The organism is Nocardiopsis sp. NPDC101807 (assembly GCF_044766605.1).
GTDB lineage: Bacteria > Actinomycetota > Actinomycetes > Streptosporangiales > Streptosporangiaceae > Nocardiopsis > Nocardiopsis tropica.
Map to the genome: position 1 here is coordinate 57,100 of NZ_JBIWMK010000013.1, position 53,892 is coordinate 110,991.

A 53,892-nucleotide genomic window follows, 5' to 3' on the forward strand; every position below is an offset into this window, starting at 1 on the left:
TTGTCGGGCAGGGTCGCCACGGGTTCCAGGTGGGGGGCGAGGTCGAAGCTCGCCCACTGCATCGGCCTCGTGATCTCGCCGTCTCGGTTGTTCAGGTAGGCGATGTTCCCGCCGAGCAGCGGCGCGGCGTTCTGTGTGTCGGCGCCGTCGGTCAGCGGCCAGTACGCGGACGGGCCGGCGGCGAGGACGAACCGGACGAGCGAGGACTGCAGCGGCGACGAGCTCGCGTTCAGCCGTCGCAGGATGCCCGCAGCCTCGATCGGGGTGTACACGTCGTTGCCGGACAGGTCCCAGCGGGGAGGCCACGCGGCGACCTCGCCCACGAACCGCGGGATCAGCCGGTCACCGTGGCGCACCGACACCCTGATCGGGGTGTTCCGGCCGATCCGGCCGTAGTACGGGCTGCGCGGATTCCTCGGCGAGTACGTGCCGCTGCGATTGTTCAGCACCAGCGAGCACGTGCCGGGGTCGACCTCGGTGCCTTCGTCGGCACGGCCACGACTGATGCTGATGTCCTCGCGAACGTAGACGTCACGGGTGATGTCCACCCACTGCCCGCCGACCATCAGCTCGACGAGCACGCGCACGGCAACCACGGCCTCACCTCCCGAAAGCCGCCTGCGCACTGCCGCGGCCGTCGATGCGGACGAACTTGCGGATCATCCTCTTGAACTCGCTGTCAGCGCCCGTGACGTCGATGACGAGACGGGTCTGCTGCGCGCCCGAGTGGCGCACAGCCGCGGTCGCGCTGATGTTGGACGGGATCTCGCGTGTGACCCCCTGCAGGGTCGAGCGCAGGCCGGGCAGCGCGCCCTCGACACCGCTGGCGAGGCCGGCCATCAGCGCAGCACCGGACGGTTCGAGCAGCCGGGCGTCGACCCGCATCGGTCCCTTCCACTCCGGGATCATCGACGTCACGCTGCTGAACTTGTCGCGCAGCTTGCCGACCATGCCGGTCACGCCATCGATCAAACCCTGAATGATGCGTCGACCCGCATCGGTCAGCAGTGATCCGACATTTCCGAGCGCCGACTTGATCCGTCCGGGAATTCCGCGAACGAATCCGATCAGTCGCGCCACAGTGGAAACCACCCGACTGTGCAGTGCCAAAAAAGCACCGACAGCCAAATCCCTAGCGGCGTTAAAACCGTTGGCGATAAATGACTTTATCTTGCTTACGCCGCTCGAAAGAAATGCGACCAAGGCATTCCAAAGTGCGGCGACTCGCGCCTTCACCCAGGCCCAGGCTGCGGATGCCGCTGCCTTGATCTGCTCCCAGTGCGACATGAGAATGCCGACCGGATGGTAGGTCAGAAACAGGCCGACCAACCAATTCCAGGCTGCCGAGACTGCCGATTTCAGCCATTCCCAAGCAGCGATTGCCGTCGAAATAATCGACGACCAAATTCCAGAAAGCCACGCAGCAAGGGCAGACCAAGCTGAAACCGTTACCGACTTCACCCATAGCCAGGCTGCGGAAATCGCTGCGACAATTTGATCCCAATAGAGGATCACCAATGCGACCAAGGCAATGACGGCCGCGATGATCCACCCGATCGGCCCCATCCCCAGCAGCCACCCGGCGAGCATCCGGGCACCCATCACGAGGGCCTGCGCACCGAGCTTGACCAGGGTCCCCGACAGCTTGCCGAGCGGACCGGCGATGGTCTTCACCGCAGGCGCCACGGTCTTGACGACCCCGACGAGTCCGGACAGCTTGCCGGCCACCGGGCCGAGCAGCATCGACCACGCGAGCATCTGCGTCACGGTCGACTGCACGCCCGGGGGGAGCGCCATGAAGGCGTCGGCGATGGTCCCGACCACCGCGGCGACGCCGGGCAGGATCGCGAGCAGGTCGGTCGCGATGCGGTTCAGCGTCGCGAAGACCTCGCCGAGCTGTGCCTGCCCTTCGGCGCTGTTCGCCCACGCGGCCCACTGCGCGGTCAGGTTCTCGACCGTGGTCAGAAGGTCGGACCCCGACACCGATGCGGCACCGAAGATCCCGCCGAGCAGCGAGCCGAGGTTGCCCCCGATCGAGCCGAGCTGCGCGAGGACGTCGCCGGCGCGCTGCGCGATGTCGGACAGCCGCGCGGCGCCGGCCTCGCTGGTCAGGAACGCGGCAGCGCTCGCCAACGCCCCGCCGGCCCACTCGTTGAACCGGTCGATCAGCGGCAGACCGGCGATGGCGAGCTGCGCCAGGACGACGAGCAGCGGCGAGAGCACGCCCGAGAAGCTCCGCGTCGCCGAGGCGGTGCCGTCGAAGATGGCGCCGAGCTGTCCCCGGAACAGCGGCGTGTTCATCGTGCGCAGGGCCTCGGAGCCCAACGAGTTCAGCGCCGAGGCGACTGCGGTCATCCCACGGCGCAGGGTGGGCATGGCACCGGTCGCCAGTGCCGACAGCTCTTCGCCGAGGCCACCGAACAAGCGCTGCTGCACGGCCTGTTGCACGGGGGCGAACATCTGCCGCACGCCGGCGAAGGACCTGACGAACGACTGCGCCGAGGGGGCGAGCCCGGACAGGGACTCTTCGAGTTCCTCGGCGCTGCCCCCGGTGGCGGCGAGCGCGTCGCCCATGCCGGACAGTCCGGCGGCGAGCGTGGCGACCCCTGCGCCGGCGACGAGGGCGGCTGCGGGTAAGGCGAGAACGGCGCCTGCGGCGGGTCCGGCTGCGGCGGTGAGGGAGGTCAACGCGCTGACGGCGGTCGCGATCGCCGTCATCTTGCCGATGTCGCCGACCCGGTCGAACCTCTTGATCAGGTTGTCGAGTCCACGAGCGGCCCGCTTGACGCCCTTGTCGAACCTCTTGGAGTCGAGACCCAGCCTGACGAGCAGGGATGCAACGGTCGCCATGCGGGATCACCTCCCGCTCGGCGTGCGCTATTCAGGTTTCTCGGTGCCGCCCATGGCTGCGTTGGCTTCCCGGATCGCCGCCCACATCTGTTCCTCGGACTGGTAGTCGTCCCAGGTGGGCAGCAACTTCTCGGGGTCGATGGGCTTCGCGCCCTTGCGCCGGTTGACGTTGTAGACGGCCGCGGCGACGATCGCGGACTGAATGTCGCCCCGGCGAGCGCCGAGGGGTCCGGCGCGCCGCTCGTACACCGCCCACTCGGTCAGCTCACGCGAGCTGATCCGGGCGAGCAGTTCGGCGACGGTCATGTTGAGGTGGCCGGCCAAGCGGAAATAGAACTCCCGCTCGGGCCGGCGCCTCATTCCCCCAAGAGCTCGTCGACGTCCTCGTCGGTCAGCCCGGAAAGCCTCTGGCACTTCTCGAACACCCGGTTCAGCACAGCGGCGTTCTTGCGGCCCAGGGCGGCGACGTCCGAGCTGCTGAACACAGCGTTGCCCTTGGCGTCGACGATGCACTTCGCGACGAACTTCGCGCGGACGTTGTCGAGCTTGAGACGCTTGGTGTTGCCGGCGATCTCGGCCTCGAACCGGTCCCTCTCGGTTCCGGTCAGCGCCCTGATCCGCACAGTGCCGCCCCACTCGGGAACGGGGACGGTGTCGTATGCGAGGTCGTCGGCGCCGAGGATGGCGTCGCGGCCGAGGAACTCGGCGGTCTGTGTGGTCATCGGTCAGTCGTCCTTTCGGTCAGGGCGCAGGAGTCGGGGCGGGGGTGATGGTGGGTTCGCCGGACACCTGCCACGTCAGAGTTGCGGCCATCTGTCCGTCGACGGGCATCTCGCGCTCGAACCCGGTCAGCAGCGCCTCGAAAGCCCAGAGCTCGCCGGCCGGACTCTCCATCTCGTAGGCGACCGGGTTCGGGTTCTTGAAGTCGCCATAGATGACGTCGTGCTTGTCGGGGTCGTAGTGGCACTCGACGGACACCTCGCCGCCGTCGACCAACCCGCCGATGAACTCGCGGAAGTTCGACGGGGAGTCGTGCGCGGTGACGTCGTAGGTCTCGCGCTCCCCGTTCGGACCGGAGAACGTACCGACGTTGCCGATCGGCTCGAAGACCGCAGGCTCGCCCCCGTCCCCCCGCCGGAGTTCTGTACCGAACCCGTCCTTTCCTGCCATGTCATGTCTCCTTGTTCAGCCACACCCGGTGGCGCACCGGGCAGTGTCGAATGGTGGGGTCGGGGTCGCGCATGATGCGGTGGTGTTCGCGGAAGATCGCGACGACCTCGAAGCCGACGACGTCGAGCGGCTGCCGGTCGAGCAGCCGGTCGAGGTGGGCGAGGATGCGTCCGATCTCGCTGTAGCCGCGGTACTTCGACCACACGTGCAGCACGAACGCGACCGTCAGCCCCTGCCGGTCATGGGTGTCGTCGGGTTCCTCGATGACCTCGCCGACCGACACGTGCGGATACGGCGCCGGTTCGGGGACCTCGTCGTAGACGCCGGCGAGTGCGGTCAGGTCGGGGTCGCCGGTCAGCCGCTGATAGACGGCCTGCTGCAAAGGCCATGCCGCGGTGGCCATCAGGGCAGCCTCTTCTCGATGCCCTCGCGGACCCAGTTGCGGACCTTGCGGTTCGCACGTCGGGCGTTGGGATACATGAATGGCTGCGCGGGCATTTTCGACGTGCCGAACTCGACGAACTGCGCGTAGTACTCTTCGTCGCTCCACACTCCGACCTGCGCGTCAGCGGTCGCCCCCGAACCCTTGACGCGCTTTTCGAGCGCGCGGGCGAGGTCACCGGAGTCGACGGGCACATCGGCGACGGCGCCGTCGTACATCTCCGCACCCCACTTCTCGGCGACCTCTTCCTGCACGTCGTGTAGGTCGGTTGTGAGCCGGGCGAAGGCTCGACGCGCGGCCTGCGCGCCGATGGTGCGCACACGGAACCGGGCCATCAGCCGTCCCCTTCCTGCTCGTCGTCGGCGCTGATGTCCTCGACGGCCTCGGCGAGGGCGCGCAGGAAGTCGGCGATCTGCGGTGCCACCGGTTCGTCGAGGTCGAGGGTCAGGGTTCCGGCGTTGACCTCGTGCTCGCCGATGCTCACGACAACGGGCATCTCGCGTTCGCCGTCCATCACGGCCCCCCTTCGGCTTGACGTGATGTGCAGTCGGCGCGCCGGTAGGTGTGGGCGACGCTCGGCTCGAAGACCGCGCGCACCTGCAGAACCTGTTCGCCGCGCCGTAGTTCGTCTCCGCGGCGCACGTCCGCGGACGGTCGTAGGTAGACGACGTGGGTCAGTTCGGCGCCGAGTTGGTCGCCGGCTTCGCGCTGCGCGCTGGAGGGTTGCGACAGCCGCGCCGACTGCGTGCCCTGCGGCTCCCAGGTCTCGACCTGACCGCCCCCGCCGTCGTCGGCGAGGACGGCGCGCCAGACCTCGACGCGGCTGTTCAGCAGGTGGCCGATGCCGCGCCCTCTCACCGTGACCTCACAAGGCCGATGCCGCCCCCGAACCGCGCGGCCAACCGGCGGCGCAGGTGGTCGGGCAGTTCGAGCTCGGTGATCCCGCCGTCGTCCCCGTAGGTCACCGAGTAGTCGCCGATGCGCTCGGACCTGATGTCGCCGGCCGCGATCCCGGTGCCGTCCTCGCTGCTGCGCGAGGCGACGAGGATCGCTGCGGCGATTCGGCACACGAGGTCGACGAGGTCGGCGGGAACCTCGGGAAGCCCGTGCGTGTAGGTCACCGTGACCTCGCACGGTACGGTCGGCTGCCACCCTGAGGGGCGCCACAGCCAACCGCCGACGAGCCGCCAATCGGTGACGGCCTGGGCGTCGACGAGCACCTCGTCGACGGCCGTCACGGGCGGGGCGGGCAGGGACAGCCACGGCTCGCCGTCGCCGGGCAGGCTGATCGTCGACGTCGTTTCGGAGATCGCGCAGCCGGCGGCGTCGCGCACCGCGGCAGACGCTGAGGCGAGGAAGGTTTCGACGCGTACGGTCTCGGCGTCCCCAACGCTCACGCCCCGGGCAGCGAGGTCGTCGAGGGTGGCTAACGCCGGAAGTGCCACGGTGCCCCCTTCACGGTCAGGACGCGAGCTCGACGAGTTCGGCCTTGGTCAGGGCCTCGGCGTCCTCGGCGGTCAGGTCGCTGACCTCGGTGACGTAGGCGACCCATGCCGCCTTCGGTGCTGCCTGCGCTGGACGGTTCGGCGGCTGCTCGACGCCCTGCTCACCGGGGCTCGATGCCTCGACGGGGGCCAGTGCGCCGCGATCGAATTGTGCGGCGACCCACGGCACGGCCGGGTCGACGGCGAACGTCGCGCCGGCCGTACCGCGGGCGAGGATCAGGTCGGCCACGTCGTCACATCCCCGCCGGGACGGTCACCGTGGCGACGGCGATGCCGGTCGGCTCGAACAGCTTGGCGCCGTAGACGTGCAGCCCTCGCACGATGTCGGCGAACCGCGCCTGCGCCCGAAGGGCCTCGGTCTGGGTGATCTGCTCGGCGACGCTGAACGAGTCGGGGATACCGGCCTGCACGACCTGCTGACCGGCTGCCGGTGAGGGAGTGTTGTTGGACTTGAGGACGTCGAAGCCCGCAGCCCTGCCCACGATGCCGTTGCGCAGCGTCTCGTCGCTGCCGGACGCGTCGACACGGGCGAACCGGTCGTCACTCTGCAGCTTGCCGTGAAAGTCAGGGCTGATCACGACGTAGCGGCCGATGCTCGGGCAGTCGGACTTGTCCAGGAGCACGGCCAGGGCGACGAGAACGTCGTAGGCGGTGGCCGGGTTGCTGACGTCGATCGGGGTGACGGTGCCCTCGGTGGCGGGGGTCAGGTTGTTCGCCGGGTCGACGCCGGTGTAGAGACCGGCGGCGTACCGGTCGAGTCCGTCGGCGAGCCGGTGTCCTGCTCGCTGGGTGGCTGGTCCCTGGAAATCGCCGGCCGACTGCACCCGGTCGACGTCGTTCACGCGGAACGAGAAGTACGCGCCCTGATCGACGGTGAGGGACACCTGCTCGTCGTCGAGGTCTTCGGTCGTCAGATCGGTGTTCTTGTCGTAGGGGCGCACGGTCGGGTCGGCGATCGAGGTGACGTGCACGGTGTCGCCCTGCTCGCGGATCTGCCCCTCGTAGCGCCGGTTCGACACGGTCGGCTGCGCGTACACAAGGGTCCGCTCGAAAGGCACCTGAACCGCAGCGGACCACAGCTCGGGAATGAAGTTGGTGATGGGCATGGTCGGGTCTCCTTAGTCGCCCTGCAGCAGTCGCCGCAGGCGTCCGTCGGTGTGGGCCTTGAGCCGCGCGGCCGGCGTCATCTTGGCCAGGTCCTCGCGGCTGGTGATCTGCGACGGGCGCGACCCTTTGCGGGCGCCGCCGTCGCCGGTGCCCTGGAACCGTCGGCCGCCGTGCGCGGCGAGGTAGGGCTTGGACGTGAGCAGCTCGCCGATCGCGTCGGCGAGCTCGTCGGCGTCGACGTTGCCGTCGTCGTCGACCTCGAACTGCGACACGTCGATGAACCGCATCGCGTCGCCGGGGTCGGCGAGCTTGCCGGCCGCAGCCGCGCGGACCTCGGCGCGCACGATGCGTTCGTTCGCGCGGGCGACGGCTGCCTGCTCGGCCTGCTGCTGGATCGCTTCGGCGTCGGGTTCGTCGTCCTTCGCGGGGGCGCGCTGCTTGGACAGCTCCGACTCGGCCGCGCGGCGCTTGTCGCGCTCGGCGCGCCACTTCGCCTTCATGGCGTCGAGGGCGCGCTTGCCGGGGTCGCCGAGCGCGTCGGCGCCGTCGGGCTCGTCGCCCTGGTCCTCGTCGTCGCCGCGGTCCTCGACGGGTTCGTCGTCGAGGGGGGCGTCGGTCTCGGCGTCGGGGGTCGGCGCGTCCTCGGCGCCACCGATCACGGGCCAGATGGGGGCGCCGTTGCGGCGCAGCCCGATCGCGGTCAGGCCGGTGTCGGGGTGGGTGGGCAGCATCGGTTCAGGCATGGTGACGGGCTCCCGTTGCGGAGTTGGTGAACGGCTGCGCGTTGCGCGTGGCCGGGCATGGAAGCAGCCCCGCAGCGCTGCCACGGGGCCGAAGAAACTTTGTCTTGCGAGTGGACAACGTTAAGTATTGCCCTATAACGTTGTCCTTAGAGACGACAACGTTTAGGGGTTCCGATGGACGCGCTGTTTTCCGAGATCGAGTGCACGCAGCTTCGCGGACAGGTCGACATCTGGGACGCGATCGCCGAAGCCGAAGCCGAGGAGGCGCAGGTCGAACTCGTCGACGACGGCGCCCTGTTCCCCGTGTACCTGACCGGCAGCCCGGTCGACGGCGCCCTGTTCGGGCTCACCCTCTGAAAGGACGACATGAGCAACTTCGAGCGCGTCACCATCGCCGACCTGCAGGTCGGCGACCACTTCATCCGCAGCGGCAAGCTCGTCGCCTACGACGGCGCCTCGCTGGGCTTTCCCCCGCAAACGCCCGTCAGCCGGTTGCGCGAGGGCGTCGTTCCCGCCACGGTCCATGTCCCCGACATCGATGGGGCGCCCCGTCGACACCTCGGAGTCGCCGACGTGGCGCGCGAGCTCGGCGTGCCCACGGGCACGGTGACCAAGTGGATCGCCCGCTACCCCTACGACATCGGCCATCACCCGGTCCCCACACCCGACGCGCGCATCGGTGACGTCCTCGGATGGCGCGAGAACCGCATCGACGAATGGCGCACATGGCGCGCCGGGATGCCGGGGCGCGGCGCAGGCGGCGGGCGCCCCAAGAAGCAGGTGGCCCGGAAGAAGACCGCTGCTGAAGAGAGGTTCGACGCGGAGCAGTACGAAGCGCTCGCACCGCTGCGAGAGATGGCTGCTCGACGGAAGCGGCGGCGCCGTCAGGACTCGTAGTCGACCGGCATCGGGCGGATGCTGTCGAACCCGGCGTTCCACGCCTGCCACAGCATCCGCTCGCGCGGCGTCAGAGCGTCCGGCCGATAAGGCGTAGAGGACCGGGGCGCATCGGCCTCGGCCGCGCGCACCCCTGCAGCGCGAGCACGGACCAGCTCGGTCGCGACCGACATCAGCAGCGCCCCCTACCGGTTGTAGTCCCGACCGGCATCAGTGCCGCGGCCGGACTCGATCTCGGCGACGAAGTCCTCGAACGTCAACCTACCGAACGCGTCCCACCACCGCTTGAGCTCTTCGCTCGCCCACCGCTCCGCGCGTGCGCGCGGACCGCTGAACAGCGACTCGGGGTCCACTCCCCGGGCGCGCCCCTCGGTGGTGACCAGGTACCCCCGGGTCGCGTCCTCGGCCGCTACGTACTGCCGGGCGACGTAGAGCTTGTACTGCTCGCGCGCGACCTCGGTGAACGACCGGCGGTCGCCCGCCGGCCGGAACTCGGCAAGGTACGCCTCGCGTCGGATCGCCTCGATCGAGCGCCCCTGCACTTCGGCAGCGGCCTGTTCCCAGGCATAGCCCTCTTCCTCGACGAGCCGCGCCATCTCGGCATACTGCGCGTCCTCACGCTCGCGGCGCTCCCGTTCAACGTCGGTCTCGTCGGGGTCGACCCAGACCTCGGCGGGCGGCGCCTCGGCGACCTCGACACGCCGCTCGTACTCGGCTTCGATCACCGCGGCATCGCGCTCGCGCCCTTCGGCGAACGCCTCCATCAGCATCGCGGACAGCCGCTCGTCGTCGTACCTGGCAAGGCCATCGGCCGTGATGCGGCCGTCGACCGGTACCGGTTCAGGCGCCGGTTCGAGCTCGACGTCGGGCGCCTGCCCGTCCTCGCGGCCCACCTGCTCGCGCCGGTCCATCTCCGCCATGAGCACAGCCATGCGCGGCGAGTCGTAGTCCCCTGCGGCCATCAGCGCGCCGAGCTCGGATTCGAGCTCGACATCGGTCATGGTCGGCGGGTCCGGCAGCACCTCGTCATCGGGCACGGGCGCGGCGAGCGCGACCGGTTCGGGTTGCGGCACAGGTGCGACTTCCTCGCGCCGAGGCGTCAGGTACCCGTACCTGATCAGGGCCTCGATCGCGGCGTCGCGGTCGCCGGCGGCCTCGGCGATGATCTGCTCGGGCATCAGCCGAGGCTCACGCGAGGGACGGAACCGGCCGCGGTCGTCGGTCGAGCCGAGTCGACGTCCGGCGTACCCGCGCCGGGTCATGCCCTCGGACGTGACCAGACGCGCCCCGGCTACGGCCATGCCGCGCCGGGCGTTGACGACCTGGGCGAGGTCGGCGCCCTCGTGGATCGCCTCGGCGCCGACTGCGCCGAACCTGCGCACCTGCTCGACGGGACTCATCTGCGCGAAGAGCTCGCGCGGCGAGAACGGCGCCGGGGCGTCATCGGTCAGCGGCAGAACCTCGCAGTCACACCGGGGGTGGCGGGCAAACCCTTCCGACCACGGGTAGGTCTGACCGGCGAGGATGATGCACCGGGCGCAGGCGGGCAGGTTGACGACGCGCGTGTAGGCGACCACACGCGGGCGCGCGGCCATGCCGACGAGGTCCGCAGCGCGACCGGCGTCGGCGACCTGCGTACCTACGATCAGTTCGAGGGCAGCCACGGCCGCGGCCATCGCATCGGCCACCGCACGACCGCCGGCCAGATACGACAGGGCCGTGATCGCGGGTCGCGCGAGCAGCGTCGACAGCTCGCGCCCGTCCGAGGCGACCCCGGCGAGCGCGCGGGCATTCAGGTCCGCAGCCACAGGGCCGGGCACCGCACGTCGCAGGTAGGAGTCGGCGAGAGTGACCGCGGCGTACTGCGCGGCCGTGGTGAGCCCGACCGCCTGCGGCAAGGTCAGCCGCCACGATTCCCGGATAGCGCCGGGGTCGACCCCCTCGGCCCACGCGGCGACCACGCGTCGCGCGGCGTCCTGGGCGAGGTCGGCCTGCGCGGCGCGGTGGTCCTGGGCGAGGGCGAGACTCACGGCTGATCATCGATCGCTGCGACGGGGTCAGGTCCTGCGGGGAATCCGCCCCGGCCCATCTCGGCGGCGATCGCGCCGATCGGGTCGGCGAGCTGCTCGCGCTCGCGCATGGCGAGCATGTCGGCGATCTCGGTCGGGGTCAGCCCGTAGCGAGCGGCGATCCACTCGAACGGAAACCCGATCTGCTTCAACTTCATGAGCGCGTCGGCGAGCTGGGACTGCGAACGCGACTCGGCGTCGGCCCACAGCACGGCGCCGGCGGCGATCGCCTGCGCCTTGCCCTCGTCGCCCTGGGCGAGAGCGATCAGCCGGAACATCTCGCGCAGCGCCATCCCGAACCACATCTGCTTTTCCTCGACCCTCTTGACGAGGCCGGTTTCCGCAGCGATCAGCGCGTCACCGGACAGGTTCGCCATGCGGCCGACGAGGTAGTGCTGCGGCGTGCGAGTCTGCGCGGCGATGTGCCCGACGGCGACCTCGATCACGTCCGTGTAAGCCGACAGGTTCGCAGCGGACCATTCGGCGATCTTGGCCTGATCGCCGGTGATCCACAGGACACGGTCGACGGCGAACTTCTCCAGGGGCACCGGGCGCTCGCCGATGACCTGACCGCGCTCGTCGAGGATCGGGGTCGTCGGCATGTCGGCGCCCATGATCACGCGCTGCGGGAACGCGGCGTAGTCCGCAGCCGTGAACAACTGGCTCCACAGCAGGTTGATCGCGTCCTGCATCGCGACCGTGCCGGCCACGTCCGACAACGGGTCGTCGGCGAGCAGCGGCCGGTTCGCGAGCTCGACAACCGGGACGGCCCCCATGGGGTTCGGCTGCGGGTTCGGCTCGTCGCCGACCTCGCGCGGCTCCCACTTGAGCACCTCGTCGACACCGGCGAGGTTCACCGACCGGGCATGCCGCAGCAGCGGCCGGCGAAACTTCCACACCTCGTCGCGCAGGTAGAGCGTCGCGTACTCGTCGTTGCCGTCCTGCCACCGCTTGAGCGCCGCGCGGCGCCGCCGGCGGCTGCCCGGCTCGTAGGCGACGACGCACTCGCGCGCGTCCTCGAACGTCACCTCGGGCATGTCCGGGTTGTCGGGGTCGCCCCAGACGAGGACGAACGATCGTGCCGCGGTACCGGCGCCGAGGAAGCCGAGTTGGCTGTCGGTGTCCAGCCCGTTGACCTGCCACACGCGCCACAGGTCCCGGTCGGCGCGGTCGTCGCCAGCGGGCTTGATCCCGGTGACGGTCAGCCGCTCGACCGGGCTGTCGGCCACGACTTGTGTCCAGTTGTCGGCGAACTCCCGGTAGCGGGCCGCGAAGTACTCGCGGAACTCCGGACTCGCGAACCGCAGCGGCTGCTCGCCGCGGTAGAACCCGTTCAGCCGATCGACCTCGCTCGCCCGGGCGAGCAGCTCGTTCTCAAGCAGCGTGACGAGGGAGCGGGCTTGTTCGAGCGTGGCCATGCTGTCCCTCCTAAGACCATTAGGTGTTTGTGGTCTAGAGCTATGGTTCGGATCGGCCTCGACATCATCGAGAGCAGGAAGGAAGTTAGGAGGTGCAGGCTGTTTTCACCACGAAGTGGTGGAGTGGGCATCTGCCGGTTTGGTGGGCAACCGGCGCCTGACCTGGTTCTAAGCGGTTGAGTGAATCTCGCTAGGCATCCCTGTTGGTGCGGTAACCTGCCCTGAGTACGAGGCGAGTGAGGGTAGCGAGTGAGCGCAGTCGAGCAGGTCTTCCGTGAGTGCGAGCGAGCTCGTACTGAGGGTGTTCTTATCCAGAAGGTGAGTGACAGTGATAAGGAGTTCCACTTCCAGAATTGGGTTAAGGATCGCCTGGATGCATGCCAACTGAACTATGACGATCGCGGTCGTAATACTTATCCGGACTTCCGTCTCGTCAACTTTCCGGAAGGCTATGAAGTAAAAGGGCTTTCGTGGCCTGGTCGGCATGCGGACTTTGATTCGAATTCTCAAGTGCCGAGTGGGTGGCACAACGGTCGGGAGATCTATTACGTCTTCGGTCGTTATCCGAAGGACGTCAAAGGCATGGATTCCTATCCAGTCACGGACCTCGTGATCTGTCATGGGAGTTTCCTAAACGCTGACTCCGACTATGTACACAAGAATAAGTCGTTTCTCGGATTCGGATCGTATGGTGATATCCTCATCCGGGATCGCAAAATGTATGTAGCTCGGACTCCATTCTTTTTGGCAAGCGAATTGGCTGGCCTTTCGACATTGATCGTCCCCGATGTGCTTGAGCTGGAGAGCCCTGACTTGGTTAAAGTCGGCGAGATTGAGCGCGTGGAAGTCGAGAAGGTTGTCTCTTCTTACGAATTCGACCTGCAGACCAACGAGTTGATTCGACATTTCGCGCCGAATCCCAAGGCGGGTCAGATTCACCGTTTCCATGCCTATCGGTCGCGTGGGTTTGGGGACCAGAAGAAGGTCCAACTTAGCGATGAAGCGATCCGCTATGCGAATGGTATCGAATTTGAAAATGGGTGAGTCAGTGATGATGTCAAGTGCTGGCGCACGGGCAGCCATTCCGTCCATCACGGCTCTAGAGAATGACTTCCCAGCGGCCATGCTGAGTGAGGCGGGGACGAAAGAGTCATGGAGAAAAGAAGTTCATCGCCCTGCGACTAGCACTCATAAGTGGTGGGCGAAGCGGCTTGGAACTGTATTCCGAGGTATTATCGCTTCTGCGACTACAGCGGTTGGCGAGGACGCTGAATCTGCCTACTCGGCGCCTACAGATTTGTCTGGAATGGTAGTTCTTGATCCATTCTCAGGTTCTGGTGTGACTGGAGTGGAGGCCGCAAAGCTCGGTGCTAGGCCCGTATGCTTTGATATCAACCCGGTAGCAACACTTGTGCAGCGGCAAGCGCTCCAGCAGTGGGATATTCAAGCTCTCGCAACGGCCTTCGGTCAGGTTGAACGAGAATGCCGCCGCGAAGTCGACCGTGTGCATAAGACAGAAGATGGTCGTACTGTCCTCTATTATTTCTGGGTGGCGACGGTTCCATGCCCGGACTGCGATGACACGATTCGACTCTTCAGTTCAACCGTGTTCTCCAAAAATGCCTATCCTAAGAGGGTGCCGGAAGCCCAGATTGTCTGTCCTCTGTGTCTGGATATCCAAGAAAAACGATACGACTTTGAATTTGCACGGTGCGCTAACGGCCATACGATCACGCCCCAGGGTGCGGTGGTGCGCTCGATGGCTACCTGTCAAAACGGGCACACTAACAAGGTCATGGCGGCATTGAAAGATAGCCTTCCCGGCTATGAGATGTACGCCAAGATGGTCGTGGATGCTAGAGGTCGAAAGACTTACGAGCCCATCACGGAATGGGATCGTGCACTGTATGAGGAATGTGAAGATCTCCTCGATAAATTGCCACCATCGTCCGTGCTTCCTTCTGGTGGGTTGGCTTCGGGTAACAATACCAACCAGGCGATCAAGTGGAATTTTAAGCAGTGGATAAACTTCTTCAATGCTCGCCAGTTGTACTCTTTGTCTCTGATTGCGACCGCAATTCGAGACCTGCCTGGTCGTACCCCAGAACGTGAAGCCCTGTGTGCGCTCTTCTCTGGAACGCTGGAGTTTAATAACCGTTTCACCTCATTTAAGGGTGAGGGTACCGGGGCCGTTCGACACATGTTCTCCCATCACATATTGAAGCCGGAGCGTACACCTCTGGAAGCTCACCCATGGGGTACCCCGTATTCATCTGGATCTTTTTCAACTCTGCTGAAGAGCCGCCTGCATCGCGCTCACGAGTACAAGATGAATCCTGCGGACCTTGTGCCGGAAGGCGGAGAAATTCAACGTATTACCGGAATTTCGTCGCCTCTCGCGGCTCAGCTCTGCCAAGATTGGCCGTCATTCACTGAGGGCGAAGGCCCGACTGCATATATCGCTACGCGCAACTCTGCCAGTACGGACCTTCCGAATGGATCCGTTGATCTTGTTGTGACTGATCCGCCGTACATGGACAACGTTCACTACGCAGAACTGGCTGACTTCTTTCATGCCTGGTTGCGGGCGATGCATCCGTTTGATGGATATCCTTCTGACGACACAACACGGCAGAGGGGTGAAGTGCAGAACGCAGACCCCGCAGAGTTCGGTAAGGCCATCGAGTCGGTGTGGTCTGAGTGCGGACGCGTTCTGAAGCCGGGCGGCATGCTCGCTTTCACGTTTCATCAGGCACGTATCGCCGGGTGGGTGCGTGTTATTGAATCCCTTGATCAGGCAGGTTTTTGCGTCACAGCAGTCCAACCCGTGAAGGGTGAGATGACGACCAGCGTGGTCAAGAGCGGTTCTCGTGAACCCTCGAACTTGGACAGCATCGTAGTCTGTCGACGAAAGGTGGATGGTGCAGAGAACCCGCACAACTCGCTAGAGGAGGCGCTGGCCACTGCGTCGCGGGAACTAGTCCTGCTGCAGAAAGCTGGGGTGGAGGTCGGCCCGGGGGACGTTCGTTCTGTGGTCCGCGGCTCACTCTTGGCTTACCTAGCTTCGGCTAGTGCCGACCTGGACAAGATAGTCGACGATGTTGACAGGTACGCAACTGCGGCCATTCAAGATTTGTTTGGTTAATCGGCATCTTCCATAACGATCATGGTTAGTGCTCAGCAGAGGTTACGGAGAAATTGTTGAGTAATAGTGCGCGTCAGGCCGTGTAGACGTAGTTCTTCTTGCGGGTGGCCAGACCTGCGGCGATCACGTCGCAGGTGGCCTCGTGGGCGAGGATCGAGGACACGCAGACGTCGATCTTCTGCGCGGCCGATGCCTTGCGCAGCACGTACCGGTCGCCGGGACGGGCAGCCGTCCTCGCGTTGGCGACGTGCGCCGCAGCGATCGGACACCCGTCGTGGGTGAACGAGGTTTCGGCCTTGGTGACGTCGGTCTTGAGCCGCTCGGCCGCAGCATGCATCTGCACGACACGGCGCGTGTGCCAGCGGATGACCCGCTGGTCGCCGTAGGTGTCAACCCACTCGTCAACCTCGGTGTCCCAGTACGGCGGGTCGGCATACAGCCGGACCACGTCGAACCGGCGCATCAGTTCGTCGATCGCGGCGCGCACTTCGAGCCGCGGCACCTGACCGCCGAAGTCGGCCGGGTTCCACACGGCCGGCCGCTGGTCAGGACCGTAGGTCGGTGTGAACTGGTGTCCGCCGAGCGTCTCGGCGCGCACGCCTGTCCAGTCATCGAGGTCGCTGCCGTCGAACCCCAGGACGAGCCGGGTTCCGTCGGGAACCTCGCGCCCGGTCGCCCGGTCGGACCACGCCTCGGCGTCGAGCCATGAGGCAGTGCCCGAGGTGATCCGGTTACCGAAGAACCGTTCGGCCTGGGCCTCGTCGCGCTCGGCGAGCTCGACGGCCTCGCCATCGATGACGTCGAGGTCGACCCACCACGAATCCCCGTAGACGTGCCGGTAGATCCGGCGCCGTTCCGACTTGTTGCTGAACTTGAGCGAGACCGGCGCCTGCACGAAGTCGCGGAAGATGTCCGTCGCCGACGACTCGAACGTGCGCTGAGCGACGCTCTGCTCGGACGGGTCCCATGCGTTGGTCGTCTCGACTGCGCGACCACCCATGCCGGCGAGTCCTCGCCGCTGGGTCTCGGCGACGCGGACCATCCGGTTCGCCACGGTCCAAATGCCAGTCTCGTCCTGGGCGACGAACGTGACCCGCTGACCCAACCGGCTCTGTGCGTTGCTGGTGACGGTGACGATCTCGCCACCGCCGGGCAACCGCGTGAACTCGGTGCCGACCTTGGGGATCATCTCGGCGAGCGGACCGAGCTTGATCATCGGACGCAGCGCGTCATAGATGTTGCCGGTCTGGTCTTCGCTGAATGCGGTGATCTGAACCAACGGGGTCGGCCACGGAATGCCCATGGCTTCGTCGGGCTCGTAGGCGTAGATCCAACCGCAGCCGCACCCGTGATCGGCGCACCGGTAGACCTCGCCGCCCTGGGCGAACCCGGCGAAGACGACGGGACCGACGGCCTCGACGCAGACCTGCGACGCGGTGAGCGGACCCTTGCCCCACTTCTGCGGGCGCACGAGCTGCGACCGGCGGAAGTAGAACGCTGAGGCCGGCGCGTTCAACGACCGGTCGACATCAGCGCTGCGGCGCACCCGGTAGTGGTTGGCGTAGAACCACAGCATTTCGCCGGTCAGCTCGAACGGCTCGCCCCGGTGGAAGCCGTCGGGGATGACGCAGTGCGCCTCAACCCAGTCGATCGCGACGAACAGGGTCGGCCAGGCGACGACCCGGTCATCAGTCGCCGTCGCCATCGGCGACGACCTTCAATCGGGACCGCGCGGACGGGCGCCGACGGGTAGCCAGCGGAGACGTGTCGACGGTCTGCTCGACGGGCGGGGCGATCCGCCACCGGTTGCGTAGCATGCCTTGTACCGACAGCCCGAGGCTGTCGAGGTACTGCCGCACGACCTTCTGCAGTTCCACACTCGCCTGAGGCAGCTCGGCCTCGGCGAGCTTGCGCACGAACATCGCGACCTCGATCTGCTGACCGAGGCGCTCCCACATCACCGCCTGAGGGCGCGACCACATGTCGCGCCACAGGTCCCACTCGCGCGGCTGCACGTCGATCAGTGGCCACGCGGGCGGCTCGACCCTGCGCCCCTCGGCGGGAAGCAGCGTCCACGTCGCTTGGTCGGACGGGCGGTCGCGACGCAGTGCGTTCGGGTCCGGCGGGGGACCGGACACCGAACGGGCTCCCCCTCGCGGCATGACCGATCACCCCCTTCGGTGTCGATCACGCCGAGTTATGGGTGAGGACCTTTTGAACCTGACCGGCTGTTTCCAGACCTCCCCGGCGTTCCCCTATAACCCCCAGGTCAGGGGGTTGACCCCCGTTGGCCTGCGGAAACGCCAAATCGAGGTTTTCGTCTGAATTCTTACCGGCAGTGAGCAACTATTCGCGGTCGTTCCAACCGCCGGGCTGCTCGATCGCCGTGTGGCGCGAGTGGTGAGCCTTCGTCATGGCTTGCAGGTTCGACCATTCGTGCCCGCGCGGAGCGCGAGGACCTAACCCGTCACGGTGATTGACCTCGGTCGCGCGTGGGCGCAACAGCTCGGGAAGCTCGGCGCAGGCGGCGCACTCGCAGTAGGGGTGTGCGCGTAGGTAGGCGGCGCGGGTGTGCTGCCACCGTGCGTCGTAACCCTTCGAGTGCGCGCTGCCTCGGCGTTGCGCTGCGGCCCGGGTGCATCCCTCGCACCGTCCCCCGGGGGTCAGTTCAGGGCACCCGGGGGTCGGGCAGACCTGCAGGGCGCGGCGAGTCATGGTCACCGGCCCTTCGATAGCCGATTCAAGCGAATTAAAAAATAGTGCCAGGGCAAAGAATTCGGAGGCTAAACTTCCGTTTTATCTGGAGAATGGCTTCGTGTGCAATTATTTCGCGAAGTCTAACCAGTTTGCAAGAAACAAGTGCGTGTATCGTCATACCCACCTCGACGTAGTGCGTGGTGACCGACGAGAGGGCCCGTCGGCGGTCAGCGGCTGAGCCGGCGGCATGTCCAACCGGCCGCAATGCGTATGAGAGGTTTGCGTGAGTTACCACGAAATGGATGACCGATGGTGGAAACGTCCCGAAGTATGGCGGGGGGCGGAACTTGTGACCAGGCTTCTGATCGAACTGTTCCGTTGGCTCAAGTGAGACGCCTGAAGCTTCGGTGACCATGCCCTGAAACGACGAGCGGCCCGAAGCTTTGCTTCGGGCCGTGCTCGTGGTGTGGGTACACCTGTGGTGCTGTGAGACAGTCTGTCACCAGTCGAACAGGTGTGCAACGGGATCGGTGATCATGGGCTGTTGTGTGCGTCACTCCCGGTGCGGTCTTGCTTCTGTACGGCTTCGGTGAACCCGACGGTGCCGAAGAGAGCAACCAGCGCAGCAGCCACAGCGGGAGCGACCCACGCCCCGCCGAGGCTCCACAGCCAGTAGGCGAGAACGGCGAACAGGGCGAGGACACCGGTGCCGAGAACCATTCCGGCAGGGTCCCGTCGGTGAGTGGTGGTCATGCGGTGCGCCTTCCGTGGCGGGTTGTGGTGAACAGGTTCCGGACGTCGGCGACTCGGTACCGGGGTCGTGCGGCCTGCTCGTCGACGGGGCGCAGCCGGCCTCGTGAGGCGGCGAGGTACACCTGATTCGCGGTGATGGGCTGTCCGAGGACTGTCAGCACGCGGGCGATGTCGGCTGCGGGAAGCGTCATGTCGTCGATCGAGGCGATCGCGGCACGCCGCCAGTCGCTGACGTCGACCTCGCCGTCGCAGTCCTCGAACCGGCAGCGGCCGATCGCGGCGCCGGGGCGCGTGTAGACGGCGCGACCGCAGTGCGGGCAGTGGCCGGCGAGCATGCTGTCGGCCGGTAGATCGATGACGTGCTCGGCCTCGGTGATGACGGCGAGGACCTCGTCGACGAGCTGTCCCCCGTCTTCCCGATGCCGGATGACCTCGATTCGCTCGGTCAGGTACGCCGCAGCTCGGTCGGGGCGGTCGGCTTCGGGGACGTCGGCGAGAACGTCGCCGTGCAGCACTCGCACCCATGCGGCCAGCGTGGAGCGGATGGCGTCGGCGATGATGCTTGCCCTGCGGTCGAAGGGCAGCGGTGTCTCGGCCGCTCGGCCGCTCTCACCGGGGCGACCGGTACGGGCTTGTCGAGTCAGGGTGACGTCGAGTTCGGCGAGCAGCTCGGGTAGGTGGGCGAGGGACAGGGTCAGACGGCGGGCGCAGCCGCTGCAGACCCAGGCATCGGCGACGAGGTCGTCGCAGCCGGGCGTCTGGCAGGTTCCCCCCGTGGCGCTCATCTGTGGTTGGTCTCCTTGTCGTAAGTGGGTGGGATGGGGCTAGAACGGTGGCTCGTTGGAGAACGAGCGGGTCGCCGGGGCGGGGCGCGCTGCCCACGGGTCCCCCTGCTGCACGGTGCGCGGGGTCCCTGCGTCGCTGCGGCGGGGAACTCGTACAGGGCGGGCAAGCTCGTCGACGAGCAGCTCGTCGCCGCTGCGCTTCTCGCCCTCGGCGGTCTCCCACTCGCCGGTCTCCCACTCGCCGGTCTTGATCCGGCCGCGCGCGGTGACCTCGTCGCCCTGGCGCAGGTCGGCCTCGGCAACGGCTTCGGCGACGCGACCGAACGCGGTCGCGTCGATGAAGAACCGGTCAGCGTCGACCCACTCGCCGGCCTCGTTCTTCTTCGACGAGTTCGCGGCGAGACGGAGCTTGGCGAGGGCGTTTCCGCTGGGGAGCACGCGAACCACGGGATCGGCGACGAGTCGGAACGTGTGGTGAATGGTGGGCAGTGCCACGGGGTCACTCCTTGGGGTTGATCAGGTCGGCGAATGCTGTGGGACGGCTGCGTTCCTCGGCTTGTCGTTCGCGGCTGCTGCGCTCCCACTGGGTGCGTAGGGCGGCGAACTGCTTGCTGATGTCGACGGGGCGCTCGTCGGTGCGGCGAGGCTTGGCGGTGGTGCCGTCGGGGCGTCTGGTGACATCGGCGACGCTGCCGTATGAGACGGCGGGCAGATGCCGGTCGGGATCGCGGTCGACGGCGCTTCGGACGTAGGCCGGCGGGTCCTTGACGGTGCGGCCGGTCAGGATCGCGCGGGCGACGGCTCGGGCGTGGTCGGCGGTGATGGTGCGTCGGGTGTGGTGGCGAAGGGCGACCATCGCGGCCGCGGCCGCGGGGTCGTCTTCGAGTGATCTCAGTTCCTCGTCGTCGTCCGTTGCCGCATCAGCCGAAGCCGAGGCCGGACGGTCCGCGCGCACGCGGGGATGATGAGGGATGTCTGAGGGATGAGGGGATGGGTCGGCGTCCTGGGTGACGTGCTTTCGACCCTGGTTCGCTGACCTTTCCTCGGTCGGCGCTGACCTTTCAGCCTCAGATGACGACCTTTGCGGTTCACCCTCGCCTGAAAGGTCGTCATCTTGGGTGACGTCCTTTCCAGTGCCGTCCGTGTCTGAAAGGTCGGCATCCTGGGTGACGCCCTTTCCCGTGGCTTCGGGAGCGTCCGGGGAAAGGTGGTCATCGGACTGCGCCCCGTCTGCGGGGAGTGGCGGCATGAAGTAGACAGTCGCCTTGCCGCGTCCGGCCTTGCTGACCACCTTGAGCAGTCCGCGGTCGGTCAGCGCCCGCAGCGTGCGCGTCGCTGTCGACCGTGATCGGCTGATGCGGTGCGCGAGTTCGTCGAGCGGATGGAAGCCGGTGCGGGTGCAGTCGTTCATCCGCTCGGCCATGGCGACGAGCGCGCGGTGCTGCACGTCGGGCAGCTCGCGGGGCGCACGGTCGAGGACTTCGACCATCATGCGCACGCTCATGTCGTCCTCGTCTTCATTCAGTGGGTGATCAGTTGGATCAGGGGGCTTCGTCGAGTGGCCAGATGTGCACGACGGCGCCGGTCTCGTCGAGCGCGTCGACGCCTTCGCCGGGGTAGACCTTGCGGGCGGTGACCTCGACGACTTGGGAGTCGTCGCGCCACGCCTCGGCGCGGGTGAGAGCGTCGAGGACGGCGCGCGCGTGGTGGTCGATGTCGGACGACGAGCGCGTGATCGGCCACGTGACGCGGCGCTTCGGCGCGCTCTTCGGCTTGGGGACGGTGACGGTCAGCTCGACGACGAGGGGACCGTCGAGGGGGAAGGCGTGGCGGCGCTGCCGGTCCATGGCGGCGACGGCTGCGTCGGCGACGGCCTTGCGCCAGGGCATCAACTTCTTGTGGTTGCTGTGGATCGACCGTCCGCGGCCGACGTAGCTGATCGCCCCCTGACCGGCGGGTGTGCCGTGGGCGACCACGGTCAGGGCTGCCGTCGTGGGGGAGACGGCGGGCGCGGCGGTGGTGGGGTCGAGGGTCACGGGGCGGTCGCCTCCTTGACGGTGGCGGGCACGAGGGGCCACGCCGGGTTGATCACGGCGTTCGGATCGCGCCGGTCGTCGGGTGCCTTGGTGCGCAGCCAGTGCTCGTAGCTCGCGGCCTGCTCGGCAGCCCATGCGCGTTGCGCGTCGAACAGGCTCGACAGGGTGACGGCGCCGATCTCACGGCGCAGTCCGGCGAGCTTGTAGGCGACCCGGGCGGACATCAGCGCGTCGTACAGTGCGCCGTGCGCGGCTTCGTCGTCCCACGGTGCCGAGAGCCACGTCTGCACGCAGGTCTTGAGGGTGTGCGCGCCTTGCTTGTCGGATACGCGGCGCCTGTAGGGGGCGACGTGCTTGGACAGAACGAGGGTGTCGACCACGTAGGCGAGCGGTCGGCCGAGGACGGCGTCGACGTCGGGTACGCCGTGCCGTTCGCACTCGCGTGCGAGCACGGTCAGGTCGTAGCGCAGGTTGTGCCCGACGAGGGGGATCATCTGAGGCTGCGCCTCGGCGATCGCGTCGACGATCTCGGTCAGGGCCTGGGCGACGTGCACGCCTTCGGCCTGCGCCTGCTCGGTCGTGATGCCGTGCACGGTCGCAGTCTCGGCGGGGATCTCGACGCCGGGGTCGACGAGTACCTCGGTTGCCTCGGTCGCAGCCTCGCCCCCGACCCATGCGAGCGCGTACTGAACGAGCCTGGCCTGCTCGGGGTCGACGCCGGTCGTCTCGGTGTCGAAGGCGAGCAGACGTCCGCGGAACCACGTCATGCGGTCACCCGCTCGAACGTGCGGTAGGTCCGGCCTCGGTCGTCGACGTCTTCGACGAGCTGCCAGTCGCCGGCCTCGAACGCGTCCTGCGTGAACGGGGCGTGCTCCCAGCATGGTTCCGGGTCGGTCGGCAGGAAGCAGCCGGCGCAGACCATGGCGCCGGGGTAGGGGTCGCGCAGGAAGATCTCGCGGTACTCGGCGCCCTCGTCGGCGCGGTCGGTGTCCTGCGGTGCGGTCACGGTGCCACTCCTTCGTTTAGGTCGGCGATGATGCGGGTCGCGAGTACCTCGTCGGCGAACGCGTTGCGAAAGCCCTTGAGCAGCTCGATCGCGTCGGAAGCGAGGGCGTCGACCTCGTCGAGGTCGATCGAGGTCTCGCCGTCGAGCCAGCGGGCGGCGTTGCGGTCGGCGCGCGCGGCGAGACGGCGCGCGTGGGCGATGCAGGCTGCTGCGGTGGCGCGGGGCTGCGGCTGTTGTGCGGGCATCAGAACGGCGCCTCGTCGGTGTCGGTACCGGGCTTGGTCACGCGTCCGGCCTTGAGAGCGGTCAGGAACGCGCGAAGCTGCGCGCTGGTCGCGTCGCCGGGCAGGCTGCCGCCGTTGGTTCCGGCGTAGGCGGCTTCGACGTCGCTGCGGGTCCATCCGTCGGGCGCGGCCAGGATGACGAGCTGCCAGACCTCGTCCGGGTCCTCGTCGAGGACGGGCGCGGGGCGCCCGCCGGCGTCCGTGGTGACATGGCCGGTCGTGGCCTGCTTGAGCAGGTCGGCGTACTTCGCCATCTCGGCCGACAGGTAGTCCGTCATGTCCCCTGCGGCGACGGCATTGCGGTACAGGTCCTGCACGGCCTCGACCGTCTTGGCCTCGGACAGCTCGGCGAGCCACTCGCGCGCCGGGGCTGCGGCGATCGCCGGGGCGGTCGCCGCGCCGACGGCGTCGGCCTGGGCGTGCGCGACGGCGGGGGCGATGCCACCCTCGCCGGCCATCAGCGCCGACGGCGTGATGTCGACTTCGAGGATCGGCACCATCCAACGGAGGGTCTGACCGGACCGCTTCGCCGTGCGCTCTTCGAGCCCCAGGGACGCACGGATGTACCCGCGCGTCTGGGCGAGCAGCTCGGCGACGGCGGGCAGCTCGACCGCGGCATAGAAGCCGTGGCTTTCCAGACGCCAGACGCCGACCCCCTCGACGTCGGAGAGGACGACGTTCAACCGGGTCGTCGGCTTGCACAGCCGTGTCGCGGGGTCGGGGCCGCAGATGCAGGGCGACTCGGTCAGGATCTCGCGCTGACCGTCACACCTGCGTTGGCAGCCGCCCCCGGACCACAACTCGTACCACTGGCTGACGGCCTGCGGCGGGACGAGCACGGGCAGCCGGTCGGAGTTCGTGACGACTTCCCATTGCGACGGACCGCCGTTGGCGGGGGTCCACGCGCGGACCTCGCCGCCGTACAGTTCGGCGACGCGTTCGAGCAGCGGGCGCGAGGCGCTCGTGAGCCTGAACCGGTCGAGTTTGGCGGGGCGCGACTTCCCGTTGCTCGTCGGCTGCGTCTGCCCGATGCGGATGCGCCCGAGTTCCCTCGTGCGCTGCTGAATGTCGAGGATGGGCACGACGTCATGCCGCCTTTCGAGTCGGGGCCAGCGGGGCGCCGATGACGGTCGGCGCGAGGTCGGTGTGAAAGTCGGCGACGGCGCGCACGTGCAGGAAGGCGTCGAAGATGTCGGCGCCGCAGCGCACGGGGATCAGCCGGTAGCCCTCGGGGCGCAGATGCAGGACGACGCCGATGTCGTGCACGTCGCCGGGGAAGGGGACGCGTTCGCCGGACCGCAGCCACCCGTATTCCGCACGCCGGTAGGCGGACATCTGCAGTCCGGCCTCGGGGTAGACGCCGCGCCCGTCGAGCTCGCCGCCGGTCTTGGTGTCGCCCATCATCAGGGCGCCGCCGGCGATGTGCGGCGAGCGCAGCAGGTAGTCGAGCGTGCCGGCGTAGCCCGCGCTGTAGTTCGCGACGACCATCTCGCTCGCCTCGAACACGACCTCGAAGTCGGTGACGAACTGCAGGAAGTTGTCGAGGAACGGCCGCATCTCGGGGTCGTCGAGCAGGGCCTGCGGCACCGGCTCGTCGAGCACGTGCGCCTCGATCAGCGCGTGTACGGCCGAACCGAGGTCGGCGCGCGCGTCGCGCTTGCGGGTGTGCGCGCGGCGCAGCCAGTCGTACGCCTCACGGCGCGAGTCCTCGCGACGCGACGCCTTGACCAGGTAGGGCACATGTTCGATCGCTGTCTCGGCAACCAGGTTGCCGGCCCAGTGAACGAGTGCCCCCTTGGGCGAGCCCTTGCCGAGAATCGTCGTCACGCTGCGCAGATCACGGCCGGTGACGTGGCACCGGTAGTACCCACGCTGATTGCGGCGAGGGACGCGCGCGGCACCGACCGGTGATCCCGACCCCGTGCACGGCATGCGCTTCGCGGTGTCGTCGCCCTGGGCGCGGTGCTTGCGCAGCCTGCCGGCCTTGGTCACGGCCTGCTCGACGCCGCAGACCTCGCACTCGGCGCGCTCGGGCGGTTCCTGCTCGGCTGCGGTGGTCATGCGGCGACCGCCTCGTCGACCGTGTCCTCGTCTGGGTGGTACGTGACGACGAGCGCCGAGACGATCACGCCCGTCTGACGCCAGTTCGAGGCGTCGACTCCCCGGATCACGCGGCCGTCGTCGGCATGGGTGGTGTACGGCTCGGCGCCGAGAACCTCGACGAGGTCCTCGGCGAGGGCGGCGCGCTGCTCGGCCGTGGTCGCGGTGGTGTCGACCGAGACGCCGATGTAGGGACCACGTCCGCGGAGGTCGGGTGTGCAGTAGAGCGTCACGCCCGTTGTCGAGTGCAGCGCGCGCGTCAGCAGGGCGCCGACGAGTATGACGTCGCACAGGTCGGGTTCCGATCGCGGGATGCGGTCGGCTGCGCGGGGCGTGATGTCCGGCTGTGGTGACACGCAGGTCTCCTTCATGCGGTGGCCTTGTCGGAGTTCGCGGGAGAGCGGTGAAGGGCGTCGAGGTAGTGCTGTAGCGCCGTCGTGGTGACGCGCTGCTTGGTGCGTCGGGCGCCGGGCGACGCGATGTCGATGGTCGGAAGCGCACCGTTGTTGATCAGGCGGTACACGTGCTGTCGGGAGCAGCCGAGGCGCAGTGCGGCGTCGGGGATGGTGAGCGCGCGGGGACTGCTTCCCGTGGCCTCGCCCTGTTCGTCGCTTGAGCGCGAATCTTTGTCGCCCACAGGGGACAAGGTGGGCAAAAAAAGAACCTCGGCGTCGACGCGCAGCTTCGCGCTGATGGATTCGGCAAGCCCCGGGCTGCAGGACTTGCGGGCGCCGGTGCGCAGGGCGGCGATCATCTGGTGACTGCACTTGACGCGACGCGCGAGTTCCCGGTTCGACAGCCTGGCCCCGGACATGAGCCGGTCGAGTAGCTCGGGGTCGCGCACGGGGCGCGTGGCTTGACTCATGATGAATCCCTGCATCTCCCTTTGTCGCCTCAAGGGGACAACGTAGCACGTTAAAGCGACATTGGGGGCGACTGAGACCCCTGCTTGCAAGTCTCTTAGCGGACAAAATGTCGCTTGGGGGTAGACAGGACGGGTGACATGGGGTCTCCTAATGCGGGCGCTATCTGTCGCATGGACGTGACAAACTAGGCACATGCGGTAGACAGCTACCGAGGACCAACGGACCTCTCCTAGAGAGATCACCCATGACCAACCCGAGCTCTTCCCCCCTGTCGGCCTTCATCAGGCGAACGCTCGAACATCACCGCATGACGTATCGAGAGCTCGCCGAGGCGGCCGTCGACCCGGAGACCAACGAGCAACTCGACTACCGGTGGGTCAATGCCCTCGCGAAGGGGCGCTACTCGCATGCCCCTTCGCCGGCGCGACTACGGGCGCTCGCCGTCGGCCTTCGAGTCCCCCCTGTCGTTGTGAAGCGGTTGGCCGCACAGCAGTTCCTCGAACTCGACGATGTCGAGGAAGACAACGTGGGCGACGACGCGTATCTGATCTACCTACAGGTCAAGGCGTTGGGTGCCGAGGATCGCGCCGTGATCCGTGACCTCGCGAACCGACTTGCGGGGGGTGGTCGGGGCGGCAACGACGCGTAGCCGAACGGAAGGTTTACTAACGGACAGTGTTCGTAAATCGTTGATTCCCTCGAACAGGTGTGCGAAATTATGCATCAGTCTCTACAGCCACTAGCTGAACAGCACACCTCGAAAGTTGGGCGTCACGGGTCATGCACGTCAGATTTGTCCCCTCATCCGACCTCGATCCGCTCTGCCCCCTCGCCCACTGCCTGACCCCCGCCGAGCTCGTCACCCGCTACGCCCCCGAGCACCTCGCCCCTGACCTCGCCGAGGAACTCGCCCGGTTGACGGTCGACCTGCTCGGCGCCGAACCCGAGGTTCTCGAACAGCCGGCAGCCGATCCGGCCCTGTGGGTGGTCGTCGACCGTCAGGTCGACGGCCCCCCGCTGGCCTACGACCTCGGCCCGACGTACCTGCTGCTGCAGCCTCGCGCCGAGCTCCTGACACGCGCCATGGCGAGCGCGCTGGAACGCACCGGGACCCGGCTTGCGCACCACATCCGGCGCCGCTAGAACCTCCTCTCAGACCACGGACCCGCAACCGCGGCGTCCGTCTATCAAGCGCGCCCCAACGGCGCGCACGCACGAAAGGAAGCCCGCATGGGCACGATCCGACAGCTCCCGAGCGGGAGTTGGCAGGGAGCCGTCTACGCCCCGGACGGCGAACGCATCTGGCACGTCAACCCCGACAAGGAAGTCGTCGAAGCCTGGGTGAAGGTCCTCGAAGGACACAAGGCCAGCGGCCAGTTCATCGACCCCCGACTCGGTGAGAAGCCGTTGGCCGAGTGGTTCGACGAGTGCATCGGGAACCACGGGGGCGAGACGGGAACGATCAAGAAGATCCGAAGCATGTGGCGCACGCACTGCGCGCCGCAGTGGGGACACTGGCCACTGAACGCACCGACCCGCAAAGCGGCGCAGAGCTGGGTTCAGGACCTGCAGGAGAAGCGACGCGCCCGCCACCGCGGCCGGACCGTGCTCGACCCGGAAGACCCGGACGTTCCGGCCCTCGCCGCCTCGACGATCCAGGACATCGTTCACGTCATGTCGTGGCTCTACCGGCGCGCGATGACGGAGACTCCGCCACGCGTCGGATGGAACCCCTTCAAAGACCTCAAGCTGCCCAAGCGGCACGCCACCGTCGTTGACTTCTACGAGCCTGACGAGGTCGAAGCGCTCTACCCCGCTCTCGAAGCTCGCCCCTGCGGCGATCGGTGGCGCACCCTTGTCGAGCTCGGCGTCGACACCGGCCTGCGCCCGGGCGAGATCTTCGGACTCCACTGGAACCGCGTGGATCGGCGCCGCAAGCTCATTCACGTCGCCGAGGTCATGACCCGGGAAGAGGGCATCCGGCCGTACCCGAAGTCGGTGAAGTCACGGCGTACCGTCCCGGTGTCCGACGACGTCCTGGCCCGGATGAAGCGTCTGATGTACGGGCGCGCCGACGACGCTCTCGTGTTCGTCGGGGAACGCGGTTCTCTTGTCCGGCCCGACGACTTCCGCAACAAGGTCTGGTACCCGGCGCTCGAAGTCGCCCGGTTGTGCGGACGCCGAGCGCCCGGGGAGGGTGATCAGTACCTCGCCGGGATGTGCGGGCGCGAGCTCTGTGACGACCCCGACCACCGAGTGCGCCGACTGCCGCCGTCGATCTGGCGACACACGGCTGCATCCTGGCTCGTGCAGGACGGGGTCGAGCTGACCGAGATTCAGCGGCTGCTCGGTCACGAGGACTACGCGACGACGCTTCGGTACGCACACCTCGCCCCGGACAACCACGACAAGATCCGGGCGGCTTGGGCGCGCCGACGTGCCGCCGGCTGAACCGTCCACACATGGCAACTACGGCGCGACAGTGCACAACAGTGCACGCGGGACAAAAAAAGAGTGGCCACCCAGTAGCTGATATCTACTAGGTGACCACCTTTGACCAGGGAGGACACTCCCTAGTCACTTGTCGGGGTGGCGGGATTTGAACCCACGACCTCTTCGTCCCGAACGAAGCGCGCTGCCAAGCTGCGCTACACCCCGAAGCAACGAGCCCAAGTCTAGCGGACGTACGGAGTGCGCGCGAACGGGTTGCGGTCGGGACGGGGGAGGGGCCCGCCGTGGGTCAGGAGGCGGCCACGATGTCCAGCAGGGAGGCCTCCGGGCGGCAGCAGAACCGCACGGGGGCGTACGGGGAGGTGCCCAGGCCGCCGGACACGTGCAGCCACGCGTTCGCGTACTCGTGGAGGCCCCACGCCCGCCGCCGGTCGATCCCGCAGTTGGTGACGAGCGTCCCGTAGAACGGCAGGCACAGCTGGCCGCCGTGGGTGTGCCCGGCCAGGAGCAGCTGGTAGCCGTCGGCCGCGAACCGGTCGAGGTTGGAGGGCTCGGGGGAGTGGAGCACGCCCAGGCGCAGGTGCGCCGCCGGGTCGGCCGGTCCGGCGACCTTCTCGTAGCGGTCGAGCTTGATGTGGGAGTCGTGCACGCCGGCGAGGGCGACGTCGAGTTCGCCCGCCTTCAGCGAGCCCTTGCGGTTGTTCAGGTCCAGCCAGCCGGACGCGGACATGGCCGCGCCGAGCTCACGCCAGGGCAGGTCCGGCACGCGGCGCTTGTTGTAGTCGGTCTTGCTGGTCCGCCAGAGGTAGCGGGCCGGGTTCTTCAGCTGGGGGGAGAACAGGTCGTTGGACCCGTACACGAACGCCCCGGGCCGGTCCAGCAGCGGCCCCAGGGCGTCGGTGAACGGCCCCACCGCGTCCGGGTGGGCCAGCGAGTCGCCCGTGTTGACGACCAGGTCCGGCTCGTAGGCGTCCAGCCCGCGGATCCAGTCGATGAGCATCCTGCGGCCCGGCGTCAGGTGCGCGTCGGACAGGTGCAGGATGCGCAGGCGCGGGCTCCCCGGGGGGAGCAGGGGCAGTTCGTAGCGGCGCAGCCTGAACCAGTTGCGCTCGATCACCGAGGCATAGGTCAAGCCGGCGACCCCCACCGCGCCAGTGATCGCCGCCGCGCGCCCCACGCGGCGCAGGAGTTGTCTGTTGTCGACGCCCATCCGGCCCTCCTTCGTTGTAGGACCGATCGTCGCAGACCCGGGGCGCCCCCGCGCGCAAACCGTTGGTGGCGCGGCCGGACACCGCCGTAGGATCGGTGCATGTCCGAACTCAAAGACCGCCTCAAGAACGACCTGACCACCGCCATGAAGGCGCGTGACAAGGTGCGCACCGGCACCCTCCGCATGGTCCTGGCGGCCATCTCGACCGAGGAGGCCGCCGGTTCCTCGCAGCGCTCCCTCGGCGACGACGAGATCATCACGCTGCTGACCCGCGAGGCGAAGAAGCGCCGGGAGGCGGCCGAGGCGTTCGACACCGGCGGCCGGCCCGACCAGGCCGAGGCCGAGCGCGTCGAGAGCGCGGTCATCTCCGAGTATCTGCCCCGCCAGCTGACGGACGACGAGCTCGCCGCGCTGGTGGCGGACGCCGTCGCCGAGACCGGGGCGGACAACCCCCGTGCGATGGGCCAGGTGATGAAGGTCGTCAACCCGAGGATCGCCGGCCGGGCCGAGGGCTCCCGCGTGGCGGCGGAGGTCAAGCGCCAGCTCGCCGGCTGACCGGTTCCCCGCCGGGGGCGGTCCTCCCGGCGCGGGCGCCCGTGGCCGGTCCCGTCCCGTGGACGCGCGAGGGGGCGGCGGTGTCTCCACCGCCGCCCCCTCGGTCCGTCAGGCCCTGGTCAGTCCCCGTCCCTGCCGTGGGGCAGGTGGGCGGGCTGCACGGGGAGCCAGTCCTCGTCGGGGTCCGTGCCGCTGGCGGTGCCGCCGCCGTTGCTCAGGAACACGTTGACCGTGGCCCCCTCCGGGAGCCGCGTGCCCGGGTCGGGGTTGACCGCGGCCACGGAGCCCTCGGGCTCGCCGGACCGGACCCGGGTCTGGGACACGTTGACCGAGTAGCCCGCGGCCTGGAGGGCGGCCACCGCGTCGGTCTCCGGCTGGCCGACCACGTTGGGCACCCCGCCGTCGTCGCTGGCGGGGCTGGCCTCGTCGTCCGGCTCGGGTGCCCTGGGACCGGAGGTCGATCCGAACCTGCCGGGCGCCGAGGGCAGCTGCTCCACGTCGAGGCCCTCGTGGGCGCCGCGCATGGTCTCCTGCCAGATCGGCCCGGGGATCGTGGCGCCGTAGACCACGCCGAAGTGCCGGTCGCCGATGGTGACGTTGCGCAGCGGGTGCTGCTGCGGGCCGCGCGGGTCGCCGACGAAGACGGCGCCGGCCATCTGCGGGGTGAACCCGGCGAACCAGGCCGCCGCCGAGCCGTCGGTCGTACCGGTCTTGCCCGCCGTGGGGCGGCCGATGCCGAGCGAGCTCGCCGTGCCGCCGTTGAAGGTCTGCGACAGCAGGTAGGCCACGCCGTCGGCGACGTCCTCGTCGATCGCCCGCGAGCACTCCGGCTCGATGTCGATCGTGGTGCCCGACTGGCGGTCCTCGATCTGGGAGATGGCCTGCGGCTCGCAGTACATCCCGCCGGAGGCGAAGGTCGCGTAGGCGTTGGACACCCGGAGCGGGGAGACCTCCTCGCTGCCCAGCGTGAAGCTGCTGTTGGCGAGCGAGTTCTCGTTCTCCGTGAACTTGGTGCCGTCGGCGCGCTGGAGTCCGAGAGCCTCGGCCATCTCCATCACGTCGCAGATGCCCACCTGCCGCTGGAGCTGGGCGAAGTAGGTGTTGGACGACGCCTTGGTCCCGGAGACCATGTTGTGCGTGGTGTTGGACCTGGTGTCGCCCGAGTTGCTCGGTGTCCACGTGGCCAGGGTGCCGCCGTTGCAGCTGCGCTGGCCGGAGACGGACACGCTGGTGGGCGAGTTGAACGAGGTGCTGAAGGGGAGCCCCTCGTCCAGGGCCGCGGCGAGGGTGATCGCCTTGAAGGTCGACCCGGCCTGGAAGCCGCTGCTGCCGCCCCGGTCGGCGTCGGTCGCGAAGTTGATGGACGTCTCGCCGAGCTTGCTCTCGTCCGGCCCGTAGTTGCGGCTCTGGACCATGCCGAGGATGTGTCCGGTGCCGGGTTCGATGACCACCTCGGCGGCCACCTTGCGCGACTCGTTCTCGCGGGGGACCCACTTGTCGACGGCGGCCTGCCCGGCCTCCTGGGTCTGCGGGTCCAGGGTGGTGTGGATCTCCAGGCCCGCGGTGCGCAGCCAGCGCGCCCGCTCGGTCTCGTTGGGGCCGAAGCGCTCGTCCTGCTCGATCTCCTGGACGACGTAGTCGCAGAAGAAGGGCTGGTCGCTGGGCACGCACCCGTTGGGCGGGGTGTCCAGGTCCAGGTCCATGTCCTCGGTCTTGGCCTCCTCGGCCTCGGCCTCGGTGACGGCGCCGGTCGCCACCATGCGGTCCAGGACCACGTTGCGGCGCTCGATGGTCTGCTCGGGGAAGAACCGGGGGTTGTACAGGTAGGGGTAGCGGACCAGGCCGGCGATGGTCGCCGCCTGGTGCAGCTCCAGGTCGCTGGCGGGCACCTGGAAGAAGTGCTGGGCGGCGGACTCGACGCCGTAGGCGCCGTCGCTGAAGTAGGCGATGTTCAGGTAGCCCTCGAGGATCTCGTCCTTGGACATCCTCTGCTCCAGGGCCACGGCGTAGCGCAGCTCCCGGATCTTGCGGGCGATGGACTCCTCACGCGCGTGGTCGAGCTCCTCCTGGGAGGTGGCCGCCTCGATCTGCACGTTCTTGACGTACTGCTGGGTGATGGAGGACGCGCCCTCGGTGTTGCCGCCCATGGTGCGCACGGCCGCGCGCAGGGTGCCGGACACGTCGAGGCCGCCGTGCTCGTAGAAGCGGGCGTCCTCGATGGCGAGGATGGCGTCGACCATGAGCGGCGAGACGTCGTCGAGTTCGACGAGCTCCCGGTTCTGGTCGAAGATCTCCGCGATGACGCCGCCCTCGCTGTCGTAGATCGTGGACCGCTGAGGGGGCGGCGGAGTCTCGAGGTTGCTGGGCATGTCCAGGAAGCCGCTGGCGACGTTGCGCGCGGTGATGCCCAGACCACCGACGGCAGGAAGGGCGAGCGCGGCGACGAGGAGGCCCGCGATGACGCCTACGACGACCAGTTGGCTGATTCTTTGAAGCAATGTCCCCTGACCCACCCCATCAGACTAAGTGACCACGGACGCGCACAGTGGTGCGATCTGAACCGGTTTGTGCGCGAGCGCGCTGAGATGCCCGCACTGTCGCGCGAGCGGTGCCCCCATGCCATCTTTTCACGGTTATCGCTGACCACTCGTTGCGCGGTTCGACGCAGCAGGGGATGCCGCCCATCCGACGCGGAGCGCTACCGCGTCCTTACGCAATGGCCCGAGCGGGCCATCTTCAGTGGGATGGGAAGTGGGTCGAGTGGGTTCTGTTGGTACGGCGCCCGAATCCGTAATTTCTAGACGGCAGGGGTGGGCGTGGAACCACCGCACCCCACGCGGCAGCGGGAGCGTACCGTGTTCTTCCCACCCAACCAGAGCACGCGAGTGTCTGGAACCCCGGGAACCCCGCTGACGCACGATTCGGGTGCGCACACAGGGGAGTAGGGCACATGTGGACCAACCAGTGGACGACGATGGCACGCTGCCGAGAGGTCGACCCGGACGCTCTGTTCGTCCAGGGGGCGGCCCAGCACCGGGCCAAGCTCATCTGTCAGGAGTGCCCGGTGCGCACCGAGTGCCTGGCCGACGCCCTCGACAACCGGGTGGAGTTCGGTGTCTGGGGCGGGATGACCGAACGCGAGCGGCGGGCCCTGCTGCGCAAGCATCCCGGTGTCCCCGACTGGGGGCCGCTCCTGGAGGAGGCCCGCCGTGAGGGCGGGGGAGACCTCTCCCGCTACGCGGACACCCTCGGCGCGGGCGTCGGCGAGCGCTCCGCCTGAACCCCGGGGCTAGCCCTCTCCGGCCGCGGCGGCGAGGGCGACGCCGATCCGGCGCAGCCCCTCCAGATCGTGCACGTCCTCCGGCAGGGCGGCCACCTCGGCCACGCGCAGGTCCGGGTGGGAGGACAGCAGGGCGTCGCGCAGCCCGGCCTCGCGCCCGCGCACACGGACCCGTTCGGCGTGCAGGCGCAGCGCGGCGGACGCCAGCGGGTGGGCGCCCCCGCCCTCCAGCGAGGCGGCGGCGGACTCGGCGTCCGCCGCGCCCAGCGACGCGCCCGCGCCCTCCGGCAGGGGGTGGGTGCGGTTGACGACCACCCCCGCCAGCGGCATGGCGTCGCCGGCCAGCCGGTCCACGAAGTAGGAGGCCTCGCGCATCGCGTCCGTGTCCGGGACGGCGACCACCACGAACGCCGTCCCCGGCGTCCGGAGCAGCCGGTAGGTGCGCTCCGCCCGTTTCTGGAACCCGCCGAACACCGTGTCGAAGGCGGACACGAACGATCGCAGGTCGTCGAGGAACTGCTTCCCCACGATCCTGTCGATCGTCGAGGTCACCAGGTTGAACCCGGCCCCCAGCAGGCGGAAGGCGCCGGTGCTCGCCGGGGCGCTCAGGAACCTGATGAGCCTGCCGTCCAGGAACCGGCCCAGCCGCTCGGGCGCGTCGAGGAAGTCCAGCGCGGACCTGCTGGGCGGGGTGTCCACCACGATCAGGTCCCAGTCCCCCGACTGCCGCAGCTGCCCCAGCTTCTCCATGGCCATGTACTCCTGTGTGCCGGAGAAGCTGGTGGAGAGGGTCTGGTAGAAGGGGTTGGCGAGGATCTGCCGGGCCCGCTCCGGGTCCGCGTGCTCCTCCACGACCTCGTCGAAGGTCCGCTTCATGTCGAGCATCATGGCGTGCATGGTGCCCCGGGCGCCCTCGGGCAGGGGGACGGGGCGCGGGGTGTTGTCCAGCGCCTCCAGCCCCAGGGACTGGGCCAGGCGCCGCGCCGGGTCCACGGTGATCACGACGGGGTGGCGACCGCGCTCCGCGGCGCGCAGACCCAGTGCGGCGGCGGTGGTGGTCTTGCCGACCCCGCCGGCCCCGCAGCACACGATGATCCGCGTCCCCGGGTCGTCCAGGAGCGCGTCGGCGTCGAGCGCCTTCGCGCCGTTCCCCCCGCGGTTCGCGCGGTCGTCGTCCTCCGCTGCCGGGTTCACCGGCGCACCCCCTGTTCGACCAGCCGCCTCGTGAGTCCGTCCAGGGCGGCCCGGTCCACACCCCCCGTGAGGAGGGGGAGTTCCAGGAGGGGGCGGCCCAGGTCCTCCAGGTCCGACCGCACGCGGCGCTCCAGCCGGACCCGCAGGGCGTGCCCGCGCACCTCGCCGGCCAGGGAGGCGGCGAGCTCCCGCGGGTTCCCCACACCTGCCTCCCCGAACCCGGCGGCGAGTGCGTCGAGGTCCGGGCCGCCGTCCGCGGCGGCGTCCAGGGACGCGTCGTCGAGGAGCGGGGGGCGCGCCATGTTCACCAGCACCATCCCCGCCGCGAGCCCCAGCTCGGAGATCTCCGCTATCCCGTCCCGGGTCTCCTGGGCGGGCATCTCCTCCAGGAGCGTCACGAAGTGCACCAGGGTCCGGTCGGAGCGGATGACCTCCATGACCTTGTCGGCGTGGTTGCGGATCGGGCCCACCCGGGCCAGCCCCGCCACCTCGGAGTTCACGTTGAGGAACTGGGAGATCCGCCCCGTCGGCGGGGCGTCCATCACCACGGCGTCGTAGTGGAAGGGCGCGGCCGGATCGTCGGCGGAGGGCCTGCGGCGCGCGCCCCGGCGGCGCCGCACCGCCTCGGTCGCCTTGCCGGTGAGCAGGACGTCGCGCAGCCCGGGGGCGATGGTGGTGGCGAAGTCCACGGCCCCGAGTCTGTTCAGCGCCTGGCCCGCCCGCCGCATGCCGTAGAACATCTCCAGGTACTCCAGGAGCGCCGCCTCGGCGTCGGCCGCCAGGACGGACACGCGCCCGCCGCCGGGGACGTGGAGCATCTCGCGCTCCTCGTAGGGGAGCGGCGGGCTGCCGAGGAGGGTCGCGACGCCCTGGCGCCCCTCCACCTCGACCAGGAGCACGCGGCCGCCGTCCGCGGCCAGCGCCTGGGCCAGCGCCGCGGCGATCGTGGTCTTGCCGGTCCCGCCCTTCCCGGTGACGATGTGCAGCCGCGCTCCCGCGCACGCATCCCCCGGATGCTGTCGTCCGTGCTCACGATCACTCACCCCAGGGAGTCTATGTGGGCCTCCGGGGGCGGGTGGGGGGAGGCGTCTGTGTGGGCGGGGAGGAGCACGGGTGAGTAGTGTGGCGGCGTTGACGTGCGGCGCCCGCCTCGGTGGCGGGCCGCCGGTGACCGATAGGGGTAGGACGCATGAGCAAGTGGGAGTACCAGACGGTGGCGCTGCTGTCGCACGCCACCAAGCAGATCCTCGACAACTGGGGTTCGGACGGGTGGGAGCTCGTCTCCGTCGTTCCGGCCCCGCTCCCGGAGGGCACCGACCCGCGCAACCAGCAGTACGTCGCGTACATGAAGCGCCAGCTCTGATGGCCACCCCCGAGGAGCGGATCGCGGAGCTGGGCCTGACCCTGCCCGAGGTGGCGGCCCCGGTGGCCTCCTACACCCCGACGGTGCGCAGCGGCGCCCACGTGTACGTGTCCGGCCAGCTGCCGTTCGTGGAGGGCGAGCTGCCCGCCACGGGCAAGGTCGGCGCGGAGGTCACCGCTGAGACCGCCCGGGAGCTGGCCGCGCTCTGCGCGCTCAACGCGATCGCCGCGGTGCGCGCCGAGGTCGGCGACCTGTCCGACGTGGTCAGGATCGTCAAGGTGGGCGGCTTCGTGGCCAGCACCCCCGACTTCACCGGGCAGCCCGGTGTGGTCAACGGGGCCAGCGACCTGCTCGCCCGGGTCTTCGGCGACGCCGGGGTGCACGCCCGCGCGGCGGTCGGAGTGGCGGCCCTGCCGCTCGACTCCCCGGTCGAGGTCGACATGATCGTCGAGGTCCGCTGAGCGGTTCCCCGTGAGGCCGGGCAGGCCGCGCCGGTCGGCGGCGCGGCTCCCGGCCCCGAGACCCGGGAGGATATGCCGATGCCGGAGCAGGGAGGGGCCGCCCGGCCCAGGCCGGCCGCCACGGTGATGCTGCTGCGCCCCGCGCGGGGCGGCGCGGCCCGGGGCGGGCCCGGGGAGGGGTCGATGGAGGTCCTGCTGATGCGCAGGGTCCGCTCCATGGGCTTCGCGCCGGGCGCCTACGTCTTCCCGGGCGGCGGTGTGGACGCGAGGGACGCCGACGGAGGCCTTCCCTGGACGGGTCCGTCCCCGCAGGAGTGGGCGCGGACACTCGGCACCGACGTGCGGATGGCGCGTGCGCTGGTGTGCGCCGCCGTCCGCGAGACCTTCGAGGAGACCGGCGTGCTGCTGGCGAGCGAGCCGGAGCGCGCCGGGGAGCCGGCCATCACCCTCGACACGGCGTCCGAGGAGTGGGAGCGGGACCGGCTGGGGCTGATCGACCGCTCCCGCTCCTTCACGGGGGTGCTCTCACGGCGCGGGCTGGTGCTCCGGTCGGAGTGGCTCCGGGCGTGGTCGCGCTGGATCACGCCGCGGGCCCAGCCGCGCCGCTACGACACCTGGTTCTTCGCCGCGGAGCTCCCGCCGGGTCAGGCCCCGCGCGACGTCGGCGGGGAGGCCGACCTCACGGCCTGGACCGATCCGTCCCTGGTCGCCCCGGAGTGGGAGGCGGGCCGCATGCCCATGCTGCCGCCCACGGTGGTCACGTGCGCCGAGCTCGCCGAGTGCCGGACCCTGGAGGGTGTGCGGAAGGCGCGACGGGATATCGTCCCCTTTGAACCGGATGTTCGGGAAGTCAACGGTCGGATCCGCGTCGTCGCCCCCGACGGGGTGGAGTACCCCCTGCCGGATCCCGGTGCGGCCCCGTGAGGGTCCGCACGCCACCGTGCGGACCGCGGGGCCGCGGGACGGGTTCCGGGGCTCGCCGCCCGCGGTCCTCCGGCCCGGTCCGGTTTCGGCGATCGAAGCGAGGTGCGATGAGGATCGACGGTTCCGGGACGCTGCGCGCCAGTTGTGTGCTGTGCCCCAATCCTGGCCCGATGACGTTGGAGGGGACCAACACCTGGATCCTGCGTGAGCCCGGCGCACGCGGGGTCGTGGTCGTGGACCCCGGCCCCCACGACGAGCGCCACCTGGAGAGGGTGGCGCGGACCGTGCAGGAACAGGGCGCGCAGGTGCAGATGGCGGTGGTCACCCACCGGCACCCCGACCACGCGGAGGGCGCCCGCTACTTCGCCGAGCTGACCGGGGCCCCCGTGCACGCGGTCGACCCGGAGGTGAGGGTCGGCGGCCACGGCCTGTCCGACGGCGACACCCTGGAGGCCGACGGCCTGGTGCTCACGGTCGTCGCCACCCCCGGCCACACCGACGACTCGGTGTGCCTCCTGGTGGGCGCGGACAACGCCGTCCTGACCGGGGACACGGTCCTGGGCCACGGCACGACCGTGATCGACGGCGACGACGGCCTCGGTCCCTACATGGACTCGCTGTACAGGCTGCGGGACCTCGTGCGGGAGCACGGCGTGCGCACCCTGCTGCCCGGACACGGTCCGATCCTGACCGCGCCCGCTGACACGCTGTCCACCTACATCTCGCACCGCGAGTCGCGCCTGGAGCAGGTCCGGGAGGCCGTGGACGCCGGCGCGACCGGGGTCGGCGCCGTCGTGGACCGGGTCTACCCCGACGTCGACGAGCAGATCCGGTTCGCCGCGGAGTCGTCGGTACGCGCCCAGCTGCGCTACCTGGTCTCGCGGGGTGAGCTCCCGGCCGACGTCGAGCCGTAGCCCCGGGACGGGCGGGTGCCGTCCGGCAGGCGTGCGCACCGGATCCCCCGGCCGCCGCCGAGGGACGGCGGGGGCCGGACAGCGCTGTGGCCGCCCACCCCGGGGGGAGAGCGGCCACACAGCGTGTCCGTCGGGCGCCCGTCCGGGCGCCCGGGACCCTAGCGGGCCCGGCGGCGCATCCGCTCGACGTCGAGCAGGACGACGGCCTTGGCCTCGATGCGCAGCCAGCCGCGCAGCGCGAACTCGGCGAGCGCCTTGTTGACCGTCTCACGCGAGGCGCCGACCAGCTGGGCGAGCTCCTCCTGGGTGAGGTCGTGGTGGACGTGCAGGCCGTCCTCGCCCTCCTTGCCGAACTTGTCGGCGAGCTCCAGGAGCGCCTTGGCCACACGGCCCGGCACGTCGGTGAAGACGAGGTCCGCCATCACGTCGTTGGTCCGGCGCAGCCTGGCCGCCAGAGCCTTGAGCAGCTGGAGCGAGACGTGCGGACGGCTCGACAGGAACGGGCGCAGGTCGTCGTGGCCCAGCCCGGCGAGCACCGAGTCGGTCACGGCGACGGCGCTCGCGGTGCGCGGGCGCGGGTCGAACAGCGACAGCTCACCGAACATCTCGCTGGGGCCGAGCACCCCGAGCAGGTTCTCGCGGCCGTCCACGGCCGTGCGGGTCAGCTTGACCTTCCCGCTGAGGATCACGTACAGGCGGTCGCCCTCGTCCCCCTCGCTGAACAGGGTCTGCCCGCGTCCGAGGCGCACCTCGCTCACCGAGGAGCGGAGCGCCGCCGTGTCCTCCTCGTCGAGAGCCTCGAACAGAGGGGCCTTTCGCAGCACCTCGTTGATCTCGTCCACCACACGTCCTCCTCAGAACCTGACCGTCAACAGTGTGACGTATATCGCACCCGGGTGTGAAGCCAGGTCGTTACCGCGGCTTGCCGCCGGGAGACCACGTGCCCACAACAGCCGACGTCAGCCCATGCGATCTTAGTCGTAATCAGCCTGTATCAAGGGCTGTCCGCGCCGCGCCACCGGACATTGGTTACATAATCCCGGTCCCCGGCCGAAACGACGGCCGGCTCCCGGAAGCATGCCGAACTTTCGGTGAACACGGAGGCCCGCCCCGTCGGGACGCCTACCCTGTGACGATGCCCCGTGACACGCCAGACGCGCCGTCCGCGCCCGCGGAGAACCCCACGCCCACCGGCGAGAGCCGGCTCGCGCTGGTCCGCCGCGCGCGCAGGATGTACCGGGAACTCGTCGAGCTCTACCCGGACGCCCACTGCGAACTGAACTTCACGACCCCGCTGGAACTGCTGGTCGCCACGATCCTGTCCGCTCAGTGCACGGACAAACGGGTCAACCAGGTCACTCCGGCGCTCTTCGCCCGCTACCCCGACGCCGAGGCCTACGCCTCGGCACGGCGGGAGGAGATGGAGGAGGTCATCCGTCCGCTCGGCTTCTTCCGTGCCAAGACGAACAGTCTCATCGGGCTCGGCCAGGCGCTGTGCGAACAGCATGGCGGAGAGGTTCCTGGGAACCTCTCCGACCTGGTCAAACTACCCGGTGTAGGACGAAAAACCGCAAATGTACTGCTCGGTAATGCCTTCGATGTGCCCGGGATCACCGTGGACACCCATTTCGGGCGGTTGGTCCGCCGTTTCAAGTGGACGGACGAGACCGACCCGGTGAAGGTCGAGCACGCGGTGGGCGACCTGTTCCCCCCGAGGGACTGGACGATGCTGTCCCACCGGGTGGTCTGGCACGGGCGGCGGGTCTGCCACGCCCGCAAACCCGCCTGCGGCGCCTGCGACCTGGCCCGATGGTGCCCCTCGTTCGGAGAGGGCCCGACGGATCCGGACACGGCCGCGGGGCTGCTGCGGATGCGCTCCTTCGCCTGATCCCGACCCCTGCGGCGGCCGGCCCGGAGGCGGCGGACGGCGGGGGCGCCTGCGACGCTTTGTACTCTGATGGTGTGATCGTTGACACCGGCGTCCCGACACGGCCGCCGCATCCGCGCGGACGCCTCCGCCGCGCCGCCCCGCGGTGCCGCCGCGACGCGGCGGCGGTCCCCTGCCGGGGCAACCCCGCCGGTCCCACCGCCTCCGGGGGTGCCGCGCCGGGCGGCGGACCCGGAGGCCGGGGTCTCCCGGGGGAGGCGGCGCCCCCCGCCGGGGTCCCCGCACGGGGGTCCCCGCACGGGAACGCCGGACACGGTCCCACCGCATGACGACCCGCGGGAGCGGTGCGGGCTCCGGGCCCGGCGCTCCCTGCCCGCCCGGCAACCCCCGGGCACAACCCGGTGCGGCCCGCGCCAGCGGCCGCACCGGTCCACCGACGGCGCGACAACCCCCGGAACAGGTTTCACGTATGAACCCGATCCCGCTCTGGCTCGCCGCGCTCGCGGACGCCGCCGAGACGATGACCGTGCCGGGCCCCATGCGGCCCCCCGCGAGCGGCGGCCGCGAGTCGGCCGTCCTCATCCTCTTCGGCGTCGGACACAAGGGGCCGGACCTGCTCCTCATCCAACGCAGCGCCGGGCTGCGCCGCCACGCCGGGCAGCCGGCCTTCCCCGGCGGCCGGATCGAGCCCACGGACGCCTCCGTCGAGGCCGCGGCCCTCCGGGAGGCGGAGGAGGAGACCGGGGTGGTCCCCGCCGGCGTGGACGTCGTGGGACGCCTCCCCGAGCTGTACCTGAGCTTCAGCGACTTCCGGGTGGCCCCCGTCCTGGGCTGGTGGCGCGAACCCTCCGAGGTGCGCCCCACCGACCTCGGCGAGGTCGCCGCGGTCTCCCGGGTTCCGGTAGCCGACCTCGCCGACCCGGCCAACCGGGTCATGGTGCGCTACGGGGGCGGGACCCGGTGGGGGCCGGGCTTCCGGGTCGACGGCATGCTCGTGTGGGGTTTCACCGGTGCGATCATCGACAGCCTGCTCACCATGGGCGGCTGGGAACTCCCCTGGCGCCACGAGGGTCTCACCGACGTGTTCGAAGCCACCCCGCAGGGCCTGCGGCCGGTCGGGTAGCGCTCACTCTTGGAGGGCATTGTGCTCGACGTGGTCCTGATCGTCCTGTTGCTGCTGTTCGCGGTGACCGGGTACCGCCAGGGGTTCATCGTCGGTGTCTTCAGCTTCGCGGGCTTCATCGGCGGGGGCGTCCTCGCCGCACTGGCCGCCCCGGACCTGATCCAGGCGTGGGTGGAGGACCCCGGCCGACAGGCGCTCCTGGCCATCGCCGTGGTCTTCCTGGCCGCCGCGCTCGGCCAGTTCCTGTGCTCCTACCTGGGCACCCTCGTCCGCAACAGGGTCACGTGGGACTCCGCCCGGGTCGTGGACGCCGTGGGCGGAGCCCTGGTCAGCGGGCTCTCGGTCCTGCTCGTCGCCTGGTTCATCGGCAGCACGGTCGCGAACTCGGCGCTGCCGTTCGTGGCCGGCCAGGTCAAGGACTCGCGCATCCTCCAGTCGGTGGACGCGCTCATGCCGGAGTCGGCCCACAGCGGCTTCTCCACGTTCCGCCGGGTCGTGGACCAGAGCGCGTTCCCGCAGGTCTTCAGCGGGCTCGGAACCGGTGAGCTGGCCGAGGTCGAGCCGCCGGACCCGGACGTCCTCACCACCCCGGAGCTGATCGAGTCGAGCCGCAGCGTGGTCAAGGTCCTGGGGACCGCCCCGTCCTGCCAGCGCCGGGTGGAGGGGACCGGCTTCGCCTACGCCGACGACCGGATCATGACCAACGCGCACGTCGTTGCCGGGGTGACCGACGACCTGCGGATCGTCACCCGGGACGGCTACCAGCTCGACGCGACCCTGGTGCTGTTCGACGCGCAGCAGGACCTGGCGGTCCTCCACGTCCCCGGGCTGGACCTGGAGCCGCTGGAGTTCACGCACGAGGCCCCGCAGGGCGGGGACGCGGTGGTGGCCGGGTTCCCCCGCAACAGCGGCTTCACGGCCGTCCCCGCGCGCGTACGGGCCCGCCAGACGGCGCAGGGGCCGGACTTCTACCACTCGCAGCAGGTGAGCCGGGAGATCTACCAGGTGCGCGCGGTGGTGCGCCCGGGCAACTCCGGAGGGCCGCTCCTCGCCCCGGACGGCACCGTCTACGGGGTCGTGTTCGCCGCGGCCACGAACGAGCCGGAGACGGGCTACGTGCTCACCGCCGACGAGGTGGCGGAGAACGCGGGTTCGGGCCTGGCGGCCGTGGCCGAGGTCTCCTCCCAGACCTGCGACTGACCCCCGTCCACAGGCGGGCGCCGGGCCTTCACACGGCCCGCCCCCCACTGTTCACTGGATGTACAGGGGGGCCGCCGCGGCGGCCGGCACGGTGCTGCCCGCCGTTCGCGGCCCCGCGGACCCTCGGGACTTCCGCGGGGCCGCCCGTCCCGCGAGGCGGGGCATGGCGCCCGGCCCTCCGCGGGCCCCGGCGCCCGCGCCCCGGGACGCGTACGGGCGCCCTCCCCGCGGGGAGGGCGCCCGTACGGACGTCTGTGGACCGGACCTAGTTGGAGCTGGGGTCCGGCGTCTGCTCGTTCGTCAACGGCCAGCTCATGCGCACGACGGTGCCCCTGTCGCTGGGGTCGATCTTCACCTCGTCGGCGAGACCGGTGATGACCGCCAGGCCGAGGCCGGGGGAGAACCCGGAGATCCCGCCGGGAGGAGTGTCCTCACCGTCGAGGAAGAGCCCGTCCAGCATGGACGGGTTGACGGTCTCCACCGTGTCCTTCGCGGGGGCACGGTCGGAGACGACGACCTCGAAACGTTGTGTCGCGCTCCCGTTGGCGCGCAAGGCAAGGCTCGTGGCGTCGGTGCGGGAGTCCGACCCCGGGTCGGGCCCGTTGCCGTCGATCAGCTGGAGCAGGATCGGCTGTGTGGGGCAGTGCAGCTTGTGTGCGGCCACCGCCCGGGAACACGCCTCACCGACCGCCAGCCTGATCTCGTCGATCGCTGAGGCGGCGATACCCGCCCGCCGTGCCACGGTCGCGGCCATGAGCCGCGCCGTGCGCACGTGGGCGGGAAGCGCGCTGATCGTGAGCGTGATGGTTGCCATCGCTCGCTCTGGGCTACTTCGCGGAACGCTTGTCGATGGCTTCCTGAACAGAGCCGTGGATACCGAAGACCTTGGTCAGACCGGTGATCCGGAAGATCTTCAGGATGCGCTCCTGGGTGCAGACCAGGTCGAGGGTCCCGTCGTGGGCCCGGACGCGCTTGAGCCCGCCCACAAGCACACCGAGGCCTGTCGAGTCCAGGAACTCCACCTTCTCCATGTTGACCACGAGGTGGAAGTTGCCCTTGTTGACCAGGTCGATCAGCAGCTCGCGGAGCCGGGGCGCGGTATAGACATCGATCTCACCCTCAACGACGACGATCTCGGTGTCGCCCTCGGTGTAATGATCAAGCTTCAAGTCCACTAGTCCTCCAGCGCCGAACCGCGAAAAAATCGCGAATGATCTCTGCCGGGCGTTACCCCACCAGCACGCATTCAACCACGGGTGTCGAGTGCGTCTTCCTGTGATGCACAGAAAAACCGTGACACCGCGCCACTCTTCCCCCGGATGTCACACTGAAACCGATGTCCCAGTGCGACACCCTTCGTCTGAGGGCGTCACGACTACCGAACACGCGCCTGTGAGGAGGGGTCTCGGATGAGGCGATCGGAGCCCGTGCTCCCCGGTGTGTGGCGTGACGATACCCGGTACCCGCAGGTGACCCACATCGAGCATGTGGCCCGCAGCGAGGGAGTGGGCGGGGAGTGGCCGGAGTGGACCGCGCCCCACCTGGTCGGACGGCTCTCCGAGCTGGGGATCACACGACCGTGGTCCCACCAGGTTGAAGCCGCCGACCTCGCACGCTCGGGCCGTGATGTGATCATAGCCACGGGCACCGCCTCGGGGAAGTCACTCGGCTTCCTCCTACCCGCTGTGGACGCCGTCGACGCGGGCGGGACCGTGCTCTACCTCTCCCCGACCAAGGCGCTCGCGCAGGACCAGTTGCGGTGGATATCGGCCCTGGGTCTCGCGGACGTGCGTGCGGCCGTATACGACGGCGACACGAGCGTCGAGGAGCGGTCCTGGGTACGCGAGCACGGCAACTACGTGCTCACCAACCCGGACATGCTGCACCACGGGATCCTCCCCCGCCACGGGGCGTGGTCGCGCTTCCTGCGCAGGCTCCGCTACGTGGTGGTCGACGAGGCGCACCGGTACCGCGGTGTCTTCGGCTCGCACGTCGCCCAGATCCTGCGACGGCTGCGCAGGATCTGCGCCCGCTACCGGTCGGAACCGGTGTTCGTGCTGGCCTCGGCCACTTCCGGCAGCCCCGCGCAGAGCGCGACCCGGCTGACCGGCGTGCCCGTCACCGCGGTCAGCGAGGACGGGTCCCCGCGCCCGGGGCTGTCCGTCGCCCTCGTGGAGCCGGAGCTCACCGACCTGACCGGGGAGCAGGGGGCTCCCATCAGGCGGACGGCGCCGTCCCAGGCCGCGGAGATGCTCGCCGACCTGGTGCGGGACCGGGTGCGCACCCTCGTGTTCGTGCGTTCGCGGCAGGGCGCGGAGGTGGTCGCGCTGACCGCGCAGCGCCTCCTGTCGGAGCGGGGCGACCACGACCTGGCCGCCCGGGTGGCGGCCTACCGGGGCGGCTACCTGCCCTCGGAGCGGAGGGAGCTGGAGGAGGCCCTGAGGACGGGGGAGCTCCTGGGGCTGGCGAGCACCAACGCCCTGGAACTGGGCGTGGACATCAGCGGGCTCGACGCGGTCCTCATCGCCGGATGGCCGGGAACCCTGGCGTCCCTCTGGCAGCAGGCGGGTCGGGCGGGGCGGCGCGGCGACGACGCCCTGGCGGTGTTCATCGCCCGGGACGACCCGTTGGACACGTACCTCGCGCACCACCCGGAGGCGATTTTCGGTCGGTCGGTGGAGGCCACCGTCCTTGACCCGGAAAACCCCCACATTCTGGGTCCGCACCTGTGCGCGGCCGCCCAGGAACTACCGATCACGAAGGACGACTTCGCTCTCTTCGGAGAGTCCACCGAGGAGCGCCTGGCCGATCTCGTGGAGCGGAAACTCTTGCGGAGGCGCCCACGGGGCTGGTTCTGGACCAGTAATGAACGGGCCAGCGACCTGGCCGATATCCGCGGGTCGGGCGGTCCCCCCGTGCAGATCGTGGACACCGGAAGCGGGCAGCTCCTCGGCGAGATCGACGAGGCCGCGTCCCACGGCACCGTGCACCCGGGTGCGGTGTACCTCCACCAGGGCTCCACGTACCTGGTGGACGACCTCGACCTGGACGAGGGGGTCGCCCTGGTCCACGGCGCCGAGCCGCCGTACGGCACCTGGGCGCGCGACACCACGGACATCACCGTGCGCTCGGTGCTGCGCCAGGAGGAGTGGCCGAGCGGCGCGACCGCGTACTTCGGCGAGGTGGAGGTGGTCCGCCAGGTGGTGGGCTTCCTCAAGCGGGACGTGCGCACCGGCTCCGTGCTCGGGGAGCAGCCGCTCGAACTCCCGGAGCGCACGCTCCACACCCGCGCGGTGTGGTGGACCCTGCCGGCGGAGGGGGAGGCCCGGCTGCGCAAGGAGGACGTGGGCCTGCTGGGCGCCGCCCACGCGGCCGAGCACGCCGCGATCGGCATGCTCCCCCTGCTGGCGACCTGCGACCGCTCGGACATCGGCGGGGTGTCCACCGCTCTCCACGGCGACACGGGCAGGCTGACGGTGTTCGTCTACGACGGGTACGAGGGCGGTGCGGGCTTCGCCGAGCGGGGCTTCTCCGCGGCGCGCGAGTGGCTCACCGCGACCCGGGCCGCGATCGCCGACTGCGAGTGCGACCACGGGTGCCCCTCCTGCATCCAGTCGCCCAAGTGCGGCAACGGCAACGAGCCCCTGAGCAAGTCCGGCGCGCTGAGGCTGCTCGACGAGGTCCTCGGAGGGGACGGCGGCGGCACGGGCGCGGAGGACGCCTGAGGGCTGCCTTTCGGCGCCGGTGCGGGCCGCTCGCGGACTGCGGGCGCCGGCCCTTCGCGGCGCCGTCCGGGGACCGGGCCGCGGGCCCGGCCCGCCCGGGGCGGGACCGGAGAGCGCCGTGCCGACGGCCGACGGAGCACGCGTGCCGGGAGCGGGGGCGCTCCACGGGCGGGGTGCCGTGTGTCGCCCGCCGGTGCGCAGCCACGGGCGACGGGGGCCGAGGGGCGGAGCGACCGCGGCCGGTGCGGGGCGCCCCGAGTTTTCCACAGGCTGGGGAAGGGGCTTTCGGGACCGCCCTCCGCCACCGGAACCTGGAGTCGGGCGCCGACACCCCGTCCGCCCCTCACCAGGGAGGTTCCATGTTCGCTCTCACCGGCCCGCCACCCGCTCGCACCGCGCAGCCCGGAGGCGACGACGGGATGGCCACCGCCGAGTACGCGCTGTGCGCGGTGATCGGCGCCGCGTTCGCCGGGGTCCTCTACGTCATCATCACCAGCGGTGAGGTCAGGGAGGCCCTCACCGCGCTCGTGGTCGATGCGCTCAGCTCGGGGTTCTGACCGCGGATCGGTCACCGTGGAGGCGGCGCTCACGCTGCCCTCCCTGCTGCTCGTCCTGGCCGTGTCCTTCGGGGCCGTCCAGGCCGCCTCGGCCCAGCTCGCCTGCGCGGACGCCGCGCGGGTGGGGGCACGGGCCCTCGCCCGGGGCGAACCCGACGACCGGGCCCGGACCCTGGCGCTGACCGCCGCGCCCCGGGGCGCGGACGTCGGCCTGGCCGATGACGGGCACACCGCCCGCGTCACCGTACGGGTCGAGCTGCGGCTCGGCCCACTGGCACCTCCCCTGGGGGTGGACGGCAGCGCCGCCGTCCTCCTCGAACCGGGGAGCTGAGCACGTGCACTCCGACTCCGGCTCCGCCACCGCATGGTGGGCGGGCCTGGGGGCCCTGCTCTGGTTCGTCACCCTCGCCGTCCTCGTGACGGCGGCGGCACGACTCGACCGGGACCGCGCCACCACCGCCGCCGATCTCGCCGCACTCGCGGCCGCCGCCCGACTCGTCCACGGCACGGAACGAGCCTGCGCGGAGGCCCGGGACACCGCAGAGGCTAACGAGGCCTCCCTCGAATCCTGCGTCATCACCGGCTCCACCGCAGAGGTGGTGGTCTCGGTCCCGTCGTCACTGGTGGACCGCGACGTCCTGGCGCGCGCCCGCGCCGGGCCGGTCCACGAAGCCGTCTCCAGCGAGGAAGTGGAATGAGCCCCGCCCCCGTCTCCGTACTGCTGTGCGCCCTCCTGCTGGGCGCTTCTCCCCAGTCCGACGACAACGCCCCTCCGCCCTGCGCGGCCTCCGCCGGTCCCGCCGAACCCGCCGTCCGCGACGGCGGCGCCGGGGACCCCGACCCCTGCGCCTCCCCGTCGGCGGGCTCCACGCCCTCGCCCGCCGCCGGAGCCCGCCCGACGGAGGCCTCGGTCGGTTCCGCCCACCGGCCGGCGGCCGCTCCGTCGCCCGTGCACGAACCCGTCGTCCACTACACGGCAGAGGCCGCGCCCCCCGTCACGACCTTCGCGCGTGCCGTGGGGCACACCTCCACCGTGGTCCTGGTCCTGCTGGGCATCGCGGTGCTGGCGATGCGCCTGTCCGTCGGCTGGCCCCGCTTCCCTCCGCCCTACCTCGGCCAGCGGCGCTTCGACCGGGAGGAGCACTGACACCGCGGGCCCCGCCCGGGCGGAAGGTTCCGCGGACGGGCCCCGCCCGGGCGCGCGGACCGCACCGCGCCGCCCCCGCCCGGGTGACCTGCGCACACCCCCGCACAGAGGGTGCGGAACCGACGTACCCTCCCGTGTATGGGACACCGACACCCGAGCAGGCTCAAGAACTCCGAGGTGGGCCACGCGCGCGCCCGCTGGCTCCTGAGGGCCGAGCTTGCCGGGTGCGAGGGGTGCCGGCGGGAGGGCGACCGGGAGGCGCTGGCCGACCTCGCCTCCGAGGGCGTCTTCGACTCGCTGCTCACCGGTTTCGTGCTCGCGCGTGTGCAGCAGTGGCGGGTTCCCGGCCGATCCCCCCGGTACCCGGCCACGGTGTACCGCCTCGCGCCCGTCGACGAGCGGGACTTCTGGCGGGGGCCCACCCAGCACTGCATGAGGGTGTGCACGGTCGCGGGGGCCCGGGGGAGCAGTGTGGACACCGTGCCCGCGCTCCGCGAACTCCGGCTGATGTCCACGGCCGACCGCGCTTCCGTCCTGGACGACATCATCGACGGCCTCTGCGAGGACGAGGCCTGAGGCGGTCCCGCGGACCGTGACGGGTTCGGCGAGACGCCGGACGTCGGGGGCCGGTGCGGGCGCCGCTCCCGCGCGGCCGTCGTTCTCGGGCGCGCCGCTCCGCCGCCCCGAGCGTGCCGACCCGCCGGTCCGTCGTCCTCGGGCGCGCCGCCCCGCCGACCTGGTCCCGGCGAGGTGCCGACCCGGAGCTCGGCGAGGCGCCGACCCGGGCCCGGCGGTTCTCCCCCGGGTTGTCGGGAGAGCGGCCTTCCGGGGGCGCCGGCGCGCTCGAGGGGGTGGTCAGCCCCCCAGCGCCCGCGAGAGCAGCTCGGCGGCCATCGGGACGATGCCGATCAGCACGAAGGCGGGAAGGAAGCACAGGCCCAGCGGCGCGACCACCAGCACCCCCAACCGCTCCACCCGCGCCGTCGCGCGGGTGCGCAGGGCCCGACGCAGGTCGACCGCGTGGCGGTCCAGGAGGTCGGCGACCGGCGCGCCGGTGTCGGCGGCCCGGGCCAGGTCCCGGCCCACCGCGGCCAGCGGGGCGGGAAGGGACGGGCGGCTCCAGGCCGACGCCGGATCGGCCCCCAGCCGCAGCTGCTCGGCGACCGCGGACAGCTCCCCGCCCAGCCTTCCGCCCGCCGCCCCGGAGACCGCCGTGAGGCAGACGGGCAGGGTCGCCCCGGCACGGATCCCCGAGGAGATGAGCCCGATCACCACGGGCAGGTCGGAGGTCACCGGGAGCCGGTCGGGTCGTTCCCCGGCACGGCGGGCCCGCACCCACAGCACGGCACACCCCCCGACCGCGACGACGCCGCCGGCGGGCCCGAACAGGCCGGCCGACACGGCCACCGCGAGCACGCCCGCCAGCGTCAGGGCCAGGGCCCGCAGAGGCAACCCGGTGCGGAGGGGTGGCCCGCCCTCCGACCCGGCGCGCGCCAGCCGTGTCCCCGGGGCGCCTCCCCGGCCCGCCGCCACCCACGCGGCGGCGGCACCGAACAGCACCGCGGTCACCACCGTCATCCCGTCCCCTCCCCTTCCGCACCGTTTCCCGTGTGGCACCGTGGCCGCCCCGTCCCTCCGCCGGCTCCCACACCGCCTCCGCCCCGGCGGTCACTGCCGTCCTCTCCTTCTCCGCGCCCGGTCACGGCGGAGCCGTCGCGGAGCGCAGCATGCGCAGCGCCCACCAGAAGCCGAGGAGGTCGAGGAGCACGCCGCACACCAGGCAGGCCGCCCCCAGCGGTGTGGTGAACAGGAACTCCAGCGGCGCCCCGCCGAGGCCGGAGGACATCAGCACCCCGGCCACCGGGAGGCACGTCAGGACGATCGCGGTCGTGCGCGGACCGCTCGTCCGCGCCTCCGCCTCGGCCCGCTGCTCCTCCTGTTCGGTGAGGTTGGCGGCCAGCGCGTCGACCACCTCGGCCAGCCCGGCGCCGGTGTCGGCCGCCACCTCCCAGCACACGGCCAGGTAGGCCAGTGCGCGCAGGTCCGGATCGCGGGCGGCCTCACGGCGCAGCGACTCCGCGTCGTCCACCGCGCCCACCAGCGGCCCGGCCTCGGCGGCGGAGATCCGCAGCGCCTCCTGCGGGGGCTGGCCGGCGCGCAGTTCGGCGGCCAGGACCCGGCACAGCACGACCACGGCCCGTCGGCGTTCGGAGGCTTCCCCGGGGCGGGGCAGCGGGAACCGCGCGCCCTTCCCGCGCACAGGACGCCGCGGTCGGCCCAGGACGGCGCCCAGGCGGATGCGCTGGGGCGCCGGGACCGCGAACACCAGGACCATGAGCCCCGCGCACGCCGCGCACACCGCCAGGGCGGTCACCGCTGACGCCACCCGTCGCCCAGCCGGGCCGCCACCTCCTCGGCCCCGGGGTGCTCCCTGCAGGAGCCGTCCCGGCCGAACGACACCGCGGGCACCGCGTGCACGAGCCCGGACGGATCGCGGCGCAGCACCCGGAGTTCGGCGAGGCGGCGGGTTCCCGCATCCCGGACCAGGTGCACGACCATGACCCTGGTGGCGGCCAGCTGGCTGTGCACCGCGGCCCGGTCGAGCCCGGCGCCGCAGCCGAGCGCCTCCACCCGGGCGGGGACGTCCCCGGCGCCGTTGGCGTGGAGGGTGCCGGCACCGCCTTCGTGGCCGGTGTTGAGGGCCCCCAGCAGGGACACGATCTCCGGCCCGCGCGCCTCGCCCACCACCAGCCGGTCGGGCCGCATCCGCAGGGCCTGCCGCACCAGGACCTCCAGGGACACCTCCCCGCTCCCCTCGATGTTGGCGGGGCGGGTCTGGAGCCGCACCACGTGCGGGTGGTCCGGTCGGAGCTCGGGGGAGTCCTCGGCGAGCACGAGGCGCTCGCCGGGGTCCACCAGGGACAGCAGGCTCGACAGGAGCGTGGTCTTGCCGGTGCCCGTCCCGCCGCTCACGAGGAAGGCCGCACGGGACGCCACGAGCGCCCGCAGCAGGGCCGCGCCGCGACCGGTGACCGTGCCGTGCTCGGTGAGGCGCTCCAGGGAGAACACCCGCCGGGGCGGCAGGCGCAGGGACACGCAGGCACCGGCGGGGGACACCGGGGGCAGCACCGCGTGCAGCCGGGCCCCGTTGGGGAGCCTGGCGTCGACGTAGGGGACGGCGGCGTCCAGCCGCCGCCCCGCCTGCGCGGCCAGCCGCTGGGCCAGCCGTCGGACCGCGTCCGCCGACTCGAACCGCACCCCGGCCCGACGCAGGCCGCCGCCGTCGTCCACCCACACCTCGTCGGGCCCGTTGACGAGGATGTCGGTGACCGCGGAGGAGGACATGAGCTCCTCCAGCGGCCCCGCCCCGGACAGGTCGGCCGCCAGCCGCCGGGTCATGGACAGGACCTCGGTGTCGCCCAGCAGGCCCCCCTCGGCCCTCAGCGCCGCCGCGACGTTGGCCGGGCTCACCGGCGCACCGGAGGCCACGAGGCGGTTGCGCACCGCCTCCACGAGCGGGCTCACGGGACCGGCTCCGGGAAGGGGAGGGACGCCACCACGAGGTCGGCGAACCGGGCCAGGGGAGACCGGGGGTGGCGCGCGGGGACGTCCCCGGCGGCCAGGACCCGGTCGAGCCGGGGTTCCTGCGGCAGGTCCGCCCCGAGGTCGAGGCCGAGGGTGGACGCCACCACGTCGGCGCTCAGGTCGCCGCGGGCGCCGCGCACCACGACCCGGACGGTCGCGGCCTCCTCCCGCAGCCGGGAGACCACCCGGGTCGCCGCCACGACCGAGGGCACGTCGGCCGGGACCACGACGAGCACGAGGTCGGAGCGGTTGAGGAAGACGACGGTGGCGGGGTCGAACGAGCGCGGCAGGTCGGCCACCACCAGGTCGGCGCCGTCCCGCGCGCTGGACAGGGCGGAGCGCGCCGCGCCGACGGGCAGAGGGGCGGCGGGCCCCGGCTCGCGGGACCAGGTCAGCACCGAGACCCCGGGTGCGCCGGGCAGCCCCGCCCGCAGGTCCTGCCAGCGGACGCGGCCGCGGCGCCGGACGAGGTCGCCCCAGCCGGTGCGCCGCTCCGGCGCCCGCGGCGGAGCGGCGTCGCAGCCGAGGTAGAGGTCGGACCCGCATCCGAGGGGGTCGGCGTCGAGGAGGGCGGTGTCCCGGTCGGCGCGGGCGCCCGCGAGGGCGAGGGCGACCGCGAGGAGGCTGGTCCCGGCTCCGCCGCGCCCTCCGATCACCGACACGGTGGGGGCCGGGGCGGAGGTGGGCGACGCCGCCCGGGTGAGGAGGTCGACCAGCACGGGCTCGTCCCTGGGCAGGAGGAGCGTGCCAGGGCCCTCGGCGGCCGTCGGGCCTCCGCGGGCCGGGCCCTGACCGTACGGGCGCCCCTCCCGTCCGTGCGGGTCCTCGCCCCCGTCGGCGCGCGACACGAACACGTGGCGCCCCGGGGGAGGGTCGGCGGTGCGCAGGGAGGCGCGCAGCTCGGCGCCCACCACCACGAGCGGGGCGTGCCGCCACAGGCTCAGCGCCCGGTCGGGGGTGCGGGCGACGGCGACCTCCGTGGCGGCGGCGGTGGCCAGCCTGAGCAGGTCGTCGAGGAGGAGGGGGTCGGCGGTCGCGATCAGCGGCAGGGGGCGGGTGTCCATCGGGCTCTCCGGAGGGCGGGGTCTTTCTTCGACCCTCCCCGACCGGGGCGCTCGTGAGAAGCCCCGGTCCGGAGCTGTGGACAACGCCGTCGGCGGCGGGCGGGGTCGGCGGGGCACGGCGCGCAGGGGCCCGGAGCGGGGCGCGGTGAGGGGGAGCCGCCCGAGGGGCGGAGCGACGGAGGGGCCCACCCGGCGGGCGGGATGCGTACACGGGGGCGAATACGCATGCCCGCCCGACAGGTGGGAGGAGCGGGCGCGGGGTCCGCCTCCGCAGGGGGAGCGAAGGCCGCCACGCGAGTTCCGGTCCTGGGGGGGGAGGACCGGGCCCGTCCTCCGGAAGGGACTGTGGAGAGAGACGTGCTCTCACGACCGCCGAAAGACCTTTGTCGTCGACGCCTCCCGGAAACCGGGGACCGGAGATCCGGGGCGGGTTTCGCGGCGGGGTTCCTCCGGTACGGCAGAACCCTGGTCGACGACGGAACAGACGCTACCACGCGGTGCTGCGTATTGGTTCGGGAATCCAAGCGGAAAACTCGGGTCAACCACCTTTTCCCAGCGGGGTCCCCGGGCGTACAAAGAAAGCAGACGGTGGCTGAGAACCACCCCGACACGGCACCCGGGAACCCACGCACCACCCGGCCGCGTGTGGCCCGTCTAGGTCGGACAACCGGATGTACTGCCTGGCCAGACTATGGAAATGGTCGCTTGCTAACCCGGTGGAACGTGTCGGATACGGCGCCCCGAGAGTCACGCGGGGCGCCGTTCCACGTGCTTGCACGGACGCGTGCGGCGGTCCGCGGAAATGCGCGCCCGCCCGGGCCGACCGTGGCCAACAACGATTGTGTCACTGTTGGCCGATAAAGGAATGGTCGACGATTCGACCTTTTCGGGGGCTCAGCCGCGCTTGAGGGCCTCGCAGGTCGCCAGGGAGTCCTGGGCCCCCGCGCGCACCGCCCGGCAGCAGTAGACGACCCATTCCGCGACGCCCTCGGGGGTGCCCCCCATGTAGCCGCGCAGGGCCGGTCCGTACTCCTCCCGCAGGGTCTGGTGCCCCAGCTCGGACGGCACCAGCGACTTCGGGTCCAGACCCCGTTCGACCAGGGTCAGCCGCTCGGCGGCGCGCGCCACCAGGCCGTCGCCCCACCCGAACGGCCGGATCGCCATCAGTTCGCCGTGGACCAGGGCCGACGTCACCAGGGCCGGGACGGAGGTGCGCGCGCCCAGAAGCGCGTACAGGCCCTCCAGACGGGCGAGCGCCGCCGCCGGAGCGGGGGCGGGGCCGAGCGAGAGCGGGTCCTCGACGCGCTCCCCCGCCAGCCGGGGGCGGCCCAGGGCGTCCTCGGAGACCGCCTCGGTCGCGGCGAGCGTGTGCAGACGG

The 53,892-nt window shown here is 70.5% G+C and carries 64 protein-coding genes and 1 tRNA gene (2 of these 65 cut by a window edge); 22 read left to right on the forward strand and 43 right to left on the reverse strand.

Translation table 11 applies throughout. The annotated features are described in order from the left end of the window. From ACIRPH_RS29930 to ACIRPH_RS29990, 13 genes are all read right to left on the reverse strand, one after another. Positions 1-596, reverse strand: partial view of a hypothetical protein gene (locus ACIRPH_RS29930; protein ID WP_402920358.1) — the 5' end (the start) only. It extends 781 nt beyond the left edge of the window; the window shows 596 of its 1,377 coding nt (coding positions 1-596); the start codon lies at positions 594-596; its stop codon lies beyond the left edge, outside the window. 4 nt (positions 597-600) lie between these two features. After that, on the reverse strand, positions 601-2,850 hold the full coding sequence (locus ACIRPH_RS29935) for a hypothetical protein (protein WP_402920361.1): 2,250 nt from the start codon (positions 2,848-2,850) through the stop codon (positions 601-603). A 27-nt stretch (positions 2,851-2,877) separates the two neighbouring features. Beyond that, complete coding sequence (locus tag ACIRPH_RS29940; protein ID WP_402920364.1) at positions 2,878-3,174, reverse strand: hypothetical protein; 297 nt, start codon at positions 3,172-3,174, stop codon at positions 2,878-2,880. A 32-nt stretch (positions 3,175-3,206) separates the two neighbouring features. After that, positions 3,207-3,572, reverse strand: a complete 366-nt coding sequence (locus ACIRPH_RS29945; RefSeq protein WP_402920367.1) for a hypothetical protein — start codon at positions 3,570-3,572, stop codon at positions 3,207-3,209. A gap of 19 nt (positions 3,573-3,591) precedes the next feature. Continuing rightward, on the reverse strand, positions 3,592-4,020 hold the full coding sequence (locus ACIRPH_RS29950) for a phage tail tube protein (protein WP_402920370.1): 429 nt from the start codon (positions 4,018-4,020) through the stop codon (positions 3,592-3,594). Position 4,021: 1 nt separating this feature from the next. Further along, positions 4,022-4,423, reverse strand: coding sequence for a DUF3168 domain-containing protein (locus ACIRPH_RS29955; RefSeq protein ID WP_402920373.1), 402 nt, complete (start codon positions 4,421-4,423; stop codon positions 4,022-4,024). Further along, entirely contained in the window at positions 4,423-4,797 is a 375-nt protein-coding gene (locus tag ACIRPH_RS29960; RefSeq protein WP_402920376.1) for an HK97-gp10 family putative phage morphogenesis protein, read from the reverse strand. The genes ACIRPH_RS29955 and ACIRPH_RS29960 overlap by 1 nt, the downstream gene beginning before the upstream one ends. Further along, a complete protein-coding gene (locus ACIRPH_RS29965) occupies positions 4,797-4,976 on the reverse strand; it encodes a hypothetical protein (RefSeq protein ID WP_402920379.1) in 180 nt (59 codons plus the stop codon). The genes ACIRPH_RS29960 and ACIRPH_RS29965 overlap by 1 nt, the downstream gene beginning before the upstream one ends. After that, positions 4,976-5,320, reverse strand: a complete 345-nt coding sequence (locus tag ACIRPH_RS29970; RefSeq protein WP_402920382.1) for a phage head closure protein — start codon at positions 5,318-5,320, stop codon at positions 4,976-4,978. The genes ACIRPH_RS29965 and ACIRPH_RS29970 overlap by 1 nt, the downstream gene beginning before the upstream one ends. Beyond that, positions 5,317-5,907: a hypothetical protein gene (locus ACIRPH_RS29975; protein WP_402920385.1), complete on the reverse strand. Its 591-nt coding sequence runs from the start codon at positions 5,905-5,907 to the stop codon at positions 5,317-5,319. Before ACIRPH_RS29975 ends, ACIRPH_RS29970 begins: the two co-directional genes overlap by 4 nt. A 16-nt stretch (positions 5,908-5,923) precedes the next feature. Beyond that, on the reverse strand, positions 5,924-6,196 hold the full coding sequence (locus tag ACIRPH_RS29980) for a hypothetical protein (protein WP_402920388.1): 273 nt from the start codon (positions 6,194-6,196) through the stop codon (positions 5,924-5,926). Positions 6,197-6,200: 4 nt separating this feature from the next. Next, on the reverse strand, positions 6,201-6,986 hold the full coding sequence (locus tag ACIRPH_RS29985) for a coat protein (protein WP_402920391.1): 786 nt from the start codon (positions 6,984-6,986) through the stop codon (positions 6,201-6,203). Between the two features lie 99 nt (positions 6,987-7,085). After that, on the reverse strand, positions 7,086-7,817 hold the full coding sequence (locus ACIRPH_RS29990) for a hypothetical protein (protein ID WP_402920394.1): 732 nt from the start codon (positions 7,815-7,817) through the stop codon (positions 7,086-7,088). A 174-nt stretch (positions 7,818-7,991) separates the two neighbouring features. Here ACIRPH_RS29990 and ACIRPH_RS29995 point away from each other — a divergent pair, with 174 nt between their 5' ends. Together ACIRPH_RS29995 and ACIRPH_RS30000 are read left to right on the forward strand one after the other, a co-directional pair. Then, complete coding sequence (locus ACIRPH_RS29995; RefSeq protein WP_402920396.1) at positions 7,992-8,174, forward strand: hypothetical protein; 183 nt, start codon at positions 7,992-7,994, stop codon at positions 8,172-8,174. A gap of 9 nt (positions 8,175-8,183) precedes the next feature. Next, positions 8,184-8,714, forward strand: coding sequence for a hypothetical protein (locus ACIRPH_RS30000; protein WP_402920399.1), 531 nt, complete (start codon positions 8,184-8,186; stop codon positions 8,712-8,714). Here ACIRPH_RS30000 and ACIRPH_RS30005 read toward each other — a convergent pair. Genes ACIRPH_RS30005 through ACIRPH_RS30015 form a run of 3 tightly spaced genes read right to left on the reverse strand, consistent with a single transcriptional unit; the run spans position 8,702 to position 12,201 of the window. Further along, the gene (locus ACIRPH_RS30005) at positions 8,702-8,887 is read right to left on the reverse strand and encodes a hypothetical protein (RefSeq protein ID WP_402920402.1); all 186 of its coding nucleotides are present in this window, start codon (positions 8,885-8,887) and stop codon (positions 8,702-8,704) included. The genes ACIRPH_RS30000 and ACIRPH_RS30005 overlap by 13 nt on opposite strands. Positions 8,888-8,899: 12 nt before the next feature. After that, positions 8,900-10,744: a hypothetical protein gene (locus tag ACIRPH_RS30010; protein ID WP_402920405.1), complete on the reverse strand. Its 1,845-nt coding sequence runs from the start codon at positions 10,742-10,744 to the stop codon at positions 8,900-8,902. Continuing rightward, positions 10,741-12,201, reverse strand: coding sequence for a phage portal protein (locus ACIRPH_RS30015; protein ID WP_402920408.1), 1,461 nt, complete (start codon positions 12,199-12,201; stop codon positions 10,741-10,743). The genes ACIRPH_RS30010 and ACIRPH_RS30015 overlap by 4 nt, the downstream gene beginning before the upstream one ends. Positions 12,202-12,450: 249 nt before the next feature. Here ACIRPH_RS30015 and ACIRPH_RS30020 point away from each other — a divergent pair, with 249 nt between their 5' ends. Both ACIRPH_RS30020 and ACIRPH_RS30025 read left to right on the forward strand, forming a co-directional pair. Next, on the forward strand, positions 12,451-13,245 hold the full coding sequence (locus tag ACIRPH_RS30020) for a hypothetical protein (protein ID WP_402920411.1): 795 nt from the start codon (positions 12,451-12,453) through the stop codon (positions 13,243-13,245). Beyond that, positions 13,214-15,346: an SAM-dependent methyltransferase gene (locus ACIRPH_RS30025; RefSeq protein WP_402920414.1), complete on the forward strand. Its 2,133-nt coding sequence runs from the start codon at positions 13,214-13,216 to the stop codon at positions 15,344-15,346. The genes ACIRPH_RS30020 and ACIRPH_RS30025 overlap by 32 nt, the downstream gene beginning before the upstream one ends. Positions 15,347-15,419: 73 nt before the next feature. On the opposite strand, the gene ACIRPH_RS30030 is transcribed toward ACIRPH_RS30025, so the two are convergent. The 14 genes from ACIRPH_RS30030 to ACIRPH_RS30095 form a co-directional block, all read right to left on the reverse strand. Further along, positions 15,420-17,051 (reverse strand): hypothetical protein, encoded by a 1,632-nt coding sequence (locus tag ACIRPH_RS30030; protein ID WP_402920417.1) that lies wholly within the window; start codon positions 17,049-17,051, stop codon positions 15,420-15,422. Beyond that, on the reverse strand, positions 17,035-17,484 hold the full coding sequence (locus tag ACIRPH_RS30035; RefSeq protein WP_402920420.1) for a hypothetical protein: 450 nt from the start codon (positions 17,482-17,484) through the stop codon (positions 17,035-17,037). The genes ACIRPH_RS30030 and ACIRPH_RS30035 overlap by 17 nt, the downstream gene beginning before the upstream one ends. A gap of 1,093 nt (positions 17,485-18,577) precedes the next feature. Next, positions 18,578-18,796: a hypothetical protein gene (locus ACIRPH_RS30040; RefSeq protein WP_402920423.1), complete on the reverse strand. Its 219-nt coding sequence runs from the start codon at positions 18,794-18,796 to the stop codon at positions 18,578-18,580. After that, positions 18,793-19,581, reverse strand: coding sequence for a hypothetical protein (locus ACIRPH_RS30045; protein ID WP_402920426.1), 789 nt, complete (start codon positions 19,579-19,581; stop codon positions 18,793-18,795). The genes ACIRPH_RS30040 and ACIRPH_RS30045 overlap by 4 nt, the downstream gene beginning before the upstream one ends. 39 nt (positions 19,582-19,620) lie before the next feature. After that, on the reverse strand, positions 19,621-20,076 hold the full coding sequence (locus tag ACIRPH_RS30050) for a single-stranded DNA-binding protein (RefSeq protein ID WP_402920429.1): 456 nt from the start codon (positions 20,074-20,076) through the stop codon (positions 19,621-19,623). A gap of 4 nt (positions 20,077-20,080) precedes the next feature. After that, entirely contained in the window at positions 20,081-21,085 is a 1,005-nt protein-coding gene (locus tag ACIRPH_RS30055; RefSeq protein WP_402920432.1) for a hypothetical protein, read from the reverse strand. A 37-nt stretch (positions 21,086-21,122) separates the two neighbouring features. Continuing rightward, positions 21,123-21,617: a RusA family crossover junction endodeoxyribonuclease gene (locus ACIRPH_RS30060; RefSeq protein ID WP_402920435.1), complete on the reverse strand. Its 495-nt coding sequence runs from the start codon at positions 21,615-21,617 to the stop codon at positions 21,123-21,125. After that, entirely contained in the window at positions 21,614-22,384 is a 771-nt protein-coding gene (locus ACIRPH_RS30065; RefSeq protein ID WP_402920437.1) for an exonuclease domain-containing protein, read from the reverse strand. Before ACIRPH_RS30065 ends, ACIRPH_RS30060 begins: the two co-directional genes overlap by 4 nt. Then, positions 22,381-22,623 (reverse strand): hypothetical protein, encoded by a 243-nt coding sequence (locus ACIRPH_RS30070; protein WP_402920440.1) that lies wholly within the window; start codon positions 22,621-22,623, stop codon positions 22,381-22,383. The genes ACIRPH_RS30065 and ACIRPH_RS30070 overlap by 4 nt, the downstream gene beginning before the upstream one ends. After that, positions 22,620-22,868 (reverse strand): hypothetical protein, encoded by a 249-nt coding sequence (locus ACIRPH_RS30075; protein WP_402920443.1) that lies wholly within the window; start codon positions 22,866-22,868, stop codon positions 22,620-22,622. Before ACIRPH_RS30075 ends, ACIRPH_RS30070 begins: the two co-directional genes overlap by 4 nt. Then, on the reverse strand, positions 22,868-23,989 hold the full coding sequence (locus ACIRPH_RS30080; RefSeq protein WP_402920446.1) for a hypothetical protein: 1,122 nt from the start codon (positions 23,987-23,989) through the stop codon (positions 22,868-22,870). The genes ACIRPH_RS30075 and ACIRPH_RS30080 overlap by 1 nt, the downstream gene beginning before the upstream one ends. A gap of 4 nt (positions 23,990-23,993) precedes the next feature. Beyond that, positions 23,994-24,968 carry a hypothetical protein gene (locus ACIRPH_RS30085; protein WP_402920449.1) on the reverse strand — a complete coding sequence of 325 codons (975 nt, stop codon included), beginning with the start codon at positions 24,966-24,968 and terminating at the stop codon, positions 23,994-23,996. After that, the gene (locus ACIRPH_RS30090; RefSeq protein ID WP_402920452.1) at positions 24,965-25,363 is read right to left on the reverse strand and encodes a 4-oxalocrotonate tautomerase family protein; all 399 of its coding nucleotides are present in this window, start codon (positions 25,361-25,363) and stop codon (positions 24,965-24,967) included. The genes ACIRPH_RS30085 and ACIRPH_RS30090 overlap by 4 nt, the downstream gene beginning before the upstream one ends. Positions 25,364-25,374: 11 nt before the next feature. Next, entirely contained in the window at positions 25,375-25,872 is a 498-nt protein-coding gene (locus ACIRPH_RS30095) for a helix-turn-helix domain-containing protein (protein WP_402920455.1), read from the reverse strand. A gap of 245 nt (positions 25,873-26,117) precedes the next feature. Between ACIRPH_RS30095 and ACIRPH_RS30100 the strand changes: the two genes are divergently transcribed. The 3 genes from ACIRPH_RS30100 (at position 26,118) to ACIRPH_RS30110 (ending at position 28,324) form a co-directional block, all read left to right on the forward strand. Continuing rightward, complete coding sequence (locus ACIRPH_RS30100; RefSeq protein ID WP_402920458.1) at positions 26,118-26,522, forward strand: hypothetical protein; 405 nt, start codon at positions 26,118-26,120, stop codon at positions 26,520-26,522. Positions 26,523-26,653: 131 nt separating this feature from the next. Continuing rightward, entirely contained in the window at positions 26,654-27,016 is a 363-nt protein-coding gene (locus tag ACIRPH_RS30105; protein WP_402920461.1) for a hypothetical protein, read from the forward strand. Between the two features lie 87 nt (positions 27,017-27,103). Next, complete coding sequence (locus ACIRPH_RS30110) at positions 27,104-28,324, forward strand: tyrosine-type recombinase/integrase (RefSeq protein WP_402920464.1); 1,221 nt, start codon at positions 27,104-27,106, stop codon at positions 28,322-28,324. 133 nt (positions 28,325-28,457) lie between these two features. On the opposite strand, the gene ACIRPH_RS30115 is transcribed toward ACIRPH_RS30110, so the two are convergent. Both ACIRPH_RS30115 and ACIRPH_RS30120 read right to left on the reverse strand, forming a co-directional pair. Further along, positions 28,458-28,531 (reverse strand) — tRNA-Pro (locus ACIRPH_RS30115). 82 nt (positions 28,532-28,613) lie between these two features. Further along, complete coding sequence (locus ACIRPH_RS30120) at positions 28,614-29,534, reverse strand: metallophosphoesterase (protein ID WP_402920467.1); 921 nt, start codon at positions 29,532-29,534, stop codon at positions 28,614-28,616. Between the two features lie 99 nt (positions 29,535-29,633). Between ACIRPH_RS30120 and ACIRPH_RS30125 the strand changes: the two genes are divergently transcribed. Continuing rightward, positions 29,634-30,089: a GatB/YqeY domain-containing protein gene (locus tag ACIRPH_RS30125; protein WP_402920470.1), complete on the forward strand. Its 456-nt coding sequence runs from the start codon at positions 29,634-29,636 to the stop codon at positions 30,087-30,089. Between the two features lie 119 nt (positions 30,090-30,208). Here the strand turns inward: ACIRPH_RS30125 and ACIRPH_RS30130 are convergent, their stop codons facing one another. After that, positions 30,209-32,587 carry a penicillin-binding protein gene (locus ACIRPH_RS30130; RefSeq protein WP_402920569.1) on the reverse strand — a complete coding sequence of 793 codons (2,379 nt, stop codon included), beginning with the start codon at positions 32,585-32,587 and terminating at the stop codon, positions 30,209-30,211. Positions 32,588-33,039: 452 nt separating this feature from the next. Between ACIRPH_RS30130 and ACIRPH_RS30135 the strand changes: the two genes are divergently transcribed. Next, a complete protein-coding gene (locus tag ACIRPH_RS30135) occupies positions 33,040-33,369 on the forward strand; it encodes a WhiB family transcriptional regulator (RefSeq protein WP_402920473.1) in 330 nt (109 codons plus the stop codon). A 9-nt stretch (positions 33,370-33,378) separates the two neighbouring features. Here ACIRPH_RS30135 and ACIRPH_RS30140 read toward each other — a convergent pair whose 3' ends face one another. Next, positions 33,379-34,563, reverse strand: coding sequence for an ArsA family ATPase (locus tag ACIRPH_RS30140; protein WP_402920476.1), 1,185 nt, complete (start codon positions 34,561-34,563; stop codon positions 33,379-33,381). Further along, positions 34,560-35,606, reverse strand: coding sequence for an ArsA-related P-loop ATPase (locus ACIRPH_RS30145; RefSeq protein ID WP_402920479.1), 1,047 nt, complete (start codon positions 35,604-35,606; stop codon positions 34,560-34,562). Before ACIRPH_RS30145 ends, ACIRPH_RS30140 begins: the two co-directional genes overlap by 4 nt. Before the next feature lie 146 nt (positions 35,607-35,752). Here ACIRPH_RS30145 and ACIRPH_RS30150 point away from each other — a divergent pair, with 146 nt between their 5' ends. The 4 genes from ACIRPH_RS30150 (at position 35,753) to ACIRPH_RS30165 (ending at position 38,225) form a co-directional block, all read left to right on the forward strand. After that, positions 35,753-35,926, forward strand: a complete 174-nt coding sequence (locus tag ACIRPH_RS30150; RefSeq protein WP_267947456.1) for a DUF4177 domain-containing protein — start codon at positions 35,753-35,755, stop codon at positions 35,924-35,926. Continuing rightward, complete coding sequence (locus ACIRPH_RS30155) at positions 35,926-36,387, forward strand: RidA family protein (protein WP_402920484.1); 462 nt, start codon at positions 35,926-35,928, stop codon at positions 36,385-36,387. Before ACIRPH_RS30150 ends, ACIRPH_RS30155 begins: the two co-directional genes overlap by 1 nt. Positions 36,388-36,465: 78 nt before the next feature. After that, the gene (locus tag ACIRPH_RS30160) at positions 36,466-37,311 is read left to right on the forward strand and encodes an NUDIX hydrolase (RefSeq protein ID WP_402920487.1); all 846 of its coding nucleotides are present in this window, start codon (positions 36,466-36,468) and stop codon (positions 37,309-37,311) included. A gap of 107 nt (positions 37,312-37,418) precedes the next feature. After that, positions 37,419-38,225 carry an MBL fold metallo-hydrolase gene (locus ACIRPH_RS30165; RefSeq protein WP_402920489.1) on the forward strand — a complete coding sequence of 269 codons (807 nt, stop codon included), beginning with the start codon at positions 37,419-37,421 and terminating at the stop codon, positions 38,223-38,225. A 158-nt stretch (positions 38,226-38,383) separates the two neighbouring features. Here ACIRPH_RS30165 and ACIRPH_RS30170 read toward each other — a convergent pair whose 3' ends face one another. Further along, positions 38,384-39,058, reverse strand: coding sequence for a Crp/Fnr family transcriptional regulator (locus tag ACIRPH_RS30170; RefSeq protein WP_330093553.1), 675 nt, complete (start codon positions 39,056-39,058; stop codon positions 38,384-38,386). A gap of 302 nt (positions 39,059-39,360) precedes the next feature. Here ACIRPH_RS30170 and nth point away from each other — a divergent pair, with 302 nt between their 5' ends. The 3 genes from nth to ACIRPH_RS30185 all read left to right on the forward strand — a co-directional run bounded on the left by nth (position 39,361) and on the right by ACIRPH_RS30185 (position 42,436). Further along, positions 39,361-40,113 (forward strand): endonuclease III, encoded by a 753-nt coding sequence (gene nth, locus ACIRPH_RS30175; RefSeq protein WP_402920492.1) that lies wholly within the window; start codon positions 39,361-39,363, stop codon positions 40,111-40,113. A 469-nt stretch (positions 40,114-40,582) separates the two neighbouring features. Beyond that, the gene (locus ACIRPH_RS30180; RefSeq protein WP_402920495.1) at positions 40,583-41,236 is read left to right on the forward strand and encodes an NUDIX hydrolase; all 654 of its coding nucleotides are present in this window, start codon (positions 40,583-40,585) and stop codon (positions 41,234-41,236) included. A 21-nt stretch (positions 41,237-41,257) separates the two neighbouring features. Beyond that, positions 41,258-42,436, forward strand: a complete 1,179-nt coding sequence (locus ACIRPH_RS30185) for a MarP family serine protease (RefSeq protein ID WP_402920498.1) — start codon at positions 41,258-41,260, stop codon at positions 42,434-42,436. A gap of 265 nt (positions 42,437-42,701) precedes the next feature. Here the strand turns inward: ACIRPH_RS30185 and ACIRPH_RS30190 are convergent, their stop codons facing one another. After that, complete coding sequence (locus ACIRPH_RS30190) at positions 42,702-43,250, reverse strand: ATP-binding protein (RefSeq protein WP_402920501.1); 549 nt, start codon at positions 43,248-43,250, stop codon at positions 42,702-42,704. A gap of 13 nt (positions 43,251-43,263) precedes the next feature. Then, positions 43,264-43,611, reverse strand: coding sequence for an STAS domain-containing protein (locus ACIRPH_RS30195; protein ID WP_159944311.1), 348 nt, complete (start codon positions 43,609-43,611; stop codon positions 43,264-43,266). Positions 43,612-43,845: 234 nt separating this feature from the next. On the opposite strand from ACIRPH_RS30195, the gene ACIRPH_RS30200 reads away from it, so the two are divergent. The 6 genes from ACIRPH_RS30200 (at position 43,846) to ACIRPH_RS30225 (ending at position 48,441) form a co-directional block, all read left to right on the forward strand. After that, complete coding sequence (locus ACIRPH_RS30200) at positions 43,846-46,161, forward strand: DEAD/DEAH box helicase (RefSeq protein WP_402920505.1); 2,316 nt, start codon at positions 43,846-43,848, stop codon at positions 46,159-46,161. Between the two features lie 359 nt (positions 46,162-46,520). Next, complete coding sequence (locus ACIRPH_RS30205) at positions 46,521-46,718, forward strand: DUF4244 domain-containing protein (RefSeq protein ID WP_330157978.1); 198 nt, start codon at positions 46,521-46,523, stop codon at positions 46,716-46,718. Next, positions 46,696-47,049 (forward strand): TadE family type IV pilus minor pilin, encoded by a 354-nt coding sequence (locus ACIRPH_RS30210; protein WP_402920508.1) that lies wholly within the window; start codon positions 46,696-46,698, stop codon positions 47,047-47,049. Before ACIRPH_RS30205 ends, ACIRPH_RS30210 begins: the two co-directional genes overlap by 23 nt. 4 nt (positions 47,050-47,053) lie before the next feature. After that, the gene (locus tag ACIRPH_RS30215; RefSeq protein ID WP_402920511.1) at positions 47,054-47,416 is read left to right on the forward strand and encodes an Rv3654c family TadE-like protein; all 363 of its coding nucleotides are present in this window, start codon (positions 47,054-47,056) and stop codon (positions 47,414-47,416) included. After that, on the forward strand, positions 47,413-47,865 hold the full coding sequence (locus ACIRPH_RS30220; RefSeq protein WP_402920514.1) for a hypothetical protein: 453 nt from the start codon (positions 47,413-47,415) through the stop codon (positions 47,863-47,865). The genes ACIRPH_RS30215 and ACIRPH_RS30220 overlap by 4 nt, the downstream gene beginning before the upstream one ends. Before the next feature lie 138 nt (positions 47,866-48,003). Beyond that, the gene (locus tag ACIRPH_RS30225; protein WP_402920517.1) at positions 48,004-48,441 is read left to right on the forward strand and encodes a hypothetical protein; all 438 of its coding nucleotides are present in this window, start codon (positions 48,004-48,006) and stop codon (positions 48,439-48,441) included. Between the two features lie 279 nt (positions 48,442-48,720). Here ACIRPH_RS30225 and ACIRPH_RS30230 read toward each other — a convergent pair whose 3' ends face one another. The 5 genes from ACIRPH_RS30230 to ACIRPH_RS30250 all read right to left on the reverse strand — a co-directional run. Next, entirely contained in the window at positions 48,721-49,443 is a 723-nt protein-coding gene (locus tag ACIRPH_RS30230) for a type II secretion system F family protein (protein ID WP_402920520.1), read from the reverse strand. Positions 49,444-49,564: 121 nt separating this feature from the next. Continuing rightward, a complete protein-coding gene (locus ACIRPH_RS30235) occupies positions 49,565-50,251 on the reverse strand; it encodes a type II secretion system F family protein (RefSeq protein ID WP_402920523.1) in 687 nt (228 codons plus the stop codon). Next, on the reverse strand, positions 50,236-51,390 hold the full coding sequence (locus tag ACIRPH_RS30240) for a TadA family conjugal transfer-associated ATPase (RefSeq protein ID WP_402920526.1): 1,155 nt from the start codon (positions 51,388-51,390) through the stop codon (positions 50,236-50,238). Before ACIRPH_RS30240 ends, ACIRPH_RS30235 begins: the two co-directional genes overlap by 16 nt. Further along, positions 51,387-52,514 (reverse strand): septum site-determining protein Ssd, encoded by a 1,128-nt coding sequence (gene ssd / locus ACIRPH_RS30245; RefSeq protein ID WP_402920529.1) that lies wholly within the window; start codon positions 52,512-52,514, stop codon positions 51,387-51,389. The genes ACIRPH_RS30240 and ssd overlap by 4 nt, the downstream gene beginning before the upstream one ends. A gap of 894 nt (positions 52,515-53,408) precedes the next feature. Next, on the reverse strand, positions 53,409-53,892 hold the 3' portion of the coding sequence (locus ACIRPH_RS30250) for an oxidoreductase (RefSeq protein ID WP_402920532.1). The gene runs 329 nt beyond the window's last position; 484 of the gene's 813 nt are visible here — the last part of the coding sequence; its start codon lies off the right edge, out of view; it ends in the stop codon at positions 53,409-53,411.

Coding starts and splice junctions, on each gene's coding strand:
- ACIRPH_RS29935 (WP_402920361.1), bottom strand. CDS start 2,850: ATGGCGACCGTTGCATCCCTGCTCGTCAGGCTGGGTCTCGACTCCAAG.
- ACIRPH_RS29945 (WP_402920367.1), bottom strand. CDS start 3,572: ATGACCACACAGACCGCCGAGTTCCTCGGCCGCGACGCCATCCTCGGC.
- ACIRPH_RS29950 (WP_402920370.1), bottom strand. CDS start 4,020: ATGGCAGGAAAGGACGGGTTCGGTACAGAACTCCGGCGGGGGGACGGG.
- ACIRPH_RS29955 (WP_402920373.1), bottom strand. CDS start 4,423: ATGGCCACCGCGGCATGGCCTTTGCAGCAGGCCGTCTATCAGCGGCTG.
- ACIRPH_RS29960 (WP_402920376.1), bottom strand. CDS start 4,797: ATGGCCCGGTTCCGTGTGCGCACCATCGGCGCGCAGGCCGCGCGTCGA.
- ACIRPH_RS29965 (WP_402920379.1), bottom strand. CDS start 4,976: ATGGACGGCGAACGCGAGATGCCCGTTGTCGTGAGCATCGGCGAGCAC.
- ACIRPH_RS29990 (WP_402920394.1), bottom strand. CDS start 7,817: ATGCCTGAACCGATGCTGCCCACCCACCCCGACACCGGCCTGACCGCG.
- ACIRPH_RS29995 (WP_402920396.1), top strand. CDS start 7,992: ATGGACGCGCTGTTTTCCGAGATCGAGTGCACGCAGCTTCGCGGACAG.
- ACIRPH_RS30000 (WP_402920399.1), top strand. CDS start 8,184: ATGAGCAACTTCGAGCGCGTCACCATCGCCGACCTGCAGGTCGGCGAC.
- ACIRPH_RS30005 (WP_402920402.1), bottom strand. CDS start 8,887: ATGTCGGTCGCGACCGAGCTGGTCCGTGCTCGCGCTGCAGGGGTGCGC.
- ACIRPH_RS30015 (WP_402920408.1), bottom strand. CDS start 12,201: ATGGCCACGCTCGAACAAGCCCGCTCCCTCGTCACGCTGCTTGAGAAC.
- ACIRPH_RS30025 (WP_402920414.1), top strand. CDS start 13,214: ATGCGAATGGTATCGAATTTGAAAATGGGTGAGTCAGTGATGATGTCA.
- ACIRPH_RS30030 (WP_402920417.1), bottom strand. CDS start 17,051: ATGGCGACGGCGACTGATGACCGGGTCGTCGCCTGGCCGACCCTGTTC.
- ACIRPH_RS30040 (WP_402920423.1), bottom strand. CDS start 18,796: ATGACCACCACTCACCGACGGGACCCTGCCGGAATGGTTCTCGGCACC.
- ACIRPH_RS30045 (WP_402920426.1), bottom strand. CDS start 19,581: ATGAGCGCCACGGGGGGAACCTGCCAGACGCCCGGCTGCGACGACCTC.
- ACIRPH_RS30055 (WP_402920432.1), bottom strand. CDS start 21,085: ATGAGCGTGCGCATGATGGTCGAAGTCCTCGACCGTGCGCCCCGCGAG.
- ACIRPH_RS30065 (WP_402920437.1), bottom strand. CDS start 22,384: ATGACGTGGTTCCGCGGACGTCTGCTCGCCTTCGACACCGAGACGACC.
- ACIRPH_RS30075 (WP_402920443.1), bottom strand. CDS start 22,868: ATGCCCGCACAACAGCCGCAGCCCCGCGCCACCGCAGCAGCCTGCATC.
- ACIRPH_RS30085 (WP_402920449.1), bottom strand. CDS start 24,968: ATGACCACCGCAGCCGAGCAGGAACCGCCCGAGCGCGCCGAGTGCGAG.
- ACIRPH_RS30095 (WP_402920455.1), bottom strand. CDS start 25,872: ATGAGTCAAGCCACGCGCCCCGTGCGCGACCCCGAGCTACTCGACCGG.
- ACIRPH_RS30100 (WP_402920458.1), top strand. CDS start 26,118: ATGACCAACCCGAGCTCTTCCCCCCTGTCGGCCTTCATCAGGCGAACG.
- ACIRPH_RS30105 (WP_402920461.1), top strand. CDS start 26,654: ATGCACGTCAGATTTGTCCCCTCATCCGACCTCGATCCGCTCTGCCCC.
- ACIRPH_RS30110 (WP_402920464.1), top strand. CDS start 27,104: ATGGGCACGATCCGACAGCTCCCGAGCGGGAGTTGGCAGGGAGCCGTC.
- ACIRPH_RS30120 (WP_402920467.1), bottom strand. CDS start 29,534: ATGGGCGTCGACAACAGACAACTCCTGCGCCGCGTGGGGCGCGCGGCG.
- ACIRPH_RS30125 (WP_402920470.1), top strand. CDS start 29,634: ATGTCCGAACTCAAAGACCGCCTCAAGAACGACCTGACCACCGCCATG.
- ACIRPH_RS30135 (WP_402920473.1), top strand. CDS start 33,040: ATGTGGACCAACCAGTGGACGACGATGGCACGCTGCCGAGAGGTCGAC.
- ACIRPH_RS30150 (WP_267947456.1), top strand. CDS start 35,753: ATGAGCAAGTGGGAGTACCAGACGGTGGCGCTGCTGTCGCACGCCACC.
- ACIRPH_RS30155 (WP_402920484.1), top strand. CDS start 35,926: ATGGCCACCCCCGAGGAGCGGATCGCGGAGCTGGGCCTGACCCTGCCC.
- ACIRPH_RS30160 (WP_402920487.1), top strand. CDS start 36,466: ATGCCGGAGCAGGGAGGGGCCGCCCGGCCCAGGCCGGCCGCCACGGTG.
- ACIRPH_RS30165 (WP_402920489.1), top strand. CDS start 37,419: ATGAGGATCGACGGTTCCGGGACGCTGCGCGCCAGTTGTGTGCTGTGC.
- nth (WP_402920492.1), top strand. CDS start 39,361: ATGCCCCGTGACACGCCAGACGCGCCGTCCGCGCCCGCGGAGAACCCC.
- ACIRPH_RS30180 (WP_402920495.1), top strand. CDS start 40,583: ATGAACCCGATCCCGCTCTGGCTCGCCGCGCTCGCGGACGCCGCCGAG.
- ACIRPH_RS30190 (WP_402920501.1), bottom strand. CDS start 43,250: ATGGCAACCATCACGCTCACGATCAGCGCGCTTCCCGCCCACGTGCGC.
- ACIRPH_RS30200 (WP_402920505.1), top strand. CDS start 43,846: ATGAGGCGATCGGAGCCCGTGCTCCCCGGTGTGTGGCGTGACGATACC.
- ACIRPH_RS30205 (WP_330157978.1), top strand. CDS start 46,521: ATGTTCGCTCTCACCGGCCCGCCACCCGCTCGCACCGCGCAGCCCGGA.
- ACIRPH_RS30210 (WP_402920508.1), top strand. CDS start 46,696: ATGCGCTCAGCTCGGGGTTCTGACCGCGGATCGGTCACCGTGGAGGCG.
- ACIRPH_RS30220 (WP_402920514.1), top strand. CDS start 47,413: ATGAGCCCCGCCCCCGTCTCCGTACTGCTGTGCGCCCTCCTGCTGGGC.
- ACIRPH_RS30225 (WP_402920517.1), top strand. CDS start 48,004: ATGGGACACCGACACCCGAGCAGGCTCAAGAACTCCGAGGTGGGCCAC.
- ACIRPH_RS30230 (WP_402920520.1), bottom strand. CDS start 49,443: ATGACGGTGGTGACCGCGGTGCTGTTCGGTGCCGCCGCCGCGTGGGTG.
- ssd (WP_402920529.1), bottom strand. CDS start 52,514: ATGGACACCCGCCCCCTGCCGCTGATCGCGACCGCCGACCCCCTCCTC.